This is a genomic window from Pelagibius sp. (assembly GCF_965249265.1).
Taxonomy (GTDB): Bacteria; Pseudomonadota; Alphaproteobacteria; order Kiloniellales; family Kiloniellaceae; genus Pelagibius.
Map to the genome: position 1 here is coordinate 2,250,991 of NZ_OZ252224.1, position 57,535 is coordinate 2,308,525.

Here is a 57,535-nt window from a genome sequence, read left to right on the forward strand (position 1 = left end):
CAGTTCCATGCCGTCGCGGTGGCGCCCAGCGAAGGCCGCCCGATGATCGCGATCGTGTTGGACGACATCGGGGTGAACCGGCGCAACGCGAAGCGGGCGATTGCCCTGCCTGGCCCCATGACCCTTTCCTTTATGACTTACGCCGAAGGCCTCTCGGAGATGACCGAGGCGGCGCGGCAGGGCGGTCACGAGCTGATGCTGCACGTGCCGATGCAACCCCTGAGCCCGACCATAGATCCCGGTCCCAACGTGCTGGCCGACAGCCTTCCCGAGGTTGAACTGACCCAGCGCCTGGCCTGGGGCCTCGACCGTTTCGAGGGCTACGTCGGGATCAACAATCACATGGGCAGCCGCTTCACGGCATCGCCCGAGGGTATGGCCTTGGTGATGGGGGAGTTAAAGGCGCGGGGCTTGTTGTTCCTAGATTCCGTGACCGCCCGCAATTCGGTTGCGGGGCGTCTGGCCGAGCGCGCCGGCGTTCCCTTTGCCGAACGGGATGTCTTTCTCGACAACGAACCCAACGACCGCGCCGCCATCGACCGGCAGCTTTCGCTGCTTGAACAGGTCGCCCGTGATCGCGGTTACGCCGTCGGTATCGGCCATCCCCATCCAGCGACGGTGGCGGCCTTGCGGGACTGGGTGCCGGAGATGCAGGCCCGCGGCTTCGCCCTGGTGCCGATATCGGCTGTTGTGCGTCACCGGGCAAACCTCGCCGCTTCGGGACACGGCGACGGCTGAGCGGGACGGGTTGCGCCTCTAATTGTAACGCGCGTGGATTTCGGCCTGGGTGCCGTCGGCGATCATCTCCGACAATGCACTTTGCATGCGCTCGACGATGCTGTCAGGTGTGCCGAGCGAACAGGCGACGGAAAAAACCTGTTCGTAGAGCACAGCGACTTCCTCTACGGGAACACCCTGCTTGCGCAGGCGATGCAGATAGGATTCCGAAACCGCCATCAGGTCGACACGGCCGTTCAGCAGCTTGGTCAGCGTCAGATCCAGGTCGCGGGCCAGATCAATTTCTGTGAAGCCCGCGTTGCGCAACAGCTCGACCGTATAGTCGCCGGTCTGCGTGCCGGTGCGATAGGCAGTCGCCGCCTTCAGGTCGGCCGGATCGACCTTCGAGCCTTCGGCCCGAATGATGAGCGTTCTTTCGACCAGAAGCGGCTCGACCCATTTGAAACGTTTGTTGCGGTCCACTGTGTGTGCGGTTGTGAAGACGCAGGTCATCGGTTGTGAACCCGCCAGCCCGATCGCCCGCGACCAGGGCATCAGGGTCATTTCATAAGCGATGCCGCTGCGGCGCATGACCTCGCGAACCTGATCGGCGCCCAAGCCGGCGATTCCACCGTCCTGTTCGAAATTGAATGGGGCGTATTGCTCGGTCGTCAGTTGCAGCACTTCTTCCGCTGCGGCAGGGCTGTCGTGAAGAACAAGGCTTATCGAGACGATGACGGCGCTAAGGGGTCCAGCAATCCACTTCATCATTGATCTCCGAGAGAGCATTCCGTCGAAAAACTGGTCTGCTAATTCCTGTAGAAAAAGAACATGAGATAAGAACGGCTTTTCAAGTGAGCTTCGCTGACAATCAGTAACCGATTTCGCGTAAACAATAGTTTAAGGTAAGTGATTTATCGTGCCTTGGTTGTTCGCTGCAATGAACAGAGTATTAAAATGACGCTGCACCAAGGCCGGCCCAGGCGATGTGATACGGGTCGATAGGCCGCAATGAAGCACAAGCGCACAAGGCTCTCTGGCACGTCGATCCGGAATCGGATCGTGGTGACCGTGCTTGCGACGGTGGTGCTCGTCTCGCTGCTCGGCACGGCGCTCTCCGGCCGCGAGCATGCCGCCCGATTGATGAGCGGCCTGAAAGCCGAGTCTCAAGTGCTGACCTCCGTGTTCGGCGATACTCTGTCGGACCCGTTGTGGGACTATGACTACCTCATGGTTCAGCAACGCCTGGAGCATTTGGTGGATACCCGAGCCGTCATCGGGGCCAGGGTCTTCGACAACAGGGGAAGCAAGCTTGCGGAAGTGCTGACCGATCGCTTCGATCCCGATGCAGCAGCCGACTATCTGGTCTTCGATCACCGGATTGTCGCCCAGTCCGGTGAGTGGGTCGGAACCCTGTTTCTCTGGGTGTCCACGGAGGGAGTGTCGTTTGAGGTTTGGCGGGCTATTCGCTACGACGCCGCGACGGCGGGTATTCTGGCGGTCATCACCGCGGTGGTGGTCTTCGTCGGCGTCAATCTGATCTCCGGGCCGCTTTCCCGGGTCGCCGATGCGATGGTGCGGATCGGCGAGGGGGCTCTCGACACCGAGGTGCCGGAGCGTGGCCGTGACGGCGAAGTCAGCCGAATGGCCGACGCTTTGGAACAGCTTCGCTTGAAGAGTCTGCGGGTGGAACAGGCCGAACGCGAACTGCGGCGCGCCAATGCGCACCTGGAGCAACGCGTTACGGAGCGTACCGCAGAGCTTGAAACGGCGCGCGAGCAGGCGGTCGAAGCCAACCGGGCCAAGACCGAGTTCCTGGCCAACATGAGCCATGATCTTCGAACCCCGCTTAACGCCATACTCGGTTTCAGCGAGATCATGCGGGCCGGCGCCTTTGGCCCCCTCGGGGACCCGCGCTATGAGGAATATGTCGAGGACATTCATCACAGTGGTTCGCTATTGATCAGCCTGATCAACGACCTTCTGGATATCTCAAAGGTCGAGGCCGGTAAGTACGAGCTGACCGAGGAGGTTGTGGATATTCGGACCTTGGTCCACAACGCTCTGCGGCAGATCGCAACGGCCGTCGAGGGTGCGGCACTGACCCTTGCCACGCACATACCGGCTGACATACCGGCCCTGCGCGGGGATTCCAGGGTCATGACCCAGATCCTCAATAACCTGCTTTCAAACTCCGTGAAGTTCACGCCCAGAGGCGGACATATTGATGTCAGCGCCTGGACCGATGCCCAGGGCCTGATTCACATGAGTGTCGCCGACAACGGCATCGGCATGACCAAAGAGGGCGTTACCAAGGCTTTGCGCCCCTTCGAACAGGCCCACAATGCTCGCGCCCGTGAACACAACGGCACCGGCCTCGGCCTCCATCTCTGCGACAACTTCATGCAGCTCTTTGGGGGTTCGCTGGAGATCGTGAGCGAGGAAGGGAAGGGCACCACGGTGATCGTCGTCTTCCCGTTGGAGCGGGTAATCGAACGAAAGCGTTCCGCCTAACGAAAGCGCCAGGCCTGGGTGCGTTTCAACACGCCTTTTGAAATAATCAAGTGCAGGATGCGGGCGCCGGCGTTGGTATAGAAGATCATCATGCCCATGGCAGCGGCTGGGGCGATGTCGCCGGCATCGTCCATGTTGAGCACGGCGACGGAAGCCAGAGTCGTCGTCGGTGAGTACAGGAACACCACCGCCGAGACGGTCGTCATGGCATTGACGAAGAGATAGATCGAGATGTCGAGGATGGTCGGCAGGCAGACCGGTACGGTCACCACGCGGAACAGCCGGTTGAAGGGTTGCTTCAGCGAGGCGGCGACGGACTCGAATTCCCGGTCCATCTGTTTCAGAGCAGTCACGGCGGTCAGGTGCGAGACCGTATAGAAGTGGGTGACCGTGCAGGTCACCAGGATAGCCATGGTGCCGTAGAAGAAGTTCAATGGGTTTTGCGGGTTGTTGAAGAAGAAGATGTAGGCCAGACCCAACACCATGCCGGGGATTGCCATGGGCAGCATCGCCAGCAGTTGAAAGAGCCCGCGTCCGCTGTTGAAGCCCTTGGTCTTCTCGACCATATAGCCGCCGGTGAAGACCACCAGGGTGCCGATCACCGCAGTCAGCAGGGCCATCTCAATGGAGTTGTAGTAAGAGGCCCAACCACCGCCGTCCATCAGATCGAAAGCATAGTTTTTGAGGCTGAGGCTGAGGTCGTAGGGCCAGAACTTGATCAGCGCGGCGAACTGGCAGACCGCCAGCAGGCCGACGATGAAGACGGCCACGAGTCCGCAGTAACCGAAAGCCAGCCAGTCGTTGCGTGGGTTGGGCCGCGGCTGGTAAGGGACGGAGCGGGCCGACAGCAGGGCGACCTGCTTTTTCTGAACCTGCCGGTCCACGGCGAAGGCGACCAGCGCCGGAATCAGCAGCACCACCGAAACCACGGCACCCATTTCGAAGTTCTGCTGGCCGATGACCTGCTTGTAGATGTCGACCGCCAGCATGTTGTATTGCCCGCCGATCACCTTGGGCAGGCCGAAGTCGGTGATCACCAGATTGAAAACCACGAAGGCTGCGGAGATCAGGCCGTAACGGGCGCCGGGCAGGGTGACGGTCCAGAAGATCTTCCAGCGGTTGGCCTTAAGGGATTCCGCTGCCTCATAAAGCCGTGCATCGGAAATGGCCAGGGCCGTGGTGATGATCAGCATGGCATGGGGAAAGGTGAAGAACACCGAACCGATGACGATACCGATGGGCCCGTAGATCGACTCCCCCAGCAGCAGGCCCTTGATCATACCCTGGTTGCCGAAGAGGTAGACCAGGGCAATGCCGGGCAGGAGGGAGGGCACGAGAATGGGCGCCAGAGCGATCAGCCTGAAAAACCCTTTGAAGCGCATGCAGCTGCGGCTGAGGGCATAGGCAAAGCCGAAGGCGAGACTGACGGTGATGATCGTACTGAGCGCCGCGATGAACAGGGAATTCTCGATCGACTGAAACAGCGACGGCGTCGAGAAATAGGTGACGTAGTTCTGCAGGCCCTGGGCGCGTGAAGGCCGCAGCATGACCCGGCGGAAGGTATTGGAGTCCACCTCCTGCCACTGCGTGCCGGTGAACCGTTCGGAGCCGATCAGGAAAACTGCATCGGCATCGCTGCCCCGAATGCGGTAGAGCACCGGGCTGCGGAAGCTGAAATCGGGGAAGAAGCTGGCGGCCGGCAGGCGTCCGTCCCCGCTTGTCGCCAAAGCTTCCGGCGGTACCGCCTGCAGGGATTCGTTCAGACTTGCCGCCGATACCGGCGGTGTATTGAAGTCGCCGGCTTCGTCGCTGACCTGAAACTCGTAGGCTTCGAGGTCGAAGCTGTAGGTCGAGAACGACTTCGACAGCATGGCGTAGAGCGGAAGGGCAAGCGCAATCAGCAAATAGAGCGCGATCACGACCATGAAGCCGCGCATCACAAAGTCGTCGCGGCCCAGGCTGGCTTTGACCGGCCGCCTTTTCGGCTGAAGGCTTTCAGCCCTTGCCGACACCGTCACCTCCTGCGGGAAAAGCGATGAGCCGGTCGGCGGGCAGCTCAATGGTCAGCGCGGCGCCCGCCTCGAGCGAAAGGCGGCGTACTGCATTGATGGAGAAGTCCGCATAGAGTTCTTCATCGCCCAGTTCCGCGCCGGTCAGGCGCGAACGCCAGAAAGAGCCGAGAAACTCCATCTCGGCGACAGCAACCGCCAGAGCGCTGTGGGTGCTCCCCGCCCTGTGGCTCCCTGCTTCATGAGGAATGATATCTTCGGGCCGGATGGTCACGATGACCTCTTGTCCGAGCGAAAACCCGTGCGCGCTGCTTTTCAGGTCGCACCTCCCGACGGTCAGTTCGTCAGGTGCCGTAATGGTGGAGCGGATCTGGTTGGTCTCGCCGATAAAGTCGGCAACGAAAAGCGATTGAGGCTCGCGGTAGATCTGCGTGGGCGTGCCGACCTGCTCGATCACACCGTGATTCATGACCACGATGCGGTCGGCCATGGAGAGGGCTTCCTCCTGGTCGTGGGTCACCATGACGGTGGTGACGTCCAGCTTGCGCTGCAGTTCCTTGATCTGATGGCGCAGGTGAACCCGCACCTTGGCATCCAGCGCCGAGAGCGGTTCGTCAAGCAACAGCAGCCCGGGCGAGGTGGCGATGGCCCGGGCCAAGGCGATACGTTGCTGCTGGCCGCCGGAAAGCTGTGCCGGATACTTCTGCCCCTGATCCGCCAGATCGACGAGTGCCAGCAGCTCTGTGACACGGTCATTTATTTCGGTTTTCGATCGGCCGGCGTTTTCCAGACCGAAGGCGATGTTGCGTTCAATCGTCAGGTTGGGAAACAGCGCGTAGGACTGAAACACAATGCCGAAGTCGCGCTGCGCTATGGGCAGGGCGGATATGTCGCGGCCACCCTGTTCGATGCTGCCGTAGCTCTGCAGGTCGAGGCCGGCGATGGCCCGCAATAAGGTGGTCTTGCCGCAACCCGAGGGGCCGAGGAAGCAGACGAACTCGCCCTCCTCGATATCCAGGGAGATGTCTTTCAGCGCGGTAAAGTCGCCGAAGTCCTTTTGGAGGTTGCGGATACGCAGATAGCTGGACACCAAGGAAGCCTCGCTCAATTGCACCTAAGTATGCGCAGGGGCGTGCCGGATCGAAAGAGGGCGCCGCAAGCGGCGCCCTCTTCGGCCAGCCCAGGCTGCAATCAGCTTTTGGGCTCGGACTTCGAATCGTAACGCTTCTGCCATTCCTCAAGGATGGCCTTGCGGTTGTTGGCCGCAAACTCGAAGTCGTTGTCGATCATCTTATCGACCAGATTGGGCGGAAAGTGCTCGACCGGCTTGGCCACACCGGGCATGGCAACCACGGCATAGCCGCTGTTGTACATCTCGTTGGCCTTGCGCGTGATCGACCAGTCGACCAGGGTCTTGGCGGCCTCCAGGTTGCCGGTACCGGCGACAATGGCGGTTGCTTCCATATCCCAGCCCACGCCCTCTTCGGGCACGATGATCTCGAGCGGTGCGCCGGCGGCCTTGGACTTGGCGCCGCGGAAGGCGAAGGATACGCCGATGGGGATCTCCCCCGCGGCGGCGAGCTTGCAGGGCTTTGAGCCGGAATGGGTGTAGCGGGCGATATTGCCGTGCAGCTTGTCCATATAATCCCAGCCGCCGTCCTCGCCGAAGATCTGCAGCCAACTGGAGACATCCAGGAAACCGGTGCCCGAGGAGTTCGGGTTCGGCATGATGACGTGACCGGCATACTCCGGCTTGGTCAGGTCCTTCCAGGTCTTCGGCGGCGTCAGGCCGAGCTTTGCCGCCTCAACGGTGTTGTAGCAGACCGAGGCGACCCAGGCGTCCATGCCGACCCAGGCCGGCGGGTCGCTCTTGTCGACGAACTTGGGATCCAGCTTCTCCACCCCCTTGGGGGCGTAGGCCTCCAGCATGCCTTCGGTTTTCAGCAGCAACAGCGAGGTCGCCGCCAGCCCCCAGACCACATCGGCCTGCGGATTGTTTTTCTCCGCCAGCAGCTTGGCGGTGATGATGCCGGTGGAATCGCGAACCCAGTTGATCTCGATATCAGGATGGTCCTGATTGAAGGTCTCCGCATAACGCTTCAGGTCTTCCGCTTCGACGGCCGTGTAGACCGTCAGCTTGGTTTGTGCCGCCGCCGTCGAGGCGATCAACAGGCTGGCCGCGACTGCGGTCAGACAGGTCCTACGAAAAGCCATGGTGTTTTCCCCTGTTGCCTAGCGAACGTTTTCGTTCTTCGTGAATTGCTTTTGGGCCTTATTGAACCACCGTGCTCCCTGATTTTGGCCGGCAGCCATCGACCCTTTGGGAATAGTGCATGCTCCCTTTCAATAGAGAAAATCTATTATTTTTATGCGTTGAAAGATTTTGCTGATAGTTGGAGTTACCGGGTGAGAGCCAGCATCAGCACGCCGACGCCGACGATGACCGCCGCCGCAATTCGGCTGGCCCAGGGCCGCTCGCGAAAGATAACGACGCCGAAGAGCGCGGCAAAGATGACGCTGGACTCGCGCAGGGCCGAGACCATGCCGAGCGGTGCCAGGGTATTGGCGTAGATCACCAGGCCATAGCTGGCGACGGCGCAGAGGCCGCCCAGGTAACCCACACGCAGGGTGGCGCGTACCTCGGGCGTCAGCCGGGGGCGCAGCTTTACGATAACGAAGAGGCTGACCAGAAACTCGCTCAGGAACAGCCAGCCCATGTAGCCGAAGGGGCTGCCGGAAAGCCTGACGCCGATGCCGTCAATCACGCTGTAGGTAGCGATGATGAGGCCGGTGGCGACGGCGGCCAGGGTCGAGCGCTTGTCGGGGACGCTGGGTCCCCGGGAAAAGAAGGCCAGCAAGCAGACGCCGGCGGAGACCAGGGCGACCCCGGCCCAGCCCTGGGAGGTGAGCATCTCCCCTACAAAAACCAGGGCACCGAGCGAGACCAGCAAAGGTGCGATACCGCGAGAGATGGGATAGACCCGCGACAGGTCGCCCCATTTGTACGCCATCGACAGGAAATAGTAATAGCCGTAGTGGGTGGTTGCCGAGGCGGCGATATAGAGCCAGGAGGCGGGCAGCGGTGCTTCCGCCCAGAGGATCAGAATCACGCCGACGGTTCCGTTGGCGCCGGCCACCGCCGCCAGCACCAGAGCCCGCGCCCGCGTGCCCTTGACGATGGCGTTCCAGGTGGCGTGCAGCAGGGCCGCCCCCAGCACCATCACGACTGCAAGTTCAGACAATCAGGTCCCTAGCTTTCTTTTTGCATGGGTTTTCCGGCTGCTCCCGCCACGAACTGTTTTGCGACGTCTTTCACAAAGCAAGCGGAAACAGAAACGAAGAGTTCTATTCACGCCTCAACCGAAATGCGGTTCAATGCGGTCTGAAGCGGAGGAGAGTTTTGCTTGAAGAATTAATGGGGCTGCCGCCTTTGCAGCGTTTCATTGCGGAGGCTTTTGATTGGTTTTGGTTTTTGGGCGCATTGCTGTCCTGGTTGGCTGCAATAGTCTATTGGATCCGTGTCCCTTTCAACGCCGAACCAGGAAGTCTACGGGGCTGGCTGAGATTCAACCCTCTTAGTGTCGTGTTCTATGGGGAAAGATTGACGCCTAAGGGGCTGTTAATGCGCAAGCGGCTCTTGATCTCGGTTGTCTGTTTCTGTGCCTTTCTGGCTCTAAGTGCACTTTCCGGTATGGTCGCGAAGGTGCTGGCGTAAAGCTAAGCGGCGTTTCAACGATTGGCGGTGTCACCCCCAAGGCAGGGAGAAGGTCTTCACGTTGGTGTAGCTCTTCACCGCCTCAATGACGCCTTCCTTATAGCCGAGGCCGGAGTCCTTGATGCCGCCGAAGGGCGACATCTCGATGCGATAGCCGGGCACTTCCCAGATGTTCACCGTGCCGACCTTCAGGCCCTTGATGTAGGTCTGCATGCGGTTGAAGTCGTTGGTGCAGACCCCGGAGGACAGGCCGAACGCCGTCGAGTTTGAGATCTTCATCACCGCTTCGTCGTCGTCGGGCACGCGCACGATGGGAACGATGGGGCCGAAAGTCTCCTCCATCACCAGTTCGGATTCATGGGGCACGCGGTCGACCACGATGGGTGGCAGCAACGCGCCCTCGCGGCCCGGGTTATAGAGCACCTCGGCACCGGCTTCGGCGGCGGCCAGAACCCTGTTTTCGAAGACTTCGGCGGCCTGGGCATGCACGACGGTGCCAAGATCGGTGTCCTTGGCCATGGGATCGCCGAAGCGGATTTTCCTGGCCCGCTCCAGCACCAACGGCACGAAGCGCTCGGCAACGCTTTCCTGGCAGAGAATGCGTTTCACCGCCGTGCAGCGCTGGCCGGTATTTTTTGTGGCGCCGGCAACCGCCAGATCGGCGGCCTTGGCCAGGTCGTCGTCATTCAGATCATTGAGGATGATCAGCGGATCGTTGCCGCCCAGTTCCAGCACGGTGCGCTTGTAGCCCGCCTTCTCGGCGATCATCTTGCCGACCGGCACGCCGCCGGTGAAGGTGATCAGCTCGATCTCCGGATTCTGGATCATCTCCAGGCCGATGTCCCCGGGCAGGCCGGTGACCACCGAGAACATCTCCGGCGGCAGGCCGGCCTCGTAGAGCACGTCGGCGAGGATCAGCGCGGTCATCGGCGTTAGTTCGGTCGGTTTGCAGACCATGCAGTTGTTGGTGACGATGGAGGGCGCGATCTTGTGCGCCACCATGTTGAGCGGGTGGTTGAAAGGCGTAATGGCGGAGATCGCCTTCAGGGGCTCTCGGGTGGTGAAGATCTTGCGCGCCTTGCCGTGGGGCGTCAGGTCGCAGGAGAAAATTTCGCCGTCGTCCTGGATGCAGAGCTGCCCAGCCAAGGTGAAGACGTCATAGGCGCGGCCTACCTCGTAGAGCGAGTCGGCCTTGGAGATCCCAAGCTCCAGGGTAATGAGGTCGGAGATCTCCTCCTTCCGCGCGACCAGGATCTCAGCCGTCTTGAAAAGGATCTGCTGGCGCTCGTAGCGGGTCAGCTTGGGTTCGTAGGCGGCGGCGATGTCGAAGGCCTGGCGCGCGTGCTCGCTTGTCCCTGCGGGCACCGTACCGATCATTTCGTCGGTGTAGGGGTAACGGACCTCAATCACGCCTTCGGCATCGACCTTGCGCCCGGCGATGCGCATGGGCTCGTGACGTGGTGCCGCAGCGAAGCTTTCAGCGATACTCATAACGAAGTCTTCCTTTACTCGGCGGCCACGGAGCGGCTGGCTTCAGCATGATTGAGGGCGATGTCGAAGGCATCGAAGTTGCGCAGGTTCCGGCCCTCGATACCGGAGACCGGCCGGTTGACGACCAGTGGCACGCGCTGCTCGCTGACGCCGCCGTGGGAGCGCAGAGGCACTTCCAGGCCCGACAGGTCATGGTTCTCAGGGCTGGTTCCGACCGCCCTGGTTCGCTCGGTCACGACGACCAGGTCACCGATGCGGTCAGCCGGTAGCTGATAGTCCCTTGCCGCTTCCTCACGGGTCAATACCCGCTCGACGCCTTCCAGGCCTTCGATGAACTCGGCAACGGCGGCAAAGTCGGCTTCCTTGGACAGATAGACCGTGGCGTAGGACCCGAGCGCTCCGTGATGGACCACATAGGGGTCGGTGATCGGCAGGATCGTGCGGGCCTCTCCCTTGCCGAGCAGACCGTCCAGCGCCGCCTGCAGGTAGAGTACATTGGGTGTGCCGTCGGCATTATGCTTCGGGTTCATGCCGTGATCGGCGGTCAGGACGATGGTCGCGCTGGCGGCGTCGAGCTCGGCGAAATAGCCGTCCATCATGGCGTAGAAATCGTTGGCCCCTTCGCTGCCCGGGGCGTGCTTGTGCTGGATGTAATCGGTGGTGGAAAGATACATCAGATCCGGCCGCATGGACTCCATCAATTTCACCCCGGCGGCGAAAACGAACTCCGAGAGATCGGCGGAATAGACGCTGGGTAGCGGTTTGCCGACCATCGCCAGCACGTCCTCGATGCCGTTCTCGGCGAGAGAGAGCGCGTCGGCTTTCTCGGCGGAGAAACTCACCGCTTCGCCTGCTTTGAGAGCCAAACCGTTGCCCAGCAGGCGGCGCAGCTTGTCCTTGGCGGTGATCACGGCGATCTTGGCCCCGGCCTGCTGGAAGGCGGCGAAGATGGTCGGCGCGCGCAGGTAGGCCGGGTCGTTCATCATGACTTCCGCATCCTTGGCGGGGTCATAGAAGAAGTTGCCGCAGATGCCGTGGACGGCGGGCGGCTGACCGGTGACGATGGAGAGATTATTGGGGTTTGTGAAGCTGGGCACCACGCAGTCGGCGCGAAGATCGGCACCGCCGGGCAGGATTGACGCAAGCCATGGCATGCGCCCGGCAGCCATCGCTTCTTCCATGTAATCGGGCTCGGAGCCGTCGATGCAGACGACCACCACGGGGCCCTTCGGAAAGTTGTAGCTGCGACCGTTAACCGTCACGGACCGGGGGGTCGGGGGGGTATTCATAGGACTTTCCTTCTTATCTCAGGCGACCAGCTTGGCCCGCTCATTCATGGCGGCGCTTGGCGGCGCGGCGTCGTCGACGCCCATCTCGTTCAGCACTTCACTCACGGCATCGACAAGCTGCTGCATGATCGCGCTGTCCAGGTGTCCGATGCATCCGATGCGGAAACTGTCGACCACCGTCAACTTGCCGGGATAGATGATAAAACCTCTGGCCTTCAGCAGATCATAGAAACGCTTGAAGTCAAATTTCGGATGCGCCGGATTGAAAAAAGTGACGATGATCGGCGACAGCCAGTCATCCTGCAGCAGAGTCTCGAATCCCAGGGCACGCATGCCCGCCACCAGAGTATCGCGGTTCGCCGCATAGCGTGCGCCGCGGCCGGCAACGCCGCCTTCGGCTTCGTGCTGTTTCAGCGCCTGCAGAAAGGCGGCGACGGCGTGGGTCGGCGGCGTGTAGCGCCACTGCCCGGTTTTCTCCATGACGGCCCATTGATCATGGATGTCGAGGCTGAGCGAATGGCTGCGCCCCTTGGCCGCCTCGATCTCGGTTTTACGGGCGATGACGAAGCCGAAGCCCGGCACCCCCTGGATGCACTTGTTGGCGGAAGAGACCATGGCCGTGTAGGGCACCTCCTCGGGGTTCAAGTCCAGGGCGCCGAAGGCGCTCATGGAATCGATCAGCAGCTTACGGCCTTTGGCAGCGACCACCTCGGCAATTTCCTGCAAAGGGTTGAGAATGCCGGAAGAGGTTTCGCAGTGAACCAGGACAACGTGGCTGATCGCCGGATCGGCGTCGAGCGCCGCAGCCACTTCCGCTCCGCGCGGGGGCAGGTAGTCACCCTTGTCGATCATCCAGCAGGCGCGACCGAGATAGCCGAGGGTCTGGACAATCCGCTGGCCGTAAGCGCCGTTCACCAGAACCAGCGCCTTGCCGTCGCGCGGCAGAAATGAGCCGAGCATGGCTTCGACGGCGAAGGTTCCGCTGCCTTGCAGAGGCACACAGTCATAGTAACCCTCGCTGTCACCGGCGATGGCAAGCAGATGCCGCCGCAGTTCAGCGGTCATGGCACGGAAATCACCGTCCCAGGACCCCCAATCCTTCAGCATCGCCGTCTTGACCTCAGCCGAGGTCGTCAGCGGGCCCGGGGTCAACAGATAGGGCTCGCCCTGCGCGGGCGGATCGAAGGGCGCATTTGCGCCGCTGGCCGGGGTCATCAGCCTCGCTCTCCTAAAGTCCAAGATGAAGTCAGAAGGGGTCTTTCAAGGCATCCTCCAGTTTTTTGATTTATCTGTAAAATCGCTATTTCATATGCTTTCTATCGATTTTTCTGATATGAGAATTCGCTACTCATCGTCCCTTTGACGGAGCCTTCGGGTCTTGCGCTACGTTCAACTGAGAGCTTTCCATCATGTCGCCGTCAGCGGCGGGTTTTCCCGCGCCGCCACGGCCTTGGGCCTTACCCAACCGGCGATCTCCGATCAGGTCCGCAAGCTTGAGGAGGAGTACGATGTCATTCTCTTCAACAGGCACAAGAAGCAGGTCAGCCTGACGAGCGCCGGACAACGGCTCTTGGAGGTCAGCCGGCGCATGTTCGAGGTGGAGAAGCAGGCTCAGGAGCTGTTGTCCGAATCCCGGGCGCTGCGCCTGGAATCCCTGCGCGTGGTTGCGGATTCGGCGCATCACATGCTGCATATCCTCGGCCGTTTCCGCGACCGCTATCCGGGCGTCGCCATGGTCGTCAGCGCCGGCAACTCCGAGGAGGTTATCGCCCAGCTTTACGACTACGAGGCCGAGGTGGGCATCCTGGGGGAGATGCCCAAGGGCCGCGACTTTGAGACCATCAAGTTGAGTTCGACGCCGCTGATCGCTTTCGTGAGCACCGAGCATCCTCTTGGGAAACGCAAGTCTGTCAGCCTGGCAGCACTCTGCGAGCAGTCCCTGGTGCTGCGCGAGCGCGGTTCCAAAACCCGGCAGAGCTTTGAGGCCGCCGTGCGTGCGCGGGGCCTGACCCTGACACCGGCGATCGAGGCCGAAGGCCGCGAGGCGGTGCGGGAGATCGTGGCGACCGGTGGCGGCGTTGGCGTGGTCTCAGCAGCGGAGTTCGGGCAGGACCCGCGCCTGGTGCCGTTGCGGCTGTCGGATTGCGAATTGCTGATGGATGAGGCGCTCGTCTGCCTGCGCGAGCGGGCCGGCAGCAAGGTGATCCGGGCGTTTTTCGAAACTGCCCGCGCGGTGTCGGGAGGCTAGAGCAGATCCGGGTTTGATGGGATCGCCTTAGCGATCCATCAAACCCGGTGAATCTGCTCTCACTGTTTGATGGCGACCGGCTGGGGCGCGTCTGTCAGCCCACCTTCGGAACCCAGAACCCGGCCGGCGCGCTCAAGCCGCAAGAACCCCATCGGCGTCAGGCCGTAGGCTGCCTTGAACCAGCGGCTGAAGTGCGCCTGGTCGGCGAAGCCGGCTTCCGCGGCGGCATCGGCGGGGCGGTCGCCCTGACGCAGCCGCTGCCGGGCAAAGGCGAGGCGGCGCATGATCTGATAGCGATGCGGGCTGGTCCCGACATGGGCGCGAAACTGCCGCGCCAGGGTAAAGCGGCTGAGCCCCGAGACGGCCTCGAGTTCCGAGGAATGGATACTGCGGGCAAACTCAGCATCGAGCAGTTCGCGGGCCCTGGCGACCGCGGCGGGATGCAGGCCGGCAGGGCGTGGTGATCCGACGCGGCTGCGGTCGAGTTCCAACACCCCGGCGGCAAAGCAGAGCAGCAGACTGTCGATGGCCAGCGGCGCCGCTTCAGCCAGGAAGGCATAGTTGAGCGCGTGCATCAGGCGGGGCCGGCTGCTGACGGCCTCGTTGGCGAAGGGCAGGGGGCCGACGCGTCCGGTGAGGGCCTCCATGGCTTCGGCGATCAGGGCCGGCGCGACATAGGCGCCGCGATAGGCAAAGCCGTCATCGTTGCCCGCATGGCCGTCATGTTCCTCATCGGGATGCAGCACCACGATCTGGCCGCGGAGGCTGTGTTCATGAGCCCCGCGGTAATTGAACCCCTGAACCCCGGAGATCGTCTGGCAGATCGTATAGGTGTCGTGACGATGACGGCTGTAGGGGTAGCCGCGAAAACGCGCCTCGACCAGTTCTATCCCCTCGGCGGCGGCGACAACCCGCAGCATGTCGCTCTGCCCGTCCCGGTCCCGGTCGCTGCACGGACGTTCAAGACCGCGCCCGGCCGATCTGCTGTTCTCCAGCCTCATGGAGCCAGTTTACACCTTTTGTTCCTTCAGCCGAAGCCCATGCCGATCGATCAAGCCATCGCTTTCTTTGTTTTCGCCCTGGTGGCCGCCGGAACGCCGGGGCCCAGCAATGTTCTGCTGACCACGGCAGGCGCCAATCTGGGCATTCTCGGCGGCATCCCGACAGTGCTTGGGGTGTCCCTCGGTATGGGGCTGATGCTGTTTCTGGTCGCCCTCGGCCTGGGCGGGCTGTTGCTGGACAACCCGGTCGCGCTGGAAGCGCTCAAGTGGGGCGGCGCGGTGTTTCTGCTCTGGCTGGCCTACAAGATCGCCAGCGCCGACGGCAAGTCCGGCGGGGCTTCGCACTGGGCGCTCGGGTTCCTACCCGCCGCCGCTTTTCAATGGGTGAACCCGAAGTCCTGGCTGGTATCCGCCAGCGCTGCTGCAACCTATTTGGGGGCCGATGCGGGGAACGCCGGTTTGGCCGCTTTCTCGCTGGCGGCGGTTTTCGTGGCGGCGGCGCTGCCGAGCTGCCTGGCTTGGTTGACCTTTGGGGCGGCCATCCATCGTGTGCTGCAGAACGAGCGCCATCTGCGGCTGTTCAATCTGGCGATGGGCGGATTGCTGGCGGCCTCGGTTCTCTGGATTCTCTTCTAAGCGGGGACTTCTGGGCGCTGCAAAGTAGAAGGGCCGCATTCCTGCGGCCCGGGTCGAATCAAAAAGGGGCCGCATTCCTGCGGCCCCCCATGAGCTGGTGAGTCTTACGGGCCCGAAACGGGACCCCGCTTCGAAGGTGTCATGAGTCGGAAGAAGGCTGCTCCGTCAAACCCATGAAACATCCAAGGCCCTCAGACTTCACCGAAATCTCACTAGACATTGGATCACCTCCTTTCAGCTGTTGAAACAGGACCTCAACTATCACCCTGATTCGCGATTCCCGGCAAGGAAAAACAGTCGGTAATCAAGATTACCCAAATACAATCAATGGGCTAACTTGCCGACCAGCTCGTCGAAGGGGATACAGACCGCGGCCTGGAAGGGCGGGCGCTGTTTCAGACGGTCATGCCAGGCGTCGAGGTTCGCCAGGGCAGGACGCTCGATCGGCATCTCGAACCAGCGGTAGAGGGTCATGCCGGCGGCCACGTCGGCGAGGCTGAATTCCGGGCCTGCGACAAAGGGCCTGTTGGCCAGCTCGTTGTCGAGGAAGGTGAAGCGTTCGGCGGTGCGGGTACGGCGGGTCTCGATGCCTTCTGCGTCCTGGCGTTCGGGTGGGGTGCGCACGCACATCCAGAAGAGGTCGATCCAGTCGCGGTAGAGGCTGGCATTGGCCCAGGCCAGCCACTGGTCCACCGCTGCCCGTTCCGCCGGCGCATCGGGCCAGAGACTGCCCCTGCCATAGCTGGCCGCCAGATAGCGGATGATGGCGTCGCTGTCACAGACCACGGTTGCGCCGTCTTTAAGGGTCGGCACGGTGCCGTGGGGGTTCATCGCCCGATAGGCCGGATCGTCGAGGCCGCCGAAATCGCCGCCGGCGTCGATGCGCTCGTAGGGCAGGGCGAGCTCTTCCAGAACCCAGACCGCCTTTTGCACGTTACAGGAGGAAAGGCGGCCCCAGAGGGTAAGCTGTCCCATGACGGTCTATGCTAGTTCCCGCGCCGGGCGGCGAAGCGCACCGCCTCTTCGGCGGAGCGCAGCAGGGCGCGGGCCTTGTTCCAGCTTTCCTGATACTCGGCTTCGGGATCGCTGTCGGCCACCACGCCGCCGCCGGCCTGGATGTGCATGACGTCGTCTTTCACGACGGCGGTCCTGAGCGCGATGCAGGTGTCCATGGAGCCGCCGGCGCCGAAGTAGCCGACACAGCCGCCATAGACGCCGCGGCGCTCCGGCTCCAGTTCGTCGATGATCTCCATCGCCCGCACCTTGGGCGCGCCGGAAACGGTGCCGGCCGGGAAGCCGGCGACCAGAGCATCCATGGCGTCCTTGCCTTCGGCGATCCGCCCCTCGACGTTGGAGACGATGTGCATGACATGGCTGTAGAGCTCGATCACCATCTGCTCGGTGACCTTCACGCTGCCGACCGCTGTCACCCGGCCGACATCGTTGCGCCCGAGGTCGAGCAGCATCAGGTGTTCCGCCAGTTCCTTGGGATCGGCCAGCAGGTCGTCGGCAAGGGCTCGGTCCTCCGCCGCATCCGCACCGCGGGGACGGGTGCCGGCGATGGGGCGGATGGTCACGGTGTCGTCGCGCAGCCGGACCAGGATCTCCGGGCTGGAGGCAACGATGGCGAAGCCGCCGAAGTCGATGAAGACCAGGAAAGGCGAGGGGTTCAGCCGCCTGAGTGCGCGATAGAGCGCAAAGGGCGGCAGCTTGAAAGGTAGGGAAAGACGCTGTGAGAGGACCGCCTGGAAGATGTCGCCCGCCAGGATGTAGTCCTTGGCTTTGGCTACCATGGCGTGAAACGTCTCACGCGTCATGTTGGAGCTCGGCTCCGGCAGCGCCTCCAGGTCGGCGACGACATCGCGGCGCTGGGGCAGGGCACGCTCGAAGTCCTGGGCAACGTCCGCCAGACGTTCGCAGGCCTGGGCATAGGCCGCCCGGGCAGAGACGTCGCCGCGCGGCCACACCGGCGTGAAAATCGTGACCAGATCTTCCACGCGGTCGAAAACGGCAATCACCGTCGGGCGGATGAACATGCCGTCCGGCACATCCAGCGCCATGGGATTGTCGTCGGGCAGATCTTCCATCAGCCGGACGGTGTCGTATCCCATGTAACCGAAGAGGCCGGAGGCCATTGGCGGCAGTCCCTCCGGCAGATCGATCCGGCTCTCCGCGATCAGGCTGCGCAGGCTGTCGATGACGGCGCCCTCCAGCGGCTCGAAGCTTTCAGGATCGAAACGCGCCTGGCGGTTGATCTCAGCCCGGGTGCCGCGGCAGCGCCAGATCAGGTCCGGCCGCATGCCGAGAAAGGAATAGCGTCCGATGATCGAGCCGCCCTCGACCGACTCAAAGAGGAAGGAGTTGGGTTTGCCCTCGGCAAGCTTCAGAAAAGCCGAAACAGGGGTTTCCAGGTCGGCGATCAGGGCGGTGTGCACCACCTGGGCACGGCCAGCCGTGTAGCCGGCCTCAAAGGCCGCAAAGTCGGGCGTTGTTTGCATGGCGGCGTCTAGTGGTTCTGGCCAGCATAAGACGGCCCGCCGGTCAGGGTTTGTTCAACAAGACGCTGATTGACCGTCACGTCGAGTTCCTGTTGCAGCGAGCCCAGGAACTGCTGGAAGATGTCGTCCTTGATCGAGGCTTCCAGTTGATCTGAAAGCTGGTCGAGCCGTTCCTGCTGACCGTCCTGATCGGCCCCCAACACCTGCTCCAGCTTCGCGATGATCTGGCTGCCGGGCGTTGCCGCCAGGGTGACGTCGCCCGGATCGATGTCGAAAAGCTGCTGTGACAATGCCGGGGCCGGCGTGCGCTGCGGATTGTTTTCGAAGCGGGTGATCGGTTCCGTGCGTTGAAGGGATAGGCCTTCGGCTTCCGCCAGGGCGGCGAAGTCCTCGCCGGCCTCCAGCCTTTGGACGAGGGCCTCAGCGCGCTCCTGGCTGATGCGGCCGAGCTCGCGGGCCTGCCACAGCCTGACGACGTCCTCGCGGACCTCCTCCAACGGCCTGAGCGCCGGTGCGATAAGGGCGTCAACCCGTATGACGAAGTAATCGCCGTCCAGCGTTTCCGTCAACAGGCTGGTGTCGCCCTCGGCCGTGGTCCGCAATACCTCAATGAACTGATCCAGGGCCGGCAGGCCCTCCACCACGTTGCCCTCGGCATCGCGGCCCTGCAGGTCGATGGCGGCGATCCGGCGGGAGGGGATTCCCAGGTTGCCGGCGGCCTCTTCGATGGGCAACCCTCCGGCGATGGCCTCGTCGTAGCGGTTCGCCTGCTCGATCACCACATCGATGGCCTGATTATCGGCCAGCTCGCGCTCCAATTGGTCGCGCAGGGTTTCCAGATCGGCTTCCTCCCCCGGCTCGACCGCACCGACCTGGGCAACGTGCCAACCGAAGGCACTCTGTATGGGTGCGCTTGTCGCCCCGGATTCAAGCGCGAAGACAGCATCGCTCAAGGCCGCGGGCAGTTCGGCCTTGGCGACAAGGCCCAATGCGACCGGTGCGCGGCCCGTGGCTTCCTCGGCGGCGGCTGCGAAGTCAGCGCCGCCGGCGATCACCTCGGCCAGGGCCTGAGCCGCTGCCTCGTCCGACAGGACCGCCTGGGTGACTTCCCGGCGCTCCGGCTTGGAAAGCTCCTCGCGGCGCGCCTCGAACTCCGCCAGCAGATCCTCCTCCGATATCGCGATTTCCGCCGCCGCGTCGGCCACTCGAAGGTGGACCAGGGTCACGGTTTTGAATTCCGGCGTCATGAGGCTGGCGGAGGCACTCTCATAGGTCTCCTGTATGGCCGCATCATCCGGCTGCCCCAAAGCGCTGGCATCGCCGTTCTCCAGGACCACATAGTCCGCAACGCGGCGCTCTTCCCTATAGGCGAAAAGCTGCCGGGTCAGGCTTTGCGGGGCGACCGCTCCCTCAGTGACGGCCTGGGTCAACTGTTGGCGGCTGGTGTCGCGGCCGAGGATCTGGAGAAACCCGGCCTCACTCATGTTGCTGAATTGCAGCGCCTGGATGAAGCGGTTGCGGTCGAAGCGGCCGGTAGCGTCCTGGAAAGCCGGGTTCTCCAGGATTTCGGTCCGCATCTGCTCCTCGGTCATGATCAGCCCCATGCGCGACGCCATCTCATCGAGCAGCGCGCGGCTTACAAGCCTGTTGAGAACCTGCTGGGGGATACCGAAAATCTGGGCCTGTTCCGGTGTTAGCTGAGTGCCGAAGCGGCGGCTTACAGTGGCGATCTCCTGCGACAGCTCCTGGGCATAGGTCTGCTGGTCGATCACCATGTCGCCGACCGTTGCGACGCTCTGGTTGTGGCCCTGTGTCCGGAAGATGTCGCCGATGCCCCAAACCGCGAAGCTGAGAATCAACAGGCCGAACAGGGGGATCAACATGATCTTTACAAGGAGACTACGGCTTTTCATCGCTTGGTGCTGACTCTCTTGGTGGGAACCGTTTTCTGGCGGCTCAGATTTCACGGCCCGGTGTTGCATGGTAAGGGCGGCGGCAGTTTAGAAAGGCCCCCCGCAGCGGGCAACACGCAAATCCATGGTTTTCTATGGCTTTCGCTCACTTTCTCGCGGGGATTGGCCGGGGGGTACGCCTGTGTTAGGAAAGCGATCCGCCGTTTGGAAGGGGAATCGCCAGCGATGAAGCCGTTAATTGCCGGCAATTGGAAAATGAATGGCTTGGCGGCTGACGCCAGAGCCCTGGCCGAAGACCTCAAGGCAAGCAGCCAGGCCGCGGGTCCCGCCTGCGAGCTGCTGGTTTGCCCGCCTTTTCTTCATGTCCCGCTTGTGGCGGAGATTCTTGGGGGCTCCAGCATTCATGTTGGCGGACAGGACTGCCACGCGACGGCCTCCGGCGCGCACACCGGTGATACTTCTGGCGCGATGCTGCGCGATCTGGGCTGCAGTCACGTCATCCTGGGCCACTCCGAGCGCCGCGCCGACCATGGTGAAAGTGATGCGTTGATCAGGGCCAAGGCGGAAGCGGCGCTGGCCGCCGGGCTGGTGCCGATTGTCTGTGTCGGCGAAACCGCCGGCGAGCGGTCGTCCGGCCAGGCGCTGACGGTGATTGCCCGGCAGCTCAAGGGCTCGGTCCCCGTCGGTATGGCTGCAGAACGGCTGGTTGTGGCCTATGAGCCGGTTTGGGCCATCGGCACGGGCGATACCGCAACCCCGGGTGACGTTGCCGAGGTGCACAACGAGATCCGCCGTGTGTTGGCCGGTTTGGTCGGGGAGGGCTCGGATCAGGTCCGTATCCTCTATGGCGGCTCGGTGAAGCCCGAAAACGCGGCGGAGCTTCTCGCGCAGAGCAACGTGGGCGGCGCCCTGGTCGGCGGTGCCAGCCTGAAACCCCAGGATTTCCTGGCCATAGCGGCCAGTTGCCCCTGAAGCTGCCGCGGCCCGGCAATCCCCTCTCGGGCGGATTTTTCTGGTCTTTCCGGGCCGAAGACATTACATAGCCCGCAATTGTCGAGGGTTATTGTCGTCGCCGCCCTCCGGGCGGCGCGCCGAGCCCGGGGCGATATCCCTGAAACAGTTTTCGGCGCGGCGTGGATCCGACTATACGCACCGAGCCCATGAAGGACGCTGACCCCAGCGCACGGACAGCATGCAGGAAGTACTTCTCGTCGTTCACATTCTTCTGGCCCTGGCGCTGATCGGGGTGGTGCTGCTGCAGCGGAGCGAAGGCGGTGGCCTTGGTATCGGCGGTGGCGGCGGCGGTGCCGGCGGCGGCGGTATGGGGGGCTTTCTGACCGGCCGGGGGACAGCCAACCTGCTGACCCGGACAACGGCGATCCTGGCCGCCTGCTTCATGATCACCAGCATCACCTTGACCATACTGGCCGGCGGCGGCGGCGAGAGCCGCTCGATTGTCGATGATCTTCCGCCCGGTCCGGCCCATACGGCGCCGATGGGGTCCGACCCTGTCGAGTCCACCCCGGTGGTGCCGACCGAGCCTACGGTCCCGACCCAGTAAGGCGTAGTCAGCGCAGACCCGACTCGGGGCCGTTCAGGTACGGCAGCTTTCAGATCCAGCTTTTACGCAAGGCGACTCGGCGGCGGCGATATCGTGCGCCCGCGAAGGCCGTCCTGCGGCGGCGGCTGGTCTTTCCCGAAACGGCCATTTAAGCGCTCGGTAACTGTTGCTTCGCCCCCGGATTACCACCGACTTTCCCGACCTTCGCGGCCCCATTGCGGCAAAGTGAATTTGACCGCTCCGCAAGGCTTGCTTCCGGGCCTGTGATGCTTCAATAGTCTTGGCCCATGGCGCGGTTTATTTTCATCACCGGCGGCGTGGTGTCCTCCCTCGGAAAAGGTCTCTGTTCCGCAGCGCTTGGAGCGCTCCTCCAGGCTCGCGGATTTAAGGTCCGGCTGCGAAAGCTCGACCCTTACCTGAACGTGGACCCGGGAACCATGTCGCCCTATCAGCACGGCGAGGTCTACGTCACCGACGACGGGGCCGAAACCGATCTCGACCTGGGTCACTACGAACGCTTCACCGGCGTCCCGGCGCGCAAGAGCGACAACGTGACCACCGGACAGATCTACTCAAACGTTCTGGCGCGGGAGCGGCGCGGCGAGTATTTGGGCGCTACCGTCCAGGTCATTCCCCATGTGACCGATGCCATCAAAGCCTTCGTGCTCGGCGATCTGGCGGACGAAGACTTTGTGATCTGCGAGATCGGCGGCACGGTCGGCGACATCGAAGGCCTGCCTTTCCTGGAGGCGATCCGCCAGCTCGGCAATGAGTTGGGGCGAGACCGCAGCCTGTTCCTGCACTGTACCCTGATCCCCTACATTGCCGCCGCCGGCGAACTGAAGACCAAGCCGACACAGCACTCGGTGAAAGAGCTGCAGTCGGTCGGCATCAAGCCGGACATCCTGGTCTGCCGCAGCGAGCGGGAAATTCCCAAGGAAGAGCGCCGCAAGATCGGCCTGTTCTGCAACGTGCGCGAGGAAGCGGTGATTCCCGCTCTGGACGTACGATCGATCTATGCCGTGCCCAGGGCCTATCACGAAGAGGGGCTCGACGACGAGGTCTGCCGACATTTCGGTCTTGAGGTCGGGCAACCGGGGCTGGAGAACTGGGACCGGATCATGGGCCGGGTCGACGAGCCGGACGGCGAGGTCAACATCGGCGTGATCGGCAAGTATGTGAGCCTGCTGGACGCCTACAAGTCTCTGGCCGAATCCCTGACCCACGGCGGCATCGCCAACAACGTGAAGGTGAAGGTTTCCTGGCTGGATTCAGAGATCTTCGAACAGGAAGGCACGATCCAGCAGCTTGAGGGCGTGCACGGCATTCTGGTGCCCGGCGGCTTCGGCGAGCGGGGGGCTGAGGGGAAGATCGCCGCGGCGCGCTTTGCCCGCGAACATCAGGTGCCGTACTTCGGCATCTGCTTCGGCATGCAGATGGCGGTGATCGAGGCGGCCCGCAATCTTGCGGCGCTGCCCCACGCCGGCTCGACGGAGTTCGGCAGCCCTGCGGATCCGGTGGTCGGCCTGATGACCGAGTGGTCACGGGGCAATCAGGTCGAACGGCGTAACAGCCAAAGCGATCTGGGCGGCACCATGCGTCTTGGTGCCTATCCCTGCGTTTTGAGTGCGGGCAGCCGGGTTCGCGAGATCTATCAGTCTGATTCGATCACCGAGCGGCACCGCCACCGCTACGAGGTGAACATCAATTACAAAGAGCGCCTGGAGCAGGCGGGCATGCTGTTTTCAGGCCTGTCCCCGGATGGGGAACTGCCGGAAATCGTTGAGCTCCCGAGCCACCCCTGGTTCGTCGGGGTTCAATTCCATCCCGAACTGAAGTCCCGGCCCTTCGATCCGCATCCGCTGTTCACTTCTTTCGTGGCGGCAGCGGTGGAGCAGTCGCGCCTGGTTTAGGCAGGTGCCCGCCGCCCGACGCTAGGGTGCGCTGTTGAGGGTGCCGTGAAGCGCCTTCAGGCGGCCCAGAAGATCCTTTGCGGCGGAGAGGGGCAGGCAACTGGGGCCGTCGCACTTCGCCTTTTCGGGATCCGGGTGAAATTCCAGGAAGACGCCGTCGGCGCCGGCGGCCACCGCTGAGGCGGCGATCACCGCGACACCCTCACGCCGTCCGCCGCTGGAAACGCCGTCACCGTCGGCCCGGGCGCCGGGCAGTTGGACGGCATGGGTCGCATCAATGGTGACCGGTGCGCCAAGCTGCTTCATCGCCGGAATGCTCAGCATATCCACCACCAGGTTGTTGTAGCCGAAGGAGGTGCCGCGCTCGCAGAGGATCACCAGATCCTTGCCCGCGGCCTCTTCGACCTTGCGGAGGATGCTGTGACAGTCCAGGGGGGCGAGAAACTGTGCTTTTTTGATGTGGAGGAGGCCGCCGGCCTCGGCCGTCGCCTTGGCGGCCGCGACCACCAGATCGGTCTGACGGCAGAGGAAAGCCGGGATCTGGACCAGGTCGGCCACCGCGGCGACAGGCGCGGCTTGCTCAACCTCATGGAGGTCCGTGGCGATGGGCAGGTTCTCCCGGGCTTTCACCTCGGCCAGGATCTTCAGACCTTCGTTCAGTCCGGGGCCCCGGAAGCTTTTGAACGATGAGCGGTTGGCTTTGTCGAAGCTGGCCTTGAAGACGAACGGCAGATCCAGTTGGGCTGCAACCTTCTTCAACTCCCTGGCGGTTTCCAGGGCCAGGCCAAGATCCTCCAGCACATTGAGGCCGAGAATACAGAAGAGGGGCTGACCGCTGCCGATCGACAGATCCCAGTTTCGGAGAGCCAGCTGCATCTTGAACATCCCTTGGACGGTGGAGTGGGTTGGAAAGCGGACTCTGGCCGCCGCCGCTGGGGTGCTTACTAGCGATAGTCCCCGGACGCCGCAAGTCGAGAGGGGACGGTTATGCCAGAGCCTAAGACCAAAATCTAAGAGAAGTTGGGTCTGGCTGGAGACCGAACCAGCAGCCAACCTGGACGGCTTTTAGACAACATTAACTAACGAACTGATTGATAGACTTCAGTGTGTGATCGCATTAATTGATTATAAACAGAGCGGCATATTTCTCTCCGGAACAAAACAAAATGACTGCAATCGTACTTGGGTGCCGCAATCCTGATCGGAGAAGGTTATGCCCAAGTTGATAGTGTTTTCATCCTTCAAGAACCTGAAGCTGCGTTCCAAGACTCTTGGCCTCGTGGCCATCCTGCTCGCCATACTCGGCGTAAACGCCGGCGTCACGCTTTGGAAGCTCGATCTTATCGGTGCCGAGATTGCAGAGTTGGCTGAGATTGATCTGCCGCTGACCCGCGGCGTTACCGAGGCCAGCGTGCTGCAGTTGGAACAGGCGATTCTTTTCGAGCGCGCCGGCCGTCTCGGTGAAGCTATGGCCGTCGGACATGCCGACAGCGAGCGCTTCGCAGCGGTGGTTGAGCGCTTCAACGCAATCAACGGCAAAGTCGAGGAGGAGATGCTGGAAGCCGCTGCATTCGCGGAAACCGCTATCGGTCAGGCGCATGGTGACTACCAGCGCGCTGAGTATAAGAGGGTGGCCGAGCAGTTGAAGAACATCGTCGCGGCGCATGAATCCTACGCAGAGCATGCGGCCGAGGTGTTCGTGTTGTTCGATACCGGTGAGATTCTGCGCGCGGAAAAAGCAACCGAGCAGGTTGAGAGTGAGCAGGATACGCTGACCCACGAGATCGAAGCGTTGCTCTTCGAACTGGAGAGCTTTACACAAGCCGCTGCAACCAAGGCAGAGACGGACGAAAAGCGTGCCGTTGTGCTGCTGGCGGGCATTTCTCTTGCCGGGATGGTTCTGGGCCTGGGCCTTGGCTGGGTCATTTCAAGCGCTATGTCGAAGCCGCTGTCCCGCGCGGTCGCAACGGTGAAGGCCCTGGCCGAGGGCGATACCTCGGTGGAACTGAAGGCGGACTCCGAGGATGAAGTCGGTGAACTGGCAAAGACGATCGAGGTGTTTCGCCAGACCACCATCGAGGCCAAGGCGCTTGCGGAACGGCAGAAGGTCGAGGAAGCCCGCGAGAAGCAGCGTCTTGAACGCCAGGCTGAACTGACCCGGAACTTCGACAACAAGATCCAGGTGGTCTTGGAAACTGTCGCCGCGGCTGCGACCGAGATGCAATCGACCGCCGGGTCGTTGACCGCGACGGCGGAGCAGACGTCCGAGCAATCAGGCTCCGTCGCCTCGGCGTCCCAGGAAGCATCCACCAACGTACAGACCGTCGCCGCCGCTGCCGAGGAGCTTTCCAACGCCATTGCCGAAATCAGCAATCAGGTGGCGCAGTCCACCGCTGTAGCACAGGGCGCAGTGAACCAGGCGGATGCGGCCAATGAAGAGATGCAGGGTCTCGACGAGGCCGGTCAGCGGATCGGCGAGATCATGTCGCTCATTTCGGATATTGCCGAGCAGACCAACCTGCTCGCCTTGAATGCCACCATCGAGGCGGCCAGGGCCGGTGAGGCCGGTAAGGGCTTTGCCGTCGTGGCCAACGAGGTGAAGTCCCTGGCTAATCAGACCGCTAAGGCAACCGAGGAAATCTCCCGCCAGATTGGTGAAATGCAGGCCGCCACCGGCGGTGCGGTCGGCAAGATCAAAGAGATTTCCAGCACCATTACCACCATCAGCGAGATCGCCACCGATATCGCTTCGGCTGTGGAGGAGCAGACGGCGGCAACCCAGGAGATCGCCCGCAATGTGGAACAGGCGGCGGCCGGGACGGCAGCGGTCGACAAGAACATTTCCGGTGTTTCCGCTGCGGCCGAGGAAACCGGTAGCTCCGCAAAGGATGTTCTGGAGGCGGCGGGCGAGTTGGCGCGTCAGTCGGAAACCATGAAGTCCGAGGTCCAGGGTTTTCTGGACGGCATCCGTCAACTCGACGAGGTCGAGGCCGCTTGACCGGCTGACAGCCTGCAACTCTCCGATCGTGCAGGTGAAACGGCGGTCCCTTAGGGGGGGCCGCCGTTTGCCGGTTCTGACCGAAGCGGAAGCCATTCGATTCTTCCTTCTTCGCATCCTTGCGGCAAAGATCGCCGGTCGACATTTCTGCGCCGCTCGCCTATAGCCTATCGCTGCCGCGGGCGTTCAGCCCGGAGCGGCACCCGGGGGTCTCAATTCCCCGGAGATCTCAATTCAAGGAATGCTGAAAAGGTCATGACCGCAATCATCGATATCAGGGGGCGGGAGATTCTGGACTCCCGCGGCAATCCGACCGTCGAGGTCGAAGTGACACTCGAAAGCGGCGCCTTTGGACGGGCTGCGGTGCCGTCCGGCGCCTCAACCGGGGCTCATGAGGCGGTCGAACTGCGCGATGGTGATGCGCATCGCTATGGGGGCAAGGGCGTGCTGGCAGCGGTCGAGGCGGTCAATCACGAGATCTTCGACGTGCTCTCCGGCCTGGAAGCCGAAGACCAGGTCCATATCGACCAGACCATGATCGATCTGGATGAGACCGAGAACAAAAGCCGCCTGGGCGCCAATGCCATTCTCGGCGTGTCTCTGGCAGTGGCCAAGGCGGCGGCGGAGGAGGCTGGCCTGCCGCTCTATCGCTATGTCGGTGGCAGCTACGCCCGGACCCTGCCGGTACCGATGATGAACATCATCAACGGCGGCGCCCATGCCGATAACCCCATCGACATCCAGGAATTCATGATCATGCCGGTGGGCGCCGATAGCCTGGCCGAAGCGGTGCGGGCGGGCGCCGAGATCTTTCATGCCCTGCGCAAGGGCCTGAAGGACGCCGGCCACAACACCAATGTCGGCGACGAGGGCGGTTTCGCACCCAACCTGGCGTCGACCGATGAGGCCCTGGGCTTTGTGGCGCGGGCCACGGAGGCTGCCGGTTACAAGCTGGGCGACGATGTCATGCTGGCGCTCGATTGCGCCTCCACCGAGTACTTCAAGAACGGCAAGTATGAATTGGAAGGCGAGGGCAAGAGCCTGGATAGCGCGGCCATGGTCGACTATCTGGTGGCGCTCTGCGATCGCTACCCCATCCTCTCCATCGAGGACGGCATGGGCGAAGACGACTGGGACGGCTGGAAGCTGCTGACCGACGCCCTGGGCGACCGGGTGCAGCTGGTCGGTGACGACCTCTTTGTCACCAACCCGGCGCGGCTGCGCGACGGCATCGCCAAGGGCGTGGCGAACTCGATCCTGGTCAAGGTGAACCAGATCGGCACGCTTTCGGAGACCCTGGAGGCGGTGGATACGGCCCACAAGGCGGCCTATACCGCAGTGATGTCCCACCGTTCCGGGGAGACCGAAGACGCCACCATTGCCGACTTGGCGGTGGCGACCAATTGCGGCCAGATCAAGACCGGTTCGCTGTCGCGCTCCGACCGCCTGGCGAAATACAACCAGTTGATCCGCATCGAAGAGGAATTGGGCACGGTCGCCGTCTATGCCGGGCGCGGCGTGTCGCGGGGATGACCCGAACGGGTGTGGTTCAGGTGCATGACGGCGGTTGGCATTCTACCGTCTGAAGCATCCTGAATGAGTCCAAAGCCGGAACAGGCGCCTTCGAGAAGGGTTTCCTGAATCTCTTTGGAATCTATGACTCTTTTTTCCTTGACCTGACGAATCGCGATGTGATTCGTTGGGTGCATGCGGCTTGTCAGAGAGATCAAAAACCGCGCCCGTCAGGCGGCTCCCCAGGCTGTTGCCGCCTGCATGGTGGCCTACTTCGCCTATCACGCGATGAACGGTGATCGGGGCTTTTATGCCTGGATCATGCTGAAGCAGGAGCGCGCCCAGGTGACGGCGACTGCCGCGAGCCTGCGGGCCCAGCGCGCCGAGCTGGAATCCCGTGCGGGCCTGCTGCGCGGCGAGGCGTTGGAGCCGGACCTGTTGGAAGAGCGCGCGCAGGCGATCTTGAATTACGGCAGCGACCGGGATCATGTTATCTTTCTGCCCCCTGATTTGCGGCGCCCGGAGAAACCTCTCTGAGCGACAGGAGGCAACGGCTTCCTGTTTTTAACTTATATTGTGTTAATCGCCATATTTTTTATATAAAACAATAGATTAACCACGATTGCATCGCCTATCTCCCTGCGGTAAGCTGCGCGCTTAGACGGGCGGATTTCAACCGCTCATGGCCCCATCCGCAACGCGGGGAGTTCCCTATGGCAAGCAGTAAGGCGGCGGCATCGCGCGCCGGCAGCAAACGCAAGGCTGCCGCGGCACCGATCAAGGCATCGGTGGAAGAGCTTCAGAAGTATTATCGCGACATGCTGTTGATCCGCCGCTTCGAAGAGAAGGCGGGCCAGATGTACGGCATGGGCCTGATCGGCGGTTTCTGCCACCTCTACATCGGCCAGGAAGCAGTGGTGGTCGGCGTGCAGGCGGCCATGGGTCCGCTGGACACGGTGCTGACCTCTTATCGCGACCATGCACACATGCTGGCCTGTGGGATGGACCCCAAGGGCGTGATGGCGGAACTGACCGGGCGCAGCGGAGGCTACTCCAAGGGCAAGGGCGGCTCCATGCACATGTTCAGCCATGAGGAGCGCTTCTACGGCGGTCACGGCATCGTCGCCGCCCAGGTGCCGATCGGCACCGGCCTGGCCTTCGCCCACCGCTATCTGGAAGAGGACGCGGTCTCGGTCACCTATCTGGGTGACGGGGCGCTGAACCAGGGCCAGGTCTATGAGTCCTTCAACATGTCGGCGCTGTGGTCGCTGCCGGCGGTCTACGTGATTGAGAACAACAAGTACGGCATGGGCACCTCCATCGAACGGTCTTCGGCCAAGTCGACGGAGCTGTATCACCGCGGCCAGGCCTATGGCATTCCCGGCATCCAGGTCGACGGCATGGATGTGCTGGCGGTGCGCGAAGCAGCCGAAAAGGCGCTGGGACATGCACGCTCCGGCAAAGGGCCCTTCATCATGGAGATGATGACCTATCGCTACCGCGGCCACTCGATGTCCGATCCGGCCAAGTACCGCTCCAAGGAAGAAGTGCAGAAGGTGCGTCAGGAACGCGATCCGATCGAGCGCCTGCGCGGCATCATGATCGAGCGCAAGGTGATGGACGAGGATCATCTGAAGGCCCTGGACAAAGAGGTGAAGGCCATCGTCTCGGAGGCGGCGGACTTTGCCCAGACCAGTCCGGAGCCCGATCCCGCCGAGCTCTACACCGAAGTCTACGTTTAAGTCATCGCGACCAAGCCAGCAGCGGGCAGCGTCCAAGGCCGCCCGAACGACTGGCCGCAATTCCCGGGAGGGGACATGCCAATCGATATTCTAATGCCGGCCCTTTCGCCCACCATGACCGAGGGCAAGCTGGCGAAGTGGCTGAAGCAGGAAGGGGATGAAGTCACCTCAGGCGACATCCTGGCGGAGATCGAAACCGACAAGGCGACCATGGAGGTCGAAGCGGTCGATGAAGGCGTGATCGGCAAGATCATGGTGGCTGAGGGCACGGAGGAAGTGCCGGTGAACCAGGTGATCGCCGTGCTGCTGGAAGACGGCGAGGATGCTTCGGCGATCTCGGCGGCAGCGGCGCCTGCCGCGGCGGCCCCGGCCAGCGCGCCGCCCATGGCGGCACCGGCCCCGGCGGAACCGGAATGGACGGGCGCCACGATTACCCAGACCGTGCGTGAGGCGCTGCGCGACGCCATGGCCGAGGAGATGCGGGCCAACGAACGTGTCTTCCTGATGGGTGAGGAAGTCGCGGAATACCAGGGCGCCTATAAGGTCAGCCAGGGTCTGCTCGACGAATTCGGCGCCAAGCGGGTGGTCGATACCCCGATCACCGAGCACGGTTTTGCCGGTCTCGGCGTCGGCGCGGCCATGTATGGCCTGAAGCCCATTGTCGAGTTCATGACCTTCAATTTCGCCATGCAGGCGATCGACCACATCATCAACTCGGCGGCCAAGACCCATTACATGTCCGGCGGCCAGATCACCTCGCCGATCGTCTTTCGCGGGCCCAACGGCGCGGCGGCGCGGGTCGCCGCCCAGCACTCCCAGTGCTACGCCTCTTGGTACTCCCACATTCCCGGGCTGAAGGTGGTGTCGCCTTACTCGGCGGCGGACGCCAAGGGCCTTCTGAAGTCGGCGATCCGCGACGACAATCCGGTAATCTTCCTGGAAAACGAAATCCTTTATGGACAGAGTTTCGATGTGCCAGACTCGCCGGACTGGACCGTGCCCATCGGCAAGGCCAAGGTCGTCCGACCGGGCAAGGACGTCACCATCACCGCGTTCTCGATCATGGTCGGCAAGGCGCTGGAAGCGGCTGAGCAACTGGCCGCCGACGGCATCGATGCCGAGGTGATCGACCTGCGCAGCCTGAGACCTCTGGACAGCGAGACCATCGTCGCCTCGGTGCAGAAGACCAATCGTCTGGTCACCTGCGAAGAGGGCTGGGGCTATTCCGGCATCGGCTCGGAGGTCGCTTCAGTTGTCATGGAACAGGCCTTCGACTGGCTCGACGCGCCGGTGAAACGCATCTACGGCGTCGACGTCCCGATGCCCTATGCCGCGAACCTGGAAGCGCTGGCCTTGCCGCAGGCAAGCCATATTGTCGATGGGGCCAAAGAAGTCTGCTACCGCGGTTAAGGCGGCGCAGGAGGGGACAGAAACATGCCAATCAATATTCTGATGCCGGCGCTTTCGCCGACCATGACCGAAGGCACCCTGGCCAAGTGGCTGGTAAAAGAAGGCGACGAGATCGCCTCGGGTGACGTGATCGCCGAGATCGAGACCGACAAGGCAACGATGGAAGTGGAAGCCGTGGACGAGGGGACCATCGGCAAGATCTTCGTGACCGAAGGCACCGAGGCGGTGCCGGTGAACCAGGTCATCGCCGTCGTCCTGGAGGAGGGCGAGGATGCCTCGGCTATCGGCGACGCTCCTGCGGCCCCGGCTGCTGCCGCCCCTGCACCGGCGGCACCGGAAACACCGGCGCCTGCGGCGAGCACCAACGGTGCGACACCGCCGCCCGCCGCCGTGCCTGCTCCGGCAGCGCCCGCAGCTTCCGGCGGCAGCCGGATCTTCGCCAGCCCTCTGGCCCGGCGTATTGCCAAAGACAAGGGTGTCGATCTTGCAAGCCTGAAGGGCAGCGGCCCGCATGGCAGGATCGTGAAGGCGGACGTTGAAAGTGCGCAGCCCGGACAGGCGGCACCCGCCGCAGCGGCCCCGGCACCGGCAGCTGCAACAGCCGCGGCTCCGGCGGTGTCGGGACCGGGTGCAAAGGAGATGGCCGACCTGCTGGGCATGACCTACACGCAGGAGCCGCTCAGCGGCATGCGCAAGGTGATTGCCAAACGCCTCACCGAATCAAAGCAGCAGGTGCCGCACTTCTATCTGACCGTCGACTGCGAAGTGGACGAACTGCTGAAGGTTCGCAAGGAGCTGAACGGGCGTTCCGACGAATACAAGATCTCGGTGAACGACTTCGTTATCCGCGCTGTGGCCCTGGCCCTGAAGAAGATTCCGGCGGCCAATGCCTCCTACGATGATTCGGGCCTGCTGTTCTACGACCATGCCGACGTTTCGGTGGCCGTGGCCACGCCGGCCGGCCTGATCACGCCGATCATCAAGGCGGCGGAGAACAAAGGTCTGGCCGCCATCTCCAACGAGATGAAGGACCTGGCGCTGCGCGCCCGCGACGGCAAGCTGAAGCCCGAGGAATACCAGGGCGGCACCTTCTCGGTCTCCAACCTCGGCATGTTCGGCGTGAAGGACTTCTCCGCCGTCATCAATCCGCCGCAGGGCTGCATCCTGGCGGTTGGCGCCGGTGAGCAGCGTCCGGTGGTTAAGGACGGCGCACTCTCCATCGCAACTGTGATGAGCTGCACGCTTTCCGTCGATCACCGGGTCGTCGACGGTGCCGTCGGCGCCCAGTTCCTCGCGGCCTTCAAGAAGCTGATCGAAGACCCGTTGAGCATGCTGTTGTAACGGCGCCTTTGCACCGGAGAGGAGAGTCGTGAAAGGTCTTTCCAGACTATTTTTTGTTTTCCTGTTCGTCGCCTTGGCAACACCTGTCAGCGTCAAAGCCGATCCGGCCGCTGTCGATCAGAGCTTTGCCGCATACAAACAGGCGCTGGTCGAGGGCGACGGTGTGGCAGCATCGAAGCTGACAGCCTCTGACACCCACGCCTTTCTGGACCAGACCCTGGATCGGGCCTTGACCCTGAAGGAGGCGGAGGTGCGGGCGCTGCCGCTGCTCGACCAGATCTCGGTGCTGATGCTTCGGCACAATATGAAGCCGGACCAACTGCGGGCGATGAAAAAGAGCGATCCGGTTGCCTACGCCGTGAATCAGCGCGCCTTCGATATGGAGGATGTGGAGCGGCTCTCCGCCGGGCCTTTCGAGGTTGCCGGCGATCAGGCCCAGGCCAAGCTGTCGAACCTGGAAGGCTCACCGATTCCGGTGAATGTGCATTTCAAGGAAGAGGCGGGGACCTGGCGCTTCGATCTGCTGTCTTCCATCGCCCCCTTTCGCGCGCTCTTAGAAGCGCAGGCGGGCCTGCTGTCGAACCTGAAAACCAGCGACGGCAACAGCGGTGTGGTGCCGCTGCTGTTGCACCTGATCACCGGGCGGGCGCCCGACGCGAATATCTGGAATCCGCCGGGATGAACCCGGCGTTTGGAGGTTGATGTGGCTGATACGAACTTCGATCTGATCATTGTCGGCGGCGGGCCGGGCGGTTATGTCGCGGCGATCCGCGCCGCGCAGCTGAAGATGAAGGTTTGCGTGGTGGAGCGCGAACACCTGGGCGGCATCTGCCTGAACTGGGGCTGCATTCCGACCAAGGCGCTGCTGCGCTCGGCGGAGATCTATCACTACATGCAGCACGCCGACGCCTACGGCCTTTCGGCCAGCAACACCGGCTTCGACCTGGCGAAGGTAGTGCAGCGCTCGCGCGGTGTCTCCAAACAGCTGAACGGCGGCGTCGGCCACCTGCTAAAAAAGAACAAGGTCACGGTGATCGACGGCGAGGCCAAGCTGAACGGGCCGGGCAAGCTGGTCGTCACCAAGGACGGCAAGAAGCTTTCCGACCTGACGGCGCCGCACATCATCATCGCCACCGGGGCCCGGCCGCGCGCCCTGCCAGGGATCGAACCGGACAAAAAGCTGATCTGGACCTACTTCGAGGCCATGGTGCCCCAGACCATGCCCAAGAAGCTGCTGGTGATCGGCTCCGGTGCCATCGGCATCGAGTTCGCTTCCTTCTTCCGTACCATGGGCGCCGAGGTGACGGTGGTCGAGGTCATGCCCCAGGTGATGCCGGTGGAGGACGAGGAGATTTCCAAACTCGCCCGCAAGCAGTTCGAAAAGCAGGGCATCAAGATCATGACCGAGACCAAGGTGGTATCGGTGAAGAAGGGCAGCGACAACGTCACCGCGACCATTGAGGACAAGGCCGGCAAGAAGTCTGAGATCACCGTTGACCGCGTCATCTCCGCCGTCGGCGTGCAGGGCAACATCGAGAACATCGGCCTGGAGACCACCAAGGTGAAGACCGACCGCGGCTGCATCGTCATCGACGAATACGGCCGCACGGCGGAGCCCGGCATCTACGCCATCGGCGACGTCGCCGGCCCGCCGATGCTGGCCCACAAGGCCGAGCACGAGGGCGTTATCTGCGTCGAGAAGATCGCCGGCCTCAACAACGTCCACCCGATGAAGAAGGAACAGATCCCCGGATGCACCTATTGCCATCCCCAGGTCGCCAGCGTCGGCCTGACCGAGGCCAAGGCGAAGGCGGCGGGCCATCAGGTGAAGGTCGGGCGCTTCCCCTTCATCGGCAACGGCAAGGCCATTGCCCTGGGCGAGCCCGACGGCATGGTGAAGACCGTCTTCGACGCCAAGACAGGGCAGCTTCTGGGCGCCCACATGGTCGGGGCCGAGGTGACCGAGCTGATCCAGGGCTATGTCGTGGCCATGGGCCTGGAAACCACGGAGGAGGAGCTGATGCACACGGTCTTCCCGCATCCCACCCTCTCCGAAATGATGCACGAGTCGGTCCTTGACGCTTACGGCCGTGTCATCCACATGTAATACATGGGAAGCAGGCAAGCACGATGAGCAGCGACAGCACCACCGAGACCCCGCGGGTCCGCCACCCTGAGAAGGCCCACAAGCCGGATCAGGAGGTGAAGCGCAAGCCGGCCTGGATCCGGGTGAAGGCGCCTGTCTCCAAGGAATACCATGCCACCCACGAGATCATTCGTGAGCACAAGCTCGCCACGGTCTGCGAGGAAGCGGCCTGCCCGAACATCGGGGAATGCTGGGCCCAGCGCCACGCCACCATGATGATCATGGGCGAGATCTGCACCCGCGCCTGCAGCTTCTGCAACGTCTCCACCGGCAAGCCCGGCGCGCTCGACCCCTTCGAGCCGGTGAACGTCGCCCAGGCGGTTGCCAAGCTCGGCCTCAAGCATGTGGTCATCACCTCCGTCGACCGCGACGATCTGGATGACGGCGGCGCCGAGCACTTCGCCCAGGTGATCCGCGCCACCCGCGAAGCCTCGCCGGAGACCACCATCGAAATCCTGACGCCGGACTTCCTGCGCAAGGAGGGGGCGGTCTCCGTGGTTGTGGAGGCCCGGCCCGACGTCTTCAACCACAACCTGGAAACCGTGCCGCGGCTCTATACCGAGGTGCGGCCCGGCGCGCGCTACTTCCACTCCCTGCGCCTGCTCGACGAGGTGAAGCGCCAGGATCCGAGCCTCTTTACCAAGTCCGGCATCATGGTGGGCCTGGGCGAGAGCAAGGAAGAGGTACTTCAGGTGATGGACGACCTGCGCTCCGCTGATGTCGACTTCCTCACCATCGGGCAATACCTGCAGCCGACGCCCAAGCACCATGTGGTCGACCGCTTCGTGACGCCGGAGGAGTTCAAGCAGTACGAGGCCATGGCCTACGGCAAGGGTTTCCTAATGGTCTCGGCGACGCCTCTGACCCGCTCCTCCTATCACGCGGGCGAGGATTTCGCCCGGCTACGCGCGGCGCGGGAAGCCAAGCTGGCCGCCGCCGGTTAGTAGTCTCCTAAGTAAGCCTCGGTTACACTCCCGCCCATGCCGATTCACAAGGAAAAGCGCATGCTGCCCTACACGCCGGGGCAGCTCTACGACCTCGTCGTGGATATCGAACGCTATCCCGAATTCCTGCCCTGGTGCCTCGGTGCCCGGATCAAGACGCGCCAGGAAGACCTGATCGTCGCCGACCTCATCATCGGCTTTAAGATGTTCCGCGAGCGCTTCACCAGCCGGGTGATCCCCGACGCCGCGGCCCAGCGGATCGACGTCACCTATGCCGAGGGGCCCTTCAAATACCTGGAGAACCACTGGGTTTTCGAGGATCACCCCGAGGGCTGCCAGATCGACTTCTACGTCGACTTCGAATTCCGCAACAAGCTGCTGCAGAAGGTGATTGAGGCCCTGTTCCACGAGGCCGTGCGCCGCATGGTCGCCGCCTTCGAAACCCGCGCCGGGGTGCTCTACAGCCCCACGGGTGCCGTCATCTCCTCCCAGCAGGGCGACTAGCCACGGCACCTGATCCCGGCGGTCGACGCCGGGAATTGATCGGGCTATCATAATCGCCTGGGTTGTTTGTCTGGCGACGCGGCGCCGGCGTTATCGAAGCAGGGTGATCACCGTTAGAAGTTCGGATCTCATGACCGTTGGGCGGGCTTACGGCCTCGCGGATGCGGCCCTGGCCGAGGCCATGCTGACCGCCCACGGCATCAAGGTTTTCCCCGATATCCGCTACAGCCATTCCATGCTCTGGCACCTGACCCATGCCTTCGGCGTCGTCGAACTGCGCGTGCCGGTTTCCATGGCCGGCGACGCCCTGGACCTGCTCGCCGACTTCCAGGCCGAACCCCGGCCCAAGAGCCCCGCGCGGCGCCTCTTCATCACAGCGGTCGCTTTGGTGGTCCTGGTCATCGCAAACTTTCCTCCACCGGCGCGCGGCTTCTATGCCTCTGGATTGCGGCGCGTTTCCGCGCCTTCAGCGGCCTCCTCCGGCAGTTCAACTTAGGCGGTCTTGGTTTTTTAACCCGAATCGGTTATCTAAGGCTCATGAGAAACATCGCTGTCACTACCGCGACTACCACCACCACGACCCGCAACGGCGGGCCGCGAGGGATTTTGTCGCGCTGATTTCAGCACCATAGAACACCCAAGGGGCCCCGCCATTCGGACGGGGCCTTTTGTTTTTCCGGTCTCCGTCCGATCCGGCAGGCGCCGCCGCTTTACGAAAGGACAGGACAATGGAAGAACAGGATCATCGGGTCATCGCCCGGCGCATGGACCTTTTCCACCAGCAGGAAGAGGGGCCGGGGATGATCTTCTGGCACCCCCGCGGCTTTGCCGTCTATCAACTGATCGAAGCCGAAATCCGCCGCCACATGCGGGCCGCCGGTTTCGCTGAGCTGCGCACGCCGCAACTGCTTGACCGCGCGCTCTGGGAGGCCAGCGGCCACTGGCAGAAGTTTTCCGAGGCGATGTTCGTCTTCGAGGACGGCGAGCAGCAGAAGGCGCTGAAGCCCATGAGCTGTCCCGGCCATGTGCAGGTCTTCAAGAGCCGCCTGCGCTCTTTCCGCGACCTGCCGCTGCGCTACTGCGAGTTCGGCGCCTGTATGCGCAACGAGCCCTCTGGTGCCCTGTTGGGCTTAATGCGCACGCGGGCCTTCGTGCAGGACGACGCCCACATCTTCTGCCTGGAAGAGCAGGTGGAGGACCAGGTGGCAAAGTTCTGCCGTCTGCTGAAGGCGATCTACGCCCGCTTCGGCTTCGACGACGTCGCCGTCGGCCTTTCCATGCGCCCGGCGGAGCGCGCTGGTGACGACGCGGTCTGGGACCGGGCGGAGGACATGCTGGCGGTTGCCGCGACGGCGGCGGGTCTGGACTTCAAACTGCAGCCGGGCGAAGGCGCTTTCTACGGCCCCAAGCTGGAGTTCGTGCTGCGCGACAACAAGGGCCGCGCCTGGCAATGCGGCACCATCCAGATCGACCTGGTTATGCCGGAGCGGCTGGACGCCGCTTACACGGACAGCGACGGAAAGCAGCGCCGCCCGGTGATGCTGCACCAGGCGGTGCTGGGCAGCATCGAACGCTTCATGGGCGTGCTGCTGGAACACCACGCCGGCAAGCTGCCCTTCTGGCTGGCGCCGGATCAGGTGCTCGTCGCCTCCATCGGGCCGGCGCAGGCCGACTACGCCGAGGAAGTGGCTGCCGATCTGAACGCAGAAGGCCTGCGCGCCGTCACGGATGTCCGTCCCGAACGCCTCGCCAAAAAGATCGTCGATGCCCGGCAGTTGGGCATTCCGCGTTTTGCTGTTGTCGGTTCAAGCGAGGCTGCAGGGAAGGCTGTTTCGTTGCGCCGCGACGATGGTGAGTCGGAGGTGTTGCCCGTGGCGAAGCTTGTGGAACTCCTCAGGAGTCATGAGCTTCAGAAGCCCCCGCCCTCCAGGGCGATGACGGTGTAGAGGGTGGTGACGTTGAGGGCGTTGAAGAGGCCGTGGATGATCATCGGCGGCCAGAGGGAGCCGCTGTATTCTCGGGCTGCGGCCAGCACAATCCCCATGATCAGGAAGGCCGGGATCAGCGGCACGATCTGGTGCAGCAGGGCGAAGCAGAGGCCGCTGATAAGGGCAGCGAAGATGAAACGCATCCAGCGGCGCAGCAGGGGAAACAGCAGGCCGCGGAACAGGATTTCCTCGATCAGCGGCGCCAGGGCGGCGACGACGAAGAGGGTGGCCAGGAAACCGGTCCAGGTGAATTCCTCAGGGCTCAGCAGAGCGACCTGCGGGTTTTCGAAGTCCTCGCCGAACAGGGGCTCGAAGAGCAAGCGGGAACCGGCGACCAGCGGCACGCAGAGCAGGCCGGCGGCAAGCGACAAACGGTACCAGGCGGGGTCCGCCGGGCGGAAGCCGAGATCGGCCCAGGTGATGCCGCGCCGCTTCACGATCAACAGATGCACCAGCAGGACCGGCACCAGGGACTGCAGCAGCATCAAAGGCAGCAGGCCGTTTAACGACAGCTCGGGACCGAAGAGCGCGGCGAGCCGGTCGATCTGGCTGGCGAGCACAACCGCCACGACCATGAAGATCACCAGCAGCAAGATCACGTCCCAGAGGGTGACAGCCGGTAGCGACCGTTCGTTGGCGCGGGGTGGAAAGAGCACCTAGCCCGCTGCCTCGCGTAGCAACCGCAGCGCCTCGACGACGGTGGCGATCCGCACGGCCTCGCGGTCCCCAGGGAAGACGAAACGATCTGCCCGGACCGGACCGCCGCGCCGGGCGATGCCGAGGTAGACGAGGCCGACGGGTTTGTTCGGCGTCGCGCCACCGGGCCCGGCGATACCGGTGGCGGAGACGGCGAGATCGGCGTGAGACCGGTCGAGTGTGCCCCGGGCCATGGCCTCGGCCACCTCGGCGCTGACGGCGCCGTGGGTTTCGATCATGTCGGCGGGCACGCCCAGCATCTCGTTCTTTGCCGCGTTGGAATAGGTGACGAAGCCGCGCTCCACCACGTCGGAGGACCCGGCGATTTCGGTCAGGCAACCGGCGATCAGACCGCCGGTGCAGGATTCTGCTGTGGCGATCTGCAGGCCCTTATCGCGGCAAAGCGCCAGCAGTGCCTCGGCGTTTTCCAACAACGTAACGTCGAAGGTCATGCCTGGCTCCAGAGCCAAAGAGCGCCGTAGGTGGCCGCGGCGGCATAGAGGCCAGCGAAAATGTCGTCCAGCATGATGCCCGGCGCGCCGCTGAGCGAACGGTCCGCCCAACTGGCCGGCCAGGGCTTCAGGATGTCGAAGAGACGGAAGAACACAAAGGCGAGGACGACGCCGAGAGGGTCGAGCGCCGTCGGCAGCAGCGCCAGCCACTGCCCGGCAACCTCGTCGACTACGATCTCACCCGGGTCCTTGCGGTCGAGCCCGCGCTGATAAACCGCCGAGGCCCAGAGCCCGAGAGCGAAGACCAGAGCTGCGGCCAGAGCCAGGGCGATGGGACCGCCGAGCCAGAGAATGACCAGACCGAAGGGCAGGGCGGCCAGCGAGCCCCAGGTCCCCGGCGCCCCCGGCAGCAGCCCGCTGCCGAACCAGGTGGCGAGCAGCGAAGACGGCAGCCAGGGCGAGGGGCCGGCCATAGGCTATCTTCCAAGAGGGAGTGAAAGGGTGGCCATGGCCTGGGCGGCCATGCCTTCGCCGCGCCCGAGATATCCCAGCTTCTCGGTGGTGGTGGCCTTCACGCTGATGCGGTCTTCGGAGAGCTGCAGCAATTCGGCAAGCCGCGCCACCATGGCATCCCGGTGCGGGCCGATCTTGGGCCGCTCGCAGATCAGCGTGACGTCGACGTGATTGATACGGCCGCCACGCGCGCTCACCATGTCGCGGGCATGGGTGATGAAGACGGCGGAGTCCGTTCCCTTCCACTGCGGATCGCTGGGCGGAAAATGGCTGCCGATATCGCCGGCCCCCAGGGCGCCCAGGATGGCATCGGTCAGGGCATGCAGGCCGACGTCGGCATCGGAGTGGCCGACCAGCGCGGCATCGTGATCGATGCGCAGACCGCAGAGGGTCACGTGATCGCCGGGGCCGAAGGCGTGGACGTCGAAGCCCTGGCCGACCCGGGTCTCGAAAGCGATGGCGCCGCGCAGCCAGCGTTCGGCACCGTCCAGATCTTCCTGGGTGGTCACCTTCATGTTTTCCTGGCCGCCTTCCACCAGCGCCACCGGCAGGCCCGCCAGTTCCGCCACCGCCGCGTCATCGGTCAGGTTCTTGTGGGCAGCGGCACGGTGCGCTTCGGCGATCTCCGTATAGCGAAACCCCTGAGGGGTTTGGGCCCGCCAGAGACCGTTGCGGTCCTGGGTCCCGGCGACGCAGCCGTCCTGGGCTCGCTTCAGGGTGTCAACGACGGGTTGGGCGGCAATCGCCCCCGGGCTGCGCTGCAGGGCATCGAGCACACGGCCGATGGCAATCTGGCTGACAAAAGGCCTGGCGCCGTCGTGGATGAGTACGAGGTCAGGCGGGTCCGCCGCCAGGCTTTCCAGGCCGAGGCGCACCGAGGCCTGGCGGCTGTCGCCCCCGGCGACCGGTTGTTCCAGGCTCAGCCCCTCGGCCGCCCGGTCGTAGAGATCGCGGTCGTCGGGATGGATGACGACCCCGACCCGGTTGATCTGCGGGTGGGCCAGGAAGGTCAGCAGACTGTGGCGCAGGACCGGAACGCCACCGAGTTCCGCGTATTGTTTGGGAAGCTTGCTGCCGAAGCGCTGGCCTCTGCCGGCGGCGACGATCAGCGCTGCTGCGGTTGTCACGTGGTAGGCTCTCTGCGATACGCGTCCCGGTCAAAGGACTCCGAATTCCGATTGCGGCGAGACTAGTGCCTGGACGGGGCTCTTGGAAACACTTTCATGGCGCTGGTGGCTTGGCCGCGAGGTGATATATAGAGGGATATGAGCACCTTGGCACTCTCCCTCTCCGCGCTGGTTTCCCTTGTGCCGGCGACCCTGCTGCCCTTCGCCCGGCGGATGGCGAAGGCCGACCTTCTGTTCTGGCTGTTGCTCGCCGCGGCCATCGCCGGGCCGTTGGGCTATAGCCTGACAGCCTTGACGGGGCATTGGGAAAGCAGCCTGCCGGCCGCTTTATGGCTGGCAGTGGCCGTTTCCCTGGCGCTTTTCGCCCTGGTAGTGGTCTTGGCTCCTTCGGCGGCGCGCTTGGCGCCGCTGCTGCTGCCCTATGCCTTCCTGTTGGGTGCCCTAGGCACCGGATTGTCGCCGCTCAGCGCCGAACTGGGGCTCAGCACGCCGCTGGACGCCTGGCTGGCCGTTCATATCGCCGTGTCGGTTGCGACCTACGCGCTCTGCACCCTTGCGGCGGTGGCCGCTGCCGCCGCTTTCATACAAGAAGGGGCCCTGAAGCGCCGCAAACCCAGCGGTTTCACCCGCATGCTGCCCTCTGTCAGCGATGCGGAGTGGCTGGTGCTGAGGCTTCTGGCCGCAGCAGAGGTGGTGCTGGGGTTGGGGATCGCAACGGGCATCGCCAAGCTCTACGTCTCATCCGGTACGGTTCTGGCCGTTGATCACAAGACCCTGCTCTCGGTTCTGGCCTTCATCGTCATTGCGGCTCTGCTGTTTCTGCACCATCGCAGCGGCCTGCGCGGGCGACGGGCGGCGCGGCTGGTGCTCATCGCCTACCTGCTGATCACACTCGCCTATCCCGGCGTGAAGTTTGTGACGGACTATCTGCTCTGACCGCTGGATGTAGAGCGGGTAATGCTTTGTCGAAACCAGTAAGTGGTTCTGACAAAACGTTACCCGTTCTAGAGAAACTCTTGATTTAGTGTCCTTTTCGGCGCTCCTCACGCCGAATTGCCCGTTTTGCGGGCAGTCATTATCAGAATCCGCCCAAAACCGGCTATTCGGCGTGACAGCGCCCAATAATTGTGCATCATTCCCTGCGCCCGGGCGGCACCGGCTTTTTTTGAGGTGCCACTGGGAATTGGTTTGCGCCGGCCCGGCGGGCCGGTTCGGGGAGTAGCCGCAACATGGCTTTTGCCATTGGAAATCTGCAGATCGAGGATCCCGTAATTCTCGCCCCCATGTCGGGGGTTACGGATCAGGTTTTTCGCGGTCTGGTGAAACGCTTCGGCGCCGGTCTCGTGGTGTCGGAGATGATTGCCAGTCAGGCGATGATCCGCCAGATGCAGGAATCGGTGAAAGAGTCCCGCAAGATGTCCGGCTCCTGTGCCGAGGAATTTCCGCTTTCCGTTCAGCTTGCCGGCAGCGACCCCGAAGTCATGGCCGAGGCGGCGAAACTGAACGCCGACCGCGGGGCCGCCATCATCGATATCAATTTCGGTTGCCCGGCCAAAAAGGTGACCAACAAGGCCTGCGGCTCGGCGATCATGCAGGACGAGCGCCTTTCCGGCGCGATCATGGCGGCGGTGGTGAAGGCGGTCGACCTGCCGGTGACGGTGAAAATGCGCACCGGCTGGAACCTGGAAAACCGCAACGCCCCGATCATTGCCAGGATTGCCGAGGACTGCGGTGTAAAGATGCTCACGGTCCACGGCCGCACCCGCTGTCAGAAGTATTCCGGGGAGGCGGACTGGGATTTCGTCGGCGAAGTCAAAGACGCGGTCGGCCTTCCGGTTGTCGTGAACGGCGACATCACCGGCGTGCGGGACGCGGCGGAAGCGCTTGCGCGTTCCGGGGCCGACGGCGTGATGGTCGGCCGTGGCGCCTATGGACGCCCCTGGTTTCCGCGGCAGGTGATCGACTACTTGCGTGACGGAACCCTGCCGGCCGATCCGCCGCTCGCCCAACGTATCGCGGTAATGCTGGAGCACTACGAAGGTCTTTTGACGCTTTATGGCGCGCGCACCGGGGTGCGCATCGCACGCAAGCACCTCGGCTGGTACTCGAAAGGGCTGGAGGGTGCTGCCGAGTTCCGCGCCGCCGTCAATCGCGAGGATGAGCCGGAGCGGGTCAAAGACCTGATCCACAAGCTCTTCGAGCCTGCTCTCTTGCCGAGGGCGGCGTGATGGCGCGGGCATCGGAAGTCCTTGCGACCGGAAACCTGAATGACGGATTGCCGGACTCTGCGGCGGTCCTGACAGCGCTTTCCGTCCCGCTTTTTGTTGTCGATGCCGAGGGGCATATCAGTTTTGTGAATCAGGCGACCGAGCAGTTCTTTGCCTCGTCGCGCAACAGTCTGGTCGGCCGCCCGCTGCTCAGCCTGTTGTCTGAAGACAGCCCTGTCGTTGGCTTGGTTCAGCAGGTGCGCGATGGCGGCCACTCCGTCTCGGAAAGCGGTGTGACCCTCTCAAGTCCCAAAATCGGTTCTCACTTCGTCTCCATCGACGCGGCGGTCATGACGGACCTGCCCGGCAGTGTCGTCGTGTCGATCCACGAACGTTCCATCGCCCGCAAGATCGATCACCAACTGGTTCATCGCAATGCTGCGCGGTCAGTGACGGCCATGGCGGCAATGCTGGCGCATGAGGTGAAGAACCCCTTGTCGGGAATTCGCGGTGCGGCGCAACTGCTGGAACAGAATGCAGACCCGGAAGATCATCAGTTGACCCGCCTGATCTGTGAGGAAGCGGACCGGATCGTGGCCCTGGTAGATCGCATGGAGATGTTCTCCGACCAGCGCCCCCTGGCGCGCGAGGCGGTGAACATTCACGTGGTTCTGGAACACGTCCGCCGCCTGGCGGAGAGCGGTTTTGCCCGCCATCTGCGCTTCGTTGAGACTTACGATCCCTCGCTACCGCCGGTCTACGGCAACCGTGATCTCCTGATCCAGGCCATTTTGAACCTGGTGAAGAATGCAGCGGAGGCGGCTCCTCAGGACGGCGGAGAGATCACGCTTTCAACCCGCTATCAGCAGGGCGTGCGCCTGGCGATACCCGGCAGCGGTGCCCGCATCGACCTGCCGCTGACGCTGATCGTACAGGACAACGGCCCCGGCATTCCTGAAGATCTGCAACCCCATCTCTTCGATCCCTTCGTGACCACCAAATCCGGCGGCAGCGGTCTGGGCCTGGCTTTGGTTGCCAAGATCATCGGGGATCACGGGGGGGTGGTCGAATTCGACAGTAAGCCGCGGCGCACGGCGTTCCGGGTGATGCTGCCGATGGCTCCTTCAAACGGTGAGATCGGCGCCGACGCCTCGGAGGACAAAAGCGCATGACGGCTGCCACGATCCTCGTCGCCGATGACGACAAGGCCATTCGCACGGTGCTGACACAGGCGCTTGGGCGGCAGGGGCATGTAGTGCGGACGACAGGCAATGCATCGACACTCTGGCAGTGGGTTCATGCCGGCGAGGGTGATCTGGTGATCACCGACGTGGTGATGCCGGACGAGAACGGCCTCGATCTTATTCCCCGCATCAAGAAGCTGCGGCCCAGCCTGCGCATTCTGGTGATGTCGGCTCAGAACACCCTGCTGACCGCGGTCAAGGCGACGGAGCGCGGCGCGTTCGAGTATCTGCCCAAGCCCTTTGACCTGCGTGAGCTGGTGGCCGTGGTGAACCGCGCGCTTTCGGAGCCGGCCACGGGCGAGGGCAATCTGGCACAGCCGGGCGACGAGGAAGACGAGCAACTGCCGCTGATCGGCCGCTCTCAGGCAATGCAGGAAATCTACCGGGTTCTTGCGCGTCTGATGCCGACCGATCTGACGGTGATGATCTATGGCGAGTCGGGAACCGGCAAGGAACTGGCTGCCCGCGCCCTCCACGACTACGGGAAGCGCCGGCGTGGCAGCTTTGTTGCGGTGAATATGGCCGCCATCCCGCGGGAGTTGATCGAAAGCGAACTCTTCGGCCACGAAAAAGGCGCCTTCACCGGCGCGACCACCCGCTCCTCGGGGCGCTTTGAACAGGCGGCGGGCGGCACGCTTTTCCTTGATGAAATCGGTGATATGCCGCTGGAAGCCCAGACCCGCCTGCTGCGGGTTCTTCAGGAAGGCGAATACACGACGGTGGGCGGACGCACGCCGATCCGCGCTGAGGTGCGGATTATCGCAGCGACCCATCGGGATCTTCGCCAGATGGTGCGCCAGGGACTGTTCCGCGAGGACCTTTTCTACCGTCTCAGTGTCGTTCCGATCCGCCTGCCGCCTTTGCGGGAACGCAGCGAGGACATTCCCGAACTCGTCCGCCATTTCTTTGCCGAGGCGCAAAGCGAAGGGCTGACGGCAAAGTCACTGGACGGCGAGGCGATGGAGGCGCTACGGGCTTATTCCTGGCCCGGCAATGTCCGGGAACTGGAGAACCTGGTTCGGCGTCTGACCGTGCTCTACAGTCAAGAGACGATCGGCCTCGATGTTATCGCCGGGGAATTGAGTGACGGCGACGCTGCCGAGCCGGGGGAAGTGGCGGCGCCGGCGGAGTCGCTCGGCAGTGCGGTGGAACATCACCTGCGTTCCTATTTCGCCGCCCATGACGGCAACCTGCCCGCGCCGGGGCTCTATGACCGTGTTCTGCGGGAAATAGAGCGGCCCTTGATCGAACTTTCGCTTTCCGCCACAAGGGGTAATCAGATCCGGGCGGCAAAGCTGCTGGGGCTCAACCGAAATACTTTGCGAAAAAAGATACGGGACCTGGACATTCAGGTGGTTCGCGGCCTTAAATAGCCTGTGGCAAATATACAACAGACCGATGGGACTCCCGGCAGTTTGAACGTGGAGGCCGAAGCGACGAGCGGGCGGCCTGCCGGGCGCTGGATGCAGGCTTTCCTGCAGTGGGCCCGTCATATCAAGTTCGAGCGCAGCCTTGCGATCCTGCTGCTGGCAGCGGGTGTGACCAGCGGTATTGCCACCTTCATTGCCATGACCGGCAATCTTTCGGTGGTCGCGAATGCCGACCACGTGCTGCTGTTGCTGCTCACCGACCTCGTAATCATCCTCGGGCTCGCGGCCCTGATCACGCGGCGTCTGGCGATCCTTTGGATCGAACGGAAAAAGGGCAGGGCCGGATCACGGCTGCATGGCCGCCTTGTGGCGCTCTTCTCGGTGGTGGCGGTGGCGCCGACCATCCTCGTGGCGGCGTTCTCGGTGATCATGTTCGATCTGGGGTTGGAGTTCTGGTTCAGCGAGCGCGTTTCCACGGCGATCAAGAACTCGCGGGCCGTGGCCGCTGCTTACCTTGACGAGCATCAACAGACCATCGCGGCGGATGCCCTGGCGATCGCCCAGGTACTGAACAAGGGGGGCCCAACGCTGGCTTACAACCCCTCGCTGTTCAATAACGTCATGACCCGTCAGGCAAGCCTGCGCTATCTGACGGAGGCCGCCGTCTACGACAGCTCCGGGCGCATGCTGGCCCGCTCCTCCAGCTTTCTTCTGGCTTTCAATCCTGACATTCCCGAATGGGCTTTTGAGCGGGCGCGCAGCAGCGGCCTGGCGATCATGACGTCGGAAGAAGAGGACAGGGTGCGGGCTCTCGTGCGGCTGGATCTGGCGGCGGACGCCTTCCTTTACATCGGGCGGCTGGTCGATTCCCGGGTGCTGGGCCACATGGAGTCCACAAGTTGGGCTGTGCAACGTTACGAGGAACTGGAAGGCGATCGTTTCAGTCTTCAGATCACCTTTGCGCTGATTTTCCTGGTCGTGGCGCTGTTGCTGCTGCTCGTGGCGGTGTGGATCGGTCTGGCTTTTGCCAATCAGCTTACAGGGCCGATCGGCAGCCTGATTTCGACCGCGGAACGCGTGGGTAAGGGCGACCTGAAGGCGCGGATCAAGGGACCGGCGCGGCGCGACGAGATCGGCAACCTCTCCCGCGCTTTCAATAAGATGACCAGCCAGCTTGAGCGCCAGCAGGACGCACTCCTGGACGCCAATGCGCAGCTCGATTATCGCAGCCGTTTCATCGAAGCCGTGCTGGGCGGGGTTTCCGCCGGCGTTATAGGCCTGGATGATGCGGGGCGTATCAACCTGGCGAACCGCATGGCCTGCGACTTTCTCTCCATGTCTTCACAGGAACTGCGCGGACAACCTCTGCCCGAGGTGCTGCCGGCGATGAGCGATCTGTTGGACAAGGCGCGTCGGCGTCCGCGGCGGCTGGCCCAGCAGCAATTGACGATGCCTGACAGCAGCGGTGCCGAACGGGTTTTGCTGGTACGGATCTCGGCGGAAGTGGAAGATGAAACGACCATGGGTTTCGTCATCACCTTCGATGAGATTACCCAGCTGTTGGCAGCGCAGCGTAAAGCCGCCTGGTCTGACATTGCCCGGCGGATCGCCCATGAAATCAAGAACCCGCTGACGCCGATCCAACTGGCAGCCGAGCGTTTGAACCGGAAGTACGTTGACCAGATCGTCAACGACCCTGAAACCTTCAAGGTCTGTACCGACACCATTGTCCGCCATGTCGGCGACATCGGCCGCATGGTTGATGAGTTTTCCTCTTTTGCGCGCATGCCCGCGCCTTCGATGCAGTCTGAGAATATCTCCAAGCTTGTCGAGCAAGCGGTTTTTCTTCAGCGTACCGCCCATCATGAAATCGCCTTCAGTGTTTCGCTGCCTGAGTCTCCGATCTATCTGGCCTGTGACAGCCGGCAGGTGGTGCAGGCGCTGACCAACCTGATCCTCAATGCCGTCGAGTCTATTGAGGGCCGGCACTTCCGTGATGGAGCGGAGGCGCCGTCGGGGACCATCGATCTGCAGGTAAAAGTCGATTCGTCGCGCTGCGTGATCGTGATCACGGATAACGGAAAGGGTCTTCCTCAGCAGGACCGCGCCCGCTTGACTGAACCTTATGTCACCACCCGTGAAAGGGGCACCGGCCTTGGACTGGCGATTGTGAAAAAGATCATGGAAGATCACGGCGGCAACCTGGTCTTGAAGGACAGAGAGAGTGGTGGTGCCGTGGTAAGCTTGGTATTCCCGCTGCGCGACGAGCAGGCCGACGGTGCTGCGTCTCGTGACGTACAGGCGGCTGCATTGCTGGGCGGGAGAGCGGCTGGTAATGGCTGACGAAATCCTGATCGTCGATGACGAAAGCGATATCCGCCTTCTGATCAAAGGCGTCCTTGAGGACGAGGGTTACGAGACCCGGGATGCCGGCGACAGCGACACGGCCCTGGATATGCTCCGCGATCGTCGTCCGAGCTTGGTGGTGCTGGACATCTGGCTGCAGAACTCAGCGCTGGACGGAATGGAGATCCTGAGCGTCATCAAGAAAGAGCACCCTTTGGTCCCCGTCGTCATGATCTCCGGCCACGGCAATATCGAAACGGCGGTCAACGCCATCAAGATTGGCGCCTACGACTTTATTGAGAAGCCTTTCAAGTCGGATCGCCTACTGTTGATTGTCCAGCGCGCCATCGAGGCGGCAAAACTGCGCAGCGAAAACGAAGAGTTGCGGCTGCGGGTCGGCCAGCCTTCGGATCTCATCGGATCCTCGCCCTGGTTTCATCAAGTGAGCCAGGCGGTGCGTAAGGTAGCGCCCACCGGCAGCCGGGTTCTGATCACCGGGCCGGCCGGCGCCGGCAAGGAAGTCGTGGCCCGTCAGCTCCACGCCTGTTCCCATCGCGCCGAGGCCAGTTTCGTGGCGCTCAACTGCGCGACCATGCACCCGGATCGTTTGGAGTCGGAGCTTTTCGGAACCGCGCCCGGTCTTGATGGCAGTGATTCGCCGGGCAAGGTTGGCACCTTCGAGCGTGCCCATGGCGGTACTCTGTTGCTGGACGAAGTGGCCGACATGCCGATGGAAACCCAGGGCAAGATCGTACGGGCTCTGCAGGAACAGACCTTTCAGCGGGTCGGCGACGACCGCCGTGTTGCCGTCGATGTCCGGGTGATCGCTTCGACCAACCGTGACCTGCCGGAACTCATAGAAGAGGGGCGGTTCCGCGAAGACCTCTTTTACCGCCTGAACGTGGTGCCGCTGGAGGTGCCGGCGCTGCGCGAACGGCGGGAGGACATACCTGATCTGGTCTCGTTTTTCATGGAACGGGCGGCGGAGAATGCCGGGTTGCCGCCACGCAGCCTGAGTGACGACACCCTGGCCGCGCTGAGGGCCTATGACTGGCCGGGCAATGTCCGCCAACTCCGCAACGTTATCGAGTGGGTGCTGATCATGGCGCCGGGCGGCCCGCACGATCCGGTTCGCCCGGATATGCTGCCGCCTGAGATCGGCGCCTCTGCGCCGGCATCCTTGCCGGGCGAAACAGGGGAGGAAATCATGTCGTTGCCCCTGCGCGAAGCCAGGGAGGTTTTTGAGCGTAAGTACCTCGAAGCGCAGGTTATGCGCTTCGGCGGCAATATCTCTCGAACCGCAAATTTCGTCGGCATGGAGCGCTCGGCGCTGCACCGCAAGCTGCGCTCTCTGGGCGTGGGCACAGCCGACCGGGCCTGAGCGCGAAAACGGGGCACAGTAGTCTATGAAGGTTATTATCTGCGGCGCGGGCCAGGTCGGCTTCAACATCGCGCGCTATCTTTCCAGCGAGAACGCGGACATTACGGTGATCGATCAGTCACGCGAACTGGTTGAGAAGATCACCGATTCACTGGATGTGAAGGGCCTGGTCGGTTTCGCGTCTCATCCCAACGTGCTGGAGAGCGCCGGCGCCTCCGATGCGGAGATGGTGATTGCCGTCACCTATGCCGACGAGGTCAACATGGTGGCCTGCCAGATCTGCCATTCGATCTTCGAGGTGCCGACGAAGATCGCCCGAGTGCGCGAACAGAGCTATCTCGACCCGCTCTGGTCTGACCTTTTCAGCCGCGACCACATGCCGATCGACGTCATTATCTCGCCGGAGATTGAGGTGGCCAAGGCGATCGAGCGCCGCCTCCAACTGCCCGGTGCCTTCGACGTGCAGCCCCTGGCGGATGGAAAGGTCAGTCTGGTCGGCTTGCATTGCACCGAAGATACGCCGGTCATCCATACGCCGCTGCGCCAGCTAACGGCCTTGTTTCCCGATCTGCACATCGTGGTGATCGGCATTTCGCGCGACGGTCAGGGTTTCGTGCCGACGCCGGACGACGACCTTCAGGTGGGCGACGATGTCTATCTGGTTGCCGACACGAGTCATCTGGCGCGCACGATGTCGGCCTTCGGTCACGAGGAAAAAGAGGCCCGCCGGGTCATCATCGTCGGCGGCGGCAACATCGGCCTTAATTTGGCGACCGCCGTCGAAAAGAACCACCCGCACGTGAATCTCAAAGTCATCGAAGTGGACAAGCGGCGCGCCGAGACGGTGGCCCAGGCCCTGGAGCGCACGGTCGTCATCCACGGCGATGCCCTGGATACAGAGATTTTGGAGGAAGCCAACGCCTCCGTTGCCGAAACGGTCATCGCGGTTTCCAACGATGACGAGGTCAACATCCTCACCTCGTTGCTCGCGAAACGCTATGGCTGCGCAAGGGCGGTGACCCTGATCAACAAGACTTCCTATGGGCCGCTGATCGGCACCTTGGGCATTGATACGGTGGTCAGTCCGCGGGCCATCACCGTATCGACCATTCTGCAGCATGTCAGGCGGGGCCGCATCCGCTCCGTTCATTCGTTGAGCGAGGGCTTTGGCGAGGTTATCGAAGCCGAGGCGCTGGAAACCTCCAGTCTTGTCGGCGTGCCGATCCGCGAAGCCCGTCTGCCGGAAGGTGTGATCGTCGGCGCCATCGTACGCGGCGATGAGGTCATCATTCCCCGCGGCGACACGGTGACGCGCGCCAACGATCTGGTGGTCATCTTCGCGCGCTCGGAAGCGGTGAAGAAAGTCGAGAAGCTCTTTGCGGTGAAGCTGGAGTTTTTCTAGAATTGCCGGCTTGGCGAAGCAGCCCTTCGTCGCCGCAATAAAGGGAAAGAGACCGATCATGCCTCGTCAAGCCTACGTCAATGGCCGTTATCGCCCTCACGGGGACGCTGCCGTGCATATCGAGGATCGCGGCTATCAGTTCGCCGACGGTGTCTACGAGGTCGTTCCGGTCTACAACGGCATCCTTGTGGATGAGGACCTTCATCTCGACCGCCTGGATCGCTCCCTCCGGGAACTGCGGATCGAAGCGCCGATGTCGCGGGCATCGATGAAGCTGGTGGCGAGGGAACTGATGCGGCGCAACAGGCTTTCCAACGGGTTTCTCTATATGCAGGTCACGCGGGGCGTGGCGCCCCGCGACCACAAGTTTCCCAAGAACGCGACGCCTTCCCTGGTCATGACCACGCGTCAGATGAAGCCGCACAGTGCGGCGATGCTGAACAACGGTCTGAAGGTCATCACCGTGCCGGACGAACGCTGGGCGCGTTGCGACATCAAGTCGGTTTCTCTGCTGCCGAACATTCTGGGCAAGCAGGCGGCTGTGGACGCCGGTGCCGACGATGCCTGGCAGGTCGACGGGGAAGGGCAGGTGACAGAAGGCACCTCCAACAATGCCTGGATCGTTACCGAGGGCAATCAGGTGGTGACCCGCAATGCGAACAACGCGATCCTGAACGGCATCACCCGTATCACGCTGTTGGAACTCATCAAGGCCGAGGGCTACGAACTGGTCGAGCGGTCGTTCTCGGTCGAGGAGGCTAAAGCGGCGCGGGAAGCCTTCCTCACCTCCAGCACCTCCTTTGTCCTGCCGATCACCCAGATCGACGATCAACCGGTCGGCAACGGCCACCCGGGCATCCTCACCGGCAAGCTGCGTCAGCACTATCTGGACTACATGCAGTCCCTCGGGAAGACGGCCTAGGCAGGCCAGACGCACACAATCCCATGACCTTGCCTTCTCCAAAAGCCATCCTGTTTGATTGGGACAACACCCTGGTGGACAGTTGGGCGGTGATTCATCATGCGCTCAGTGCCACCTTCGAGGCCATGGGACAGCGCCCCTGGACCCTGGAGGAGGCCCGCCAGAAAGTGCGCAAGTCGGCGCGCGACAGTTTCCCTGAGATTTTTGGCGACCGCTCTGATGAAGCGATGGAGGTGTTTTACGGGACCTTCGAGGCCAGTCATCTGGAACGGCTCACACCCTATGCCGATGCCGAGGCGATGTTGCTGGAACTGACGGCGCAGCCGGGCCTGAAGCTCGGAGTGGTGAGTAACAAAAAAGGGGTATTACTGCGGCGGGAAGTCGTCCATCTGGGCTGGGACCGGCATTTCGTTTCGCTGGTCGGCGCCAACGACGCGGCAAAAGACAAGCCGGCCCCGGAGGTCGTGGACTTTGCCTTGGCAGGCAGCGGTATCGCGCCGGGACCGGCTGTTTGGTTCGTCGGCGACACCGATATCGACCTGATCTGCGCGCAAAACAGCGGCTGCACCGGTATCCTGCTGCGCGAGGATCCACCGGGCCCTGGGGAATTCGAGGTAGAGGCCCTGAAACACCATGTTTTCGGCTGTGCGGATTTGTCCCGGTTGGTTTTGCAAAACCTGGGATAACAAAGGGTTGAATTTGAATTCATCGCGCACACCTGTTGCACAGCGGATGAATTTTCATTTCACCGAAGCCATGCTATGGAAAGCTGCAAATGGGTGCTGGCTGGGTTAGACTCGCCAATCTGAACAAGCCAATGACTGCGTTATTTGAGCCGCACAAAAGCTGGTCAAGAAAAACAAGTCGTTACTAAGAACAACAATAAAGGTACGAAAAATGGCCGCTGAAAAGAATCAAAGCGTGCAGGACGTCTTCCTCAATCACATTCGCAAGAACAAGGTGCCGGTAACGGTATTTCTGGTGAATGGTGTCAAGCTGCAGGGAATTGTTACCTGGTTCGACAATTTCTCAGTATTGCTTCGTCGCGACGCTCACTCGCAGCTGGTTTACAAGCATGCGATTTCAACGGTAATGCCGGCGACTCCGGTGCAACTGTTCGAGCCGTCAAAAGAAGAGGAAGCGGCGCAAGGTTAAGGCTGTGGGTGCCAGCTTTGCTGCGCCCTGGCTTTGAGCGCTTCTGGGTCCTGCTCCTCCGGGCCGTGATCCCACAGATGATATCGTCGGTTCCTGCTTCCTGAAAGAAAGGGGCGGCTTCCTGTGCCGCCATCGTTGATGACCGATTACGCCCTGGTCTTGCACCCGGACATACAGCAGAGCGGCGGCCAGCAGAATGATGGCGGCCCGGCTCTCCGTGCGCCTGAGGCCCGCCTGGAAGAGGCGGTCGGCCTCGCCGCGGCCATTGGCCTGGAGGTTGTGCAGAGCGAGGTTGTCACTGTAAAGAAAGTCCGCCCGGCGACGTTGATCGGCGGCGGTGCCGTGGAACGCTTCATCGAGGAAATCCGCGCCCGGGATATCGGGGTGGTTGTCGTCGACAGCGCGCTCAGTCCGGTCCAGCAGCGCAATCTCGAGAAAGCCTGGGACTGCAAGGTCATCGACCGCACCGGCCTGATCTTGGAGATTTTCGGGGCCCGGGCGCGCACCAAGGAGGGCAAGCTGCAGGTTGAACTGGCGGCCCTCAGCTACCAGCGCTCCCGCCTTGTGCGGTCCTGGACCCACCTCGAACGCCAACGCGGTGGTGCGGGTTTCATGGGCGGCCCCGGTGAGCGGCAGCTCGAAATCGACCGGCGCCTGATTACCGAGCGGATTACGCGCCTGAAGAAGGAACTGACACAGGTCCAGCGTACCCGGGGTCTGCACCGCGGCGCCCGTCAGCGGGTGCCTTATCCGGTGGTTACCTTCGTAGGCTACACCAATGCCGGAAAGTCGACCCTCTTCAATCGCCTGACCGAAGCCAAGGTTCTGGCGCGCGACCAGCTTTTCGCAACCCTGGACCCAACCATGCGCCGGGTCGTACTGCCCTCCGGACAGGTCGTTATCCTGTCGGACACCGTCGGCTTCATCTCCGACCTGCCCACCGACCTGGTGGCGGCTTTCCGCGCCACTCTGGAAGAAGTGCTGGCGGCGGATCTCATTCTGCACGTGCGGGACGCGGCCCATCCCGACAGCCGGGCCCAGCAGGCTGACGTCGAAGCCGTCTTGGCAGACCTTGGCGTCACCGACGCCGCCGAACACCTGCTGGAGGTCCTGAACAAGTGCGATCTCTTGGCGCCGGAGGAGCGGGCCCGCCTGAGCCTGCGCGATGCGGAGCAGCCCAAGGCCGTGCTTTGCTCGGCGCTGACGGGGGAGGGTTGCGACGAGGTGCTGGAGATGATCGACCGCGCGCTCTCGGCCAAGCGGGTGGAGGCCAGCCTGGAACTGCCCCTGTCGGCCGGAGCGGCTCTTTCCTGGCTCTATGACCGGGCGGAGGTCATGGAGCGGCGGGATGACGGGATGGACTGTTTTCTGACGCTGAAAATCGCACCCGCCGATCTGCGGCGATATCTTAAGAAATTTCCGGAATCAGCAGAAATCAATAAAGAATTGGCCGAAACCTACGGTCAAGCTCAATCAGCCCGCGAAAAGGATCTGCAGAGCGGTTGACTCTTCGCCTGTGGACTTCTATATGCTGACTTGGCACTCGCTTGATGGGAGTGCTAACAGAGGATAGGGGGAGGGTTCTGGCAGCTTTCTTCCATCCCAAAGCTGATTCAAACCAACTCACACAGGGTGGAGTTCCATGAAATTTAGGCCTCTGCATGACCGTGTCGTGGTCGAGCCGCTTGAGGAAGAAGAGAAAACCGCTGGCGGCATCATCATTCCGGATACTGCGAAAGAAAAGCCGATGCAGGGCAAGGTCCTGGCTGTCGGCAATGGCGCCCGCGGCGATGACGGCAAAGTCACCGCTTTGGACGTGAAGAAGGGCGACAAGGTCCTTTACGGCAAGTGGTCGGGCACGGAAGTGAAGCTGGACGGCAAGACCATGCTGATCATGCGTGAATCCGACATCATGGGCGTTATCTAAAAAGGAAGAGATCCAGAAATGGCTGCGAAAGACGTTAAGTTTGGCGCCGATGCACGCTCGCGTATGCTGCGTGGTGTCGACATTCTGGCCGATGCCGTAAAAGTCACCCTCGGTCCCAAGGGCCGCAACGTGGTGATCGACAAGTCCTTCGGTGCCCCGCGCACCACCAAGGACGGTGTCACGGTGGCCAAGGAAATTGAGCTCTCGGACAAGTTCGAGAACATGGGCGCCCAGATGGTGCGCGAAGTTGCTTCCAAGACCAACGACATCGCCGGTGACGGCACCACCACCGCTACGGTTCTGGCTCAGGCCGTCGTGCGCGAAGGCTCCAAGGCCGTCGCCGCCGGCATGAACCCGATGGATCTGAAGCGCGGTGTGGACGCGGCTGTCGAAGCCGTGGTCGCTGAGCTGCAGAAGAAGTCCAAGAAGATCTCCACCACCGGTGAGGTTGCCCAGGTCGGCACCATCTCCGCCAACGGCGAGGCCGAGATCGGCTCCATGATCGCCGAGGCGATGGAGCGGGTCGGCAAGGAAGGCGTGATCACGGTCGAAGAAGCCAAGTCGCTCGAGACCGAACTCGACGTCGTCGAGGGCATGCAGTTCGACCGCGGCTACCTCTCGCCGTACTTCATCACCAACGCCGACAAGATGGTCTGCGAGATGGAGAACCCCTTCATCCTGCTGCACGAGAAGAAGCTGTCCGGCCTCCAGCCGATGCTGCCGCTGCTCGAGACCGTTGTCCAGGCCGGCCGGCCGCTGCTGATCATTGCCGAGGACGTTGAGGGCGAAGCCCTGGCGACCCTGGTGGTGAACAAGCTGCGGGGCGGTCTGAAGGTCGCCGCCGTCAAGGCGCCGGGCTTCGGCGATCGCCGCAAGGCCATGCTGGAAGACATCGCCATCCTGACCGGTGGCCAGGTGATCTCGGAAGACCTTGGCATCAAGCTGGAGAGCACCACGCTTGATATGCTGGGCACCGCCAAGCGCGTTGTCATCACCAAGGAAGAGACCACCGTCGTCGACGGCGCCGGCAAGAAGAAGGAAATCACCGGCCGCTGCGCGCAGATCCGCGCCCAGGCCGAGGAGACCTCTTCGGATTACGACCGTGAGAAGCTGCAGGAGCGTCTGGCCAAGCTGGCTGGCGGTGTTGCGGTTCTGCGCGTCGGCGGCGCCACCGAGGTCGAGGTGAAGGAGCGTAAGGATCGTGTCGAAGACGCGATGAACGCTACCCGCGCCGCGGTCGAGGAAGGCATTGTCATCGGTGGCGGTACGGCTCTGCTGAACGCTGCCAAGGTTCTGAACAAGCTCGAAGGTAACAACGACGACCAGCGCGTCGGCATCGAGATCGTCGCCCGCGCACTGCAGGCGCCGATCCGCCAGATTGCCGAAAACGCGGGCCACGAAGGTTCCATCGTCGTCGGCAAGGTCAACGAGTCGAAAGACGCGGCGATCGGCTTCGATGCTCAGAACGGCAAGTACGTCAACATGTTCAAGGCCGGTATCATCGACCCGACGAAGGTCGTGCGCACCGCGCTGCAGGACGCCGCTTCGATCGCCGGTCTCTTGATCACGACCGAAGCCATGGTTGCCGATTCCCCCGAGAAGAAGGAAGCGGCCATGCCGGCTGCTCCGGACATGGGTGGTATGGGCGGCATGGGTGGCATGGGCTTCTAAGCTCAGACCTGCCCAAGCAGACCAGACTTGTAAGGGGGGCCGCGGCGATTGCCGCGGCCCTTTTTGCTTTTCAGGCCGTGCGGCCCAGGTTAGACGGGAGCGCAGTCAGCCAGAGGTTCCTTTGATCGATATCCAGAACGTCGCCGCCATTATCGAGGAGATCGCCGCCGAGACGGTGATGCCGCGTTTCCGCGCCCTGGAGGATGCGGACATCCAGGAAAAGGTCGCCGGCGAGCTGGTCACCGTGGTCGACCTTGCGGTCGAGAAAGCGCTCAACGAGCGCCTGCCTGACCTTCTGCCCGGTTCGCTGATGGTCGGGGAGGAGGGAGTCCACGCCCAACCCGAGCTCATGGCGCGGCTCGATGGGGAGGAGACGCTGTGGGTCGTCGATCCTATAGACGGCACCCGCAACTTTGCGCGCGGACGAGAGGCCTTTGCCATCATGGTTGCCCTGGTCGAGAAGGGCGAGACGCGGGCCGCCTGGATCCTGGAGCCCGCCAGCGGGCGCTTTGGTATCGCCGAAGCCGGGTCCGGCGCCTGGATGAACGGCCGCCGCCTAAAGGCCGCGGCATCGGACCGGCCGGCGGCAATGAGCGGCAGTCTCCATGCCTCCAATTACGCCCCCAAAGCGCTGGGCCGGCGGGTCGATCAGCGGCGTGACCGCGTCCGCGCCGTGAGATCTCTGGGCTGCGCCGGCGCCGAATACCTGCGTCTTGCCGAGGGTGCGATTCACTTCAGTCTCTTCACCCGCCTGATGCCCTGGGACCACGTGCCCGGCGCGCTGATCCACCGCGAGGCCGGTGGGGTTTCCCTCTGTTTCGACCGCCAGCCTTACCGTGCCGACCGCTACCGCGAGCTGGGTCTGCTGATGGCCCCGGACCAGGGCAGTTGGGACGCCCTCTACGCAACACTGCTGGAAGACTAGATTACCCACTTGCAACATGCCAGCGGGGCAAATCATGCTGGCTATCGAACACGGAGGTTCATATGACGACCGGAGTGTTTGCAATGGTGATCGCCGCGGCTGTGTTG

General features: G+C 62.8%; 52 protein-coding genes (2 of these 52 running past the window's edge). 35 read left to right on the forward strand and 17 right to left on the reverse strand.

Going from position 1 to position 57,535, the window contains the following annotated elements:
* Window positions 1–738: the 3' portion of a divergent polysaccharide deacetylase family protein gene (locus tag ACP146_RS10770; protein ID WP_422366755.1), read on the forward strand. It extends 390 nt beyond the left edge of the window; 738 of the gene's 1,128 nt are visible here — the last part of the coding sequence; its start codon lies beyond the left edge, outside the window; its stop codon occupies window positions 736–738.
* Window positions 739–756: 18 nt separating this feature from the next.
* Here the strand turns inward: ACP146_RS10770 and ACP146_RS10775 are convergent, their stop codons facing one another.
* A complete protein-coding gene (locus ACP146_RS10775; protein ID WP_422366756.1) occupies window positions 757–1,485 on the reverse strand; it encodes a substrate-binding periplasmic protein in 729 nt (242 codons plus the stop codon).
* 294 nt (window positions 1,486–1,779) lie between these two features.
* On the opposite strand from ACP146_RS10775, the gene ACP146_RS10780 reads away from it, so the two are divergent.
* Window positions 1,780–3,231, forward strand: coding sequence for an ATP-binding protein (locus ACP146_RS10780; protein WP_422366757.1), 1,452 nt, complete (start codon window positions 1,780–1,782; stop codon window positions 3,229–3,231).
* Here the strand turns inward: ACP146_RS10780 and ACP146_RS10785 are convergent.
* From ACP146_RS10785 to ACP146_RS10800, 4 genes are all read right to left on the reverse strand, one after another.
* The gene (locus ACP146_RS10785) at window positions 3,228–5,243 is read right to left on the reverse strand and encodes a putative 2-aminoethylphosphonate ABC transporter permease subunit (protein WP_422366758.1); all 2,016 of its coding nucleotides are present in this window, start codon (window positions 5,241–5,243) and stop codon (window positions 3,228–3,230) included. The genes ACP146_RS10780 and ACP146_RS10785 overlap by 4 nt on opposite strands.
* Window positions 5,227–6,330, reverse strand: a complete 1,104-nt coding sequence (locus ACP146_RS10790; protein WP_422366759.1) for a putative 2-aminoethylphosphonate ABC transporter ATP-binding protein — start codon at window positions 6,328–6,330, stop codon at window positions 5,227–5,229. Before ACP146_RS10790 ends, ACP146_RS10785 begins: the two co-directional genes overlap by 17 nt.
* Before the next feature lie 101 nt (window positions 6,331–6,431).
* The gene (locus ACP146_RS10795; protein WP_422366760.1) at window positions 6,432–7,454 is read right to left on the reverse strand and encodes a putative 2-aminoethylphosphonate ABC transporter substrate-binding protein; all 1,023 of its coding nucleotides are present in this window, start codon (window positions 7,452–7,454) and stop codon (window positions 6,432–6,434) included.
* Between the two features lie 185 nt (window positions 7,455–7,639).
* Window positions 7,640–8,482, reverse strand: coding sequence for a DMT family transporter (locus ACP146_RS10800; RefSeq protein WP_422366761.1), 843 nt, complete (start codon window positions 8,480–8,482; stop codon window positions 7,640–7,642).
* Between the two features lie 158 nt (window positions 8,483–8,640).
* Between ACP146_RS10800 and ACP146_RS10805 the strand changes: the two genes are divergently transcribed.
* A complete protein-coding gene (locus tag ACP146_RS10805) occupies window positions 8,641–8,955 on the forward strand; it encodes a hypothetical protein (protein ID WP_422366762.1) in 315 nt (104 codons plus the stop codon).
* A 30-nt stretch (window positions 8,956–8,985) separates the two neighbouring features.
* On the opposite strand, the gene phnY is transcribed toward ACP146_RS10805, so the two are convergent.
* From phnY to ACP146_RS10820, 3 genes are read right to left on the reverse strand one after another with little or no spacing between them, the layout of a single operon-like run.
* On the reverse strand, window positions 8,986–10,446 hold the full coding sequence (phnY, locus tag ACP146_RS10810) for a phosphonoacetaldehyde dehydrogenase (protein ID WP_422366763.1): 1,461 nt from the start codon (window positions 10,444–10,446) through the stop codon (window positions 8,986–8,988).
* Window positions 10,447–10,460: 14 nt separating this feature from the next.
* The gene (gene phnA, locus ACP146_RS10815) at window positions 10,461–11,735 is read right to left on the reverse strand and encodes a phosphonoacetate hydrolase (protein ID WP_422366764.1); all 1,275 of its coding nucleotides are present in this window, start codon (window positions 11,733–11,735) and stop codon (window positions 10,461–10,463) included.
* 18 nt (window positions 11,736–11,753) lie between these two features.
* Window positions 11,754–12,950, reverse strand: a complete 1,197-nt coding sequence (locus tag ACP146_RS10820; protein ID WP_422366765.1) for a 2-aminoethylphosphonate--pyruvate transaminase — start codon at window positions 12,948–12,950, stop codon at window positions 11,754–11,756.
* 163 nt (window positions 12,951–13,113) lie between these two features.
* Between ACP146_RS10820 and ACP146_RS10825 the strand changes: the two genes are divergently transcribed.
* A complete protein-coding gene (locus ACP146_RS10825) occupies window positions 13,114–13,983 on the forward strand; it encodes a LysR substrate-binding domain-containing protein (protein WP_422366766.1) in 870 nt (289 codons plus the stop codon).
* Window positions 13,984–14,042: 59 nt separating this feature from the next.
* Here the strand turns inward: ACP146_RS10825 and ACP146_RS10830 are convergent, their stop codons facing one another.
* Complete coding sequence (locus ACP146_RS10830; protein WP_422366767.1) at window positions 14,043–14,903, reverse strand: AraC family transcriptional regulator; 861 nt, start codon at window positions 14,901–14,903, stop codon at window positions 14,043–14,045.
* Between the two features lie 120 nt (window positions 14,904–15,023).
* Between ACP146_RS10830 and ACP146_RS10835 the strand changes: the two genes are divergently transcribed.
* Entirely contained in the window at window positions 15,024–15,620 is a 597-nt protein-coding gene (locus tag ACP146_RS10835) for a LysE family translocator (protein WP_422366768.1), read from the forward strand.
* A 324-nt stretch (window positions 15,621–15,944) separates the two neighbouring features.
* On the opposite strand, the gene ACP146_RS10840 is transcribed toward ACP146_RS10835, so the two are convergent.
* From ACP146_RS10840 to ACP146_RS10850, 3 genes are read right to left on the reverse strand one after another with little or no spacing between them, the layout of a single operon-like run.
* Window positions 15,945–16,595: a glutathione S-transferase family protein gene (locus tag ACP146_RS10840; protein WP_422366769.1), complete on the reverse strand. Its 651-nt coding sequence runs from the start codon at window positions 16,593–16,595 to the stop codon at window positions 15,945–15,947.
* An 11-nt stretch (window positions 16,596–16,606) separates the two neighbouring features.
* Window positions 16,607–18,118 (reverse strand): anthranilate synthase component I, encoded by a 1,512-nt coding sequence (trpE, locus tag ACP146_RS10845; RefSeq protein WP_422366770.1) that lies wholly within the window; start codon window positions 18,116–18,118, stop codon window positions 16,607–16,609.
* An 8-nt stretch (window positions 18,119–18,126) separates the two neighbouring features.
* Complete coding sequence (locus ACP146_RS10850) at window positions 18,127–20,031, reverse strand: SurA N-terminal domain-containing protein (RefSeq protein ID WP_425032566.1); 1,905 nt, start codon at window positions 20,029–20,031, stop codon at window positions 18,127–18,129.
* A gap of 225 nt (window positions 20,032–20,256) precedes the next feature.
* Here ACP146_RS10850 and tpiA point away from each other — a divergent pair, with 225 nt between their 5' ends.
* From tpiA to ACP146_RS10865, 3 genes are all read left to right on the forward strand, one after another.
* Window positions 20,257–21,003: a triose-phosphate isomerase gene (tpiA, locus tag ACP146_RS10855; RefSeq protein WP_422366772.1), complete on the forward strand. Its 747-nt coding sequence runs from the start codon at window positions 20,257–20,259 to the stop codon at window positions 21,001–21,003.
* Between the two features lie 220 nt (window positions 21,004–21,223).
* A complete protein-coding gene (secG, locus tag ACP146_RS10860; RefSeq protein WP_422366773.1) occupies window positions 21,224–21,592 on the forward strand; it encodes a preprotein translocase subunit SecG in 369 nt (122 codons plus the stop codon).
* A 287-nt stretch (window positions 21,593–21,879) separates the two neighbouring features.
* Window positions 21,880–23,505, forward strand: coding sequence for a CTP synthase (locus ACP146_RS10865; protein WP_422366774.1), 1,626 nt, complete (start codon window positions 21,880–21,882; stop codon window positions 23,503–23,505).
* 21 nt (window positions 23,506–23,526) lie between these two features.
* Here ACP146_RS10865 and kdsA read toward each other — a convergent pair whose 3' ends face one another.
* Window positions 23,527–24,381: a 3-deoxy-8-phosphooctulonate synthase gene (gene kdsA, locus ACP146_RS10870; protein ID WP_422366775.1), complete on the reverse strand. Its 855-nt coding sequence runs from the start codon at window positions 24,379–24,381 to the stop codon at window positions 23,527–23,529.
* Window positions 24,382–24,718: 337 nt separating this feature from the next.
* Between kdsA and ACP146_RS10875 the strand changes: the two genes are divergently transcribed.
* The 12 genes from ACP146_RS10875 (at window position 24,719) to thrS (ending at window position 38,048) form a co-directional block, all read left to right on the forward strand.
* Window positions 24,719–26,503 (forward strand): methyl-accepting chemotaxis protein, encoded by a 1,785-nt coding sequence (locus ACP146_RS10875; RefSeq protein WP_422366776.1) that lies wholly within the window; start codon window positions 24,719–24,721, stop codon window positions 26,501–26,503.
* Window positions 26,504–26,758: 255 nt separating this feature from the next.
* The gene (gene eno, locus ACP146_RS10880) at window positions 26,759–28,036 is read left to right on the forward strand and encodes a phosphopyruvate hydratase (RefSeq protein ID WP_422366777.1); all 1,278 of its coding nucleotides are present in this window, start codon (window positions 26,759–26,761) and stop codon (window positions 28,034–28,036) included.
* 174 nt (window positions 28,037–28,210) lie between these two features.
* Entirely contained in the window at window positions 28,211–28,552 is a 342-nt protein-coding gene (locus tag ACP146_RS10885; protein ID WP_422366778.1) for an FtsB family cell division protein, read from the forward strand.
* A gap of 176 nt (window positions 28,553–28,728) precedes the next feature.
* Window positions 28,729–29,757 (forward strand): pyruvate dehydrogenase (acetyl-transferring) E1 component subunit alpha, encoded by a 1,029-nt coding sequence (gene pdhA / locus ACP146_RS10890; RefSeq protein WP_422366779.1) that lies wholly within the window; start codon window positions 28,729–28,731, stop codon window positions 29,755–29,757.
* A 75-nt stretch (window positions 29,758–29,832) separates the two neighbouring features.
* Window positions 29,833–31,167 (forward strand): pyruvate dehydrogenase complex E1 component subunit beta, encoded by a 1,335-nt coding sequence (locus tag ACP146_RS10895; RefSeq protein WP_422366780.1) that lies wholly within the window; start codon window positions 29,833–29,835, stop codon window positions 31,165–31,167.
* Between the two features lie 24 nt (window positions 31,168–31,191).
* A complete protein-coding gene (locus ACP146_RS10900) occupies window positions 31,192–32,508 on the forward strand; it encodes a pyruvate dehydrogenase complex dihydrolipoamide acetyltransferase (RefSeq protein ID WP_422366781.1) in 1,317 nt (438 codons plus the stop codon).
* Between the two features lie 28 nt (window positions 32,509–32,536).
* Window positions 32,537–33,190 carry a hypothetical protein gene (locus ACP146_RS10905; protein WP_422366782.1) on the forward strand — a complete coding sequence of 218 codons (654 nt, stop codon included), beginning with the start codon at window positions 32,537–32,539 and terminating at the stop codon, window positions 33,188–33,190.
* A gap of 21 nt (window positions 33,191–33,211) precedes the next feature.
* Window positions 33,212–34,615 carry a dihydrolipoyl dehydrogenase gene (gene lpdA, locus ACP146_RS10910; protein ID WP_422366783.1) on the forward strand — a complete coding sequence of 468 codons (1,404 nt, stop codon included), beginning with the start codon at window positions 33,212–33,214 and terminating at the stop codon, window positions 34,613–34,615.
* 23 nt (window positions 34,616–34,638) lie between these two features.
* Entirely contained in the window at window positions 34,639–35,598 is a 960-nt protein-coding gene (gene lipA / locus ACP146_RS10915) for a lipoyl synthase (RefSeq protein WP_422366784.1), read from the forward strand.
* Window positions 35,599–35,634: 36 nt separating this feature from the next.
* Entirely contained in the window at window positions 35,635–36,102 is a 468-nt protein-coding gene (locus tag ACP146_RS10920) for a type II toxin-antitoxin system RatA family toxin (RefSeq protein ID WP_422366785.1), read from the forward strand.
* Between the two features lie 130 nt (window positions 36,103–36,232).
* Window positions 36,233–36,598: a hypothetical protein gene (locus ACP146_RS10925; protein WP_422366786.1), complete on the forward strand. Its 366-nt coding sequence runs from the start codon at window positions 36,233–36,235 to the stop codon at window positions 36,596–36,598.
* Window positions 36,599–36,830: 232 nt separating this feature from the next.
* Window positions 36,831–38,048 carry a threonine--tRNA ligase gene (gene thrS, locus ACP146_RS10930; protein ID WP_422366787.1) on the forward strand — a complete coding sequence of 406 codons (1,218 nt, stop codon included), beginning with the start codon at window positions 36,831–36,833 and terminating at the stop codon, window positions 38,046–38,048.
* Here thrS and ACP146_RS10935 read toward each other — a convergent pair.
* From ACP146_RS10935 to ACP146_RS10950, 4 genes are read right to left on the reverse strand one after another with little or no spacing between them, the layout of a single operon-like run.
* A complete protein-coding gene (locus ACP146_RS10935) occupies window positions 38,012–38,746 on the reverse strand; it encodes a CPBP family intramembrane glutamic endopeptidase (protein ID WP_422366788.1) in 735 nt (244 codons plus the stop codon). The two genes, thrS and ACP146_RS10935, sit on opposite strands and share 37 nt — an antisense overlap.
* Complete coding sequence (locus tag ACP146_RS10940; protein ID WP_422366789.1) at window positions 38,747–39,238, reverse strand: CinA family protein; 492 nt, start codon at window positions 39,236–39,238, stop codon at window positions 38,747–38,749.
* Window positions 39,235–39,711, reverse strand: coding sequence for a phosphatidylglycerophosphatase A (locus ACP146_RS10945; RefSeq protein ID WP_422366790.1), 477 nt, complete (start codon window positions 39,709–39,711; stop codon window positions 39,235–39,237). The genes ACP146_RS10940 and ACP146_RS10945 overlap by 4 nt, the downstream gene beginning before the upstream one ends.
* Before the next feature lie 3 nt (window positions 39,712–39,714).
* Window positions 39,715–40,878, reverse strand: a complete 1,164-nt coding sequence (locus tag ACP146_RS10950) for a bifunctional 2-C-methyl-D-erythritol 4-phosphate cytidylyltransferase/2-C-methyl-D-erythritol 2,4-cyclodiphosphate synthase (protein ID WP_422366791.1) — start codon at window positions 40,876–40,878, stop codon at window positions 39,715–39,717.
* A 138-nt stretch (window positions 40,879–41,016) separates the two neighbouring features.
* On the opposite strand from ACP146_RS10950, the gene ACP146_RS10955 reads away from it, so the two are divergent.
* From ACP146_RS10955 to ACP146_RS11025, 15 genes are all read left to right on the forward strand, one after another.
* A complete protein-coding gene (locus ACP146_RS10955; RefSeq protein WP_422366792.1) occupies window positions 41,017–41,814 on the forward strand; it encodes a cytochrome C assembly family protein in 798 nt (265 codons plus the stop codon).
* Between the two features lie 293 nt (window positions 41,815–42,107).
* Window positions 42,108–43,106, forward strand: a complete 999-nt coding sequence (gene dusB / locus ACP146_RS10960; protein ID WP_422366793.1) for a tRNA dihydrouridine synthase DusB — start codon at window positions 42,108–42,110, stop codon at window positions 43,104–43,106.
* A complete protein-coding gene (locus ACP146_RS10965) occupies window positions 43,106–44,257 on the forward strand; it encodes a two-component system sensor histidine kinase NtrB (RefSeq protein ID WP_422366794.1) in 1,152 nt (383 codons plus the stop codon). The genes dusB and ACP146_RS10965 overlap by 1 nt, the downstream gene beginning before the upstream one ends.
* The gene (gene ntrC / locus ACP146_RS10970) at window positions 44,254–45,702 is read left to right on the forward strand and encodes a nitrogen regulation protein NR(I) (RefSeq protein WP_422366795.1); all 1,449 of its coding nucleotides are present in this window, start codon (window positions 44,254–44,256) and stop codon (window positions 45,700–45,702) included. The genes ACP146_RS10965 and ntrC overlap by 4 nt, the downstream gene beginning before the upstream one ends.
* 48 nt (window positions 45,703–45,750) lie before the next feature.
* Window positions 45,751–48,042: an ATP-binding protein gene (locus tag ACP146_RS10975; protein ID WP_422369642.1), complete on the forward strand. Its 2,292-nt coding sequence runs from the start codon at window positions 45,751–45,753 to the stop codon at window positions 48,040–48,042.
* A complete protein-coding gene (locus ACP146_RS10980; RefSeq protein WP_422366796.1) occupies window positions 48,035–49,426 on the forward strand; it encodes a sigma-54-dependent transcriptional regulator in 1,392 nt (463 codons plus the stop codon). The genes ACP146_RS10975 and ACP146_RS10980 overlap by 8 nt, the downstream gene beginning before the upstream one ends.
* Before the next feature lie 25 nt (window positions 49,427–49,451).
* Window positions 49,452–50,828 (forward strand): Trk system potassium transporter TrkA, encoded by a 1,377-nt coding sequence (gene trkA, locus ACP146_RS10985; RefSeq protein ID WP_422366797.1) that lies wholly within the window; start codon window positions 49,452–49,454, stop codon window positions 50,826–50,828.
* Window positions 50,829–50,886: 58 nt separating this feature from the next.
* Window positions 50,887–51,750: a D-amino-acid transaminase gene (locus ACP146_RS10990; protein ID WP_422366798.1), complete on the forward strand. Its 864-nt coding sequence runs from the start codon at window positions 50,887–50,889 to the stop codon at window positions 51,748–51,750.
* A 23-nt stretch (window positions 51,751–51,773) separates the two neighbouring features.
* Window positions 51,774–52,436 (forward strand): HAD family hydrolase, encoded by a 663-nt coding sequence (locus ACP146_RS10995; RefSeq protein WP_422366799.1) that lies wholly within the window; start codon window positions 51,774–51,776, stop codon window positions 52,434–52,436.
* Window positions 52,437–52,647: 211 nt separating this feature from the next.
* Window positions 52,648–52,905, forward strand: coding sequence for an RNA chaperone Hfq (hfq, locus tag ACP146_RS11000; protein WP_422366800.1), 258 nt, complete (start codon window positions 52,648–52,650; stop codon window positions 52,903–52,905).
* A gap of 138 nt (window positions 52,906–53,043) precedes the next feature.
* On the forward strand, window positions 53,044–54,411 hold the full coding sequence (gene hflX, locus ACP146_RS11005) for a GTPase HflX (RefSeq protein WP_422369643.1): 1,368 nt from the start codon (window positions 53,044–53,046) through the stop codon (window positions 54,409–54,411).
* A gap of 136 nt (window positions 54,412–54,547) precedes the next feature.
* The gene (gene groES, locus ACP146_RS11010; RefSeq protein ID WP_422366801.1) at window positions 54,548–54,832 is read left to right on the forward strand and encodes a co-chaperone GroES; all 285 of its coding nucleotides are present in this window, start codon (window positions 54,548–54,550) and stop codon (window positions 54,830–54,832) included.
* A gap of 18 nt (window positions 54,833–54,850) precedes the next feature.
* Window positions 54,851–56,503 carry a chaperonin GroEL gene (gene groL / locus ACP146_RS11015; RefSeq protein WP_422366802.1) on the forward strand — a complete coding sequence of 551 codons (1,653 nt, stop codon included), beginning with the start codon at window positions 54,851–54,853 and terminating at the stop codon, window positions 56,501–56,503.
* 121 nt (window positions 56,504–56,624) lie between these two features.
* Complete coding sequence (locus tag ACP146_RS11020; RefSeq protein ID WP_422366803.1) at window positions 56,625–57,428, forward strand: inositol monophosphatase family protein; 804 nt, start codon at window positions 56,625–56,627, stop codon at window positions 57,426–57,428.
* 62 nt (window positions 57,429–57,490) lie between these two features.
* On the forward strand, window positions 57,491–57,535 hold the beginning of the coding sequence (locus ACP146_RS11025) for a DMT family transporter (RefSeq protein ID WP_422366804.1). The gene runs 801 nt beyond the window's last position; only the first 45 of its 846 coding nucleotides appear in the window; its start codon is at window positions 57,491–57,493; the stop codon falls past the right edge of the window.

Coding starts and splice junctions, on each gene's coding strand:
- ACP146_RS10775 (WP_422366756.1), bottom strand. CDS start 1,485: ATGAAGTGGATTGCTGGACCCCTTAGCGCCGTCATCGTCTCGATAAGC.
- ACP146_RS10795 (WP_422366760.1), bottom strand. CDS start 7,454: ATGGCTTTTCGTAGGACCTGTCTGACCGCAGTCGCGGCCAGCCTGTTG.
- phnY (WP_422366763.1), bottom strand. CDS start 10,446: ATGAGTATCGCTGAAAGCTTCGCTGCGGCACCACGTCACGAGCCCATG.
- phnA (WP_422366764.1), bottom strand. CDS start 11,735: ATGAATACCCCCCCGACCCCCCGGTCCGTGACGGTTAACGGTCGCAGC.
- ACP146_RS10820 (WP_422366765.1), bottom strand. CDS start 12,950: ATGACCCCGGCCAGCGGCGCAAATGCGCCCTTCGATCCGCCCGCGCAG.
- ACP146_RS10830 (WP_422366767.1), bottom strand. CDS start 14,903: ATGCTGCGGGTTGTCGCCGCCGCCGAGGGGATAGAACTGGTCGAGGCG.
- ACP146_RS10835 (WP_422366768.1), top strand. CDS start 15,024: ATGCCGATCGATCAAGCCATCGCTTTCTTTGTTTTCGCCCTGGTGGCC.
- ACP146_RS10840 (WP_422366769.1), bottom strand. CDS start 16,595: ATGGGACAGCTTACCCTCTGGGGCCGCCTTTCCTCCTGTAACGTGCAA.
- trpE (WP_422366770.1), bottom strand. CDS start 18,118: ATGCAAACAACGCCCGACTTTGCGGCCTTTGAGGCCGGCTACACGGCT.
- ACP146_RS10850 (WP_425032566.1), bottom strand. CDS start 20,031: ATGAAAAGCCGTAGTCTCCTTGTAAAGATCATGTTGATCCCCCTGTTC.
- tpiA (WP_422366772.1), top strand. CDS start 20,257: ATGAAGCCGTTAATTGCCGGCAATTGGAAAATGAATGGCTTGGCGGCT.
- secG (WP_422366773.1), top strand. CDS start 21,224: ATGCAGGAAGTACTTCTCGTCGTTCACATTCTTCTGGCCCTGGCGCTG.
- ACP146_RS10865 (WP_422366774.1), top strand. CDS start 21,880: ATGGCGCGGTTTATTTTCATCACCGGCGGCGTGGTGTCCTCCCTCGGA.
- kdsA (WP_422366775.1), bottom strand. CDS start 24,381: ATGCAGCTGGCTCTCCGAAACTGGGATCTGTCGATCGGCAGCGGTCAG.
- ACP146_RS10875 (WP_422366776.1), top strand. CDS start 24,719: ATGCCCAAGTTGATAGTGTTTTCATCCTTCAAGAACCTGAAGCTGCGT.
- eno (WP_422366777.1), top strand. CDS start 26,759: ATGACCGCAATCATCGATATCAGGGGGCGGGAGATTCTGGACTCCCGC.
- ACP146_RS10885 (WP_422366778.1), top strand. CDS start 28,211: ATGCGGCTTGTCAGAGAGATCAAAAACCGCGCCCGTCAGGCGGCTCCC.
- pdhA (WP_422366779.1), top strand. CDS start 28,729: ATGGCAAGCAGTAAGGCGGCGGCATCGCGCGCCGGCAGCAAACGCAAG.
- ACP146_RS10895 (WP_422366780.1), top strand. CDS start 29,833: ATGCCAATCGATATTCTAATGCCGGCCCTTTCGCCCACCATGACCGAG.
- ACP146_RS10900 (WP_422366781.1), top strand. CDS start 31,192: ATGCCAATCAATATTCTGATGCCGGCGCTTTCGCCGACCATGACCGAA.
- lipA (WP_422366784.1), top strand. CDS start 34,639: ATGAGCAGCGACAGCACCACCGAGACCCCGCGGGTCCGCCACCCTGAG.
- ACP146_RS10920 (WP_422366785.1), top strand. CDS start 35,635: ATGCCGATTCACAAGGAAAAGCGCATGCTGCCCTACACGCCGGGGCAG.
- ACP146_RS10925 (WP_422366786.1), top strand. CDS start 36,233: ATGACCGTTGGGCGGGCTTACGGCCTCGCGGATGCGGCCCTGGCCGAG.
- thrS (WP_422366787.1), top strand. CDS start 36,831: ATGGAAGAACAGGATCATCGGGTCATCGCCCGGCGCATGGACCTTTTC.
- ACP146_RS10940 (WP_422366789.1), bottom strand. CDS start 39,238: ATGACCTTCGACGTTACGTTGTTGGAAAACGCCGAGGCACTGCTGGCG.
- ACP146_RS10945 (WP_422366790.1), bottom strand. CDS start 39,711: ATGGCCGGCCCCTCGCCCTGGCTGCCGTCTTCGCTGCTCGCCACCTGG.
- ACP146_RS10955 (WP_422366792.1), top strand. CDS start 41,017: ATGAGCACCTTGGCACTCTCCCTCTCCGCGCTGGTTTCCCTTGTGCCG.
- dusB (WP_422366793.1), top strand. CDS start 42,108: ATGGCTTTTGCCATTGGAAATCTGCAGATCGAGGATCCCGTAATTCTC.
- ACP146_RS10965 (WP_422366794.1), top strand. CDS start 43,106: ATGGCGCGGGCATCGGAAGTCCTTGCGACCGGAAACCTGAATGACGGA.
- ntrC (WP_422366795.1), top strand. CDS start 44,254: ATGACGGCTGCCACGATCCTCGTCGCCGATGACGACAAGGCCATTCGC.
- ACP146_RS10980 (WP_422366796.1), top strand. CDS start 48,035: ATGGCTGACGAAATCCTGATCGTCGATGACGAAAGCGATATCCGCCTT.
- trkA (WP_422366797.1), top strand. CDS start 49,452: ATGAAGGTTATTATCTGCGGCGCGGGCCAGGTCGGCTTCAACATCGCG.
- ACP146_RS10990 (WP_422366798.1), top strand. CDS start 50,887: ATGCCTCGTCAAGCCTACGTCAATGGCCGTTATCGCCCTCACGGGGAC.
- ACP146_RS10995 (WP_422366799.1), top strand. CDS start 51,774: ATGACCTTGCCTTCTCCAAAAGCCATCCTGTTTGATTGGGACAACACC.
- hfq (WP_422366800.1), top strand. CDS start 52,648: ATGGCCGCTGAAAAGAATCAAAGCGTGCAGGACGTCTTCCTCAATCAC.
- hflX (WP_422369643.1), top strand. CDS start 53,044: ATGACCGATTACGCCCTGGTCTTGCACCCGGACATACAGCAGAGCGGC.
- groES (WP_422366801.1), top strand. CDS start 54,548: ATGAAATTTAGGCCTCTGCATGACCGTGTCGTGGTCGAGCCGCTTGAG.
- groL (WP_422366802.1), top strand. CDS start 54,851: ATGGCTGCGAAAGACGTTAAGTTTGGCGCCGATGCACGCTCGCGTATG.